Source organism: Aquimarina sp. 433, assembly GCF_054054605.1.
This window is the reverse complement of record NZ_JBSWZK010000001.1, coordinates 576714-634384: the sequence shown is the minus strand read 5'-3', so window position 1 is coordinate 634384 and position 57671 is coordinate 576714. Positions and strand designations below refer to the sequence as shown.

Below are 57671 nucleotides of genomic sequence, written 5' to 3'. Positions count from 1 at the left end.
TCCATATCTCCATAATCCAAATTTTCTCCCGCCATTCCCCAAATAAATGTGTAGTTGGAAGTACCAGAACCGGAATGGATAGACCAAGGAGGAGAAATAACAGCTTGTTCATTTTGCATCCAGATATGTCGAGTTTCATTGGTTTGACCCATAAAGTGACAAATAGATTGACCTTCAGGAACTTCAAAATAAAAATACACTTCCATTCTTCGATCATGAGAATGAGCGGGCATTGTATTCCAAACGCTACCTTTTTTTAACTCAGTCATCCCCATTTGTAATTGACAGGTCTCTACAATTCCTCCAACAATAAGTTGTAGTACAGTTCTATGATTGGATGTTTCCAGAGAACCTAATTCAATTTTATTGGCTTTTTCTTTAGTCACCTTTACAGTAGGGTAGGTGTGATGAGCAGGAGCAGAGTTGATATAAAATTTAGCAGGATTAGAAGCACTCTGACTTTTAAATAGTATCTCTTTATTTCCTTTTCCTACGTATAAGGCTTCTTTATATTCTAAATCATAAGAAGTGCCATCCACTACAACTGTTCCTTTTCCTCCAACATTGATAACACCTAATTCTCTTCTCTCTAAAAAATAAGACGCTTTTAAAGGATCGATAGGCTCAAGTTTTAATGTGTCTTTCGGTACAGCAGAACCAGCAATATATCTATCATAGTGAGAATAGGTGAGATTGATTTTTCCAATTTGCATGATGTTTTCTATCAAAAATTCATCTCTTAACTCGGTAGTATCCATTGCTTTTACAGCCTTAGGGTGAGATGCATATCTTGATTCGTAAGCAGTAGCCATAATTCTATTATTTTATTGATGTCATAAAGATTTTCTAATTCCTAATTCTAAACCTCTCAGTTCTGCAAGGCCTCTTAGTCTGCCTATTCCCGAATATCCAGGGTTTGTTTTCTTATGTTGATCGTCTAACATTTTGTGACCATGATCTGGTCTCATCGGAATGTTTATATCTGATCGGCCATTTTTTGATCTCTTATTTTGCTCTTTAATGAGCGCTTTCATTACCTCAAACATATCTACATCACCCTCCAAATGATTTGCCTCGTAGAAATTACCTTCTTCATCTCTTTTGGTACTTCTTAAATGAATGAAATGAATTCGATCTCCTAAATGTTCAATCATACTTGGTAGATCGTTGTCTTTGCGCACTCCAAAGGAACCTGTACAAAATGTTAATCCATTGTTTGGAGAATCTACAGCCTTATATAAATCCAGAATGTCTTGCTCAGTACTCACTACTCTTGGCAAACCTAAAATGGGATACGGAGGATCGTCCGGATGAATACACATTAGTACTTCAGACTCTTCTGCAACGGGTATAATTTCTTTGAGGAAGTTGAATAAATGTGTCTTTAATTCTTTTGGTCCAATACCGTTGTAGGTGCTTAAAATATGATTAAAATCTTCTAGTGAGTATCCTTCTTCCGCTCCAGGTAATCCAGCAATGATATTTTTTATTAAAAGCTTTTTCTGATCTTCCGACATTTGCTTTTCAAAAGCTTTTGCATTTTCTATCTGCTTATCAGTGTAATCATTTTCAGCTGCTGGTCGATTTAATAATAATAAATCAAACACAGCAAATTCTGTTGCGTCAAACCGAAGAGCTGTGGATCCATCTGCAACGGGATACGCCAAGTTTGTTCTCGTCCAATCCAAAACTGGCATAAAATTATAGCAGATGATATGGATACCACAGGAACTTAAATTTCTGATGGTTGTTTTATAATTTTCTATATATTGTTGGTAGTTTCCTGAGTTAGTTTTAATGTTTTCATGGATAGGTACACTTTCTACCACTGACCAATGTAATCCAGATGCCTCGATGGTGTTTTTTCTTAATAGTATTTCTTCTTTGGTCCATACTTCTCCATTAGGAATATGATGTAATGCAGAAACAATTCCTGTTGCTCCTGCTTGTTTTATATCTGATAAAGTAACTGGATCATTAGGTCCATACCATCTCCAGGTCTGTTCTAAACTCATAATTTACATTTTATACTCCGCTAAATGCGCTAAAACCTCCATCAATTGGAATTACTACACCAGTAACAAATTTGGAACCTGAACCACATAACCATTCGGTTGTGCCTATTAGATCTTCAGGTTCGCCATATCTTCCCATCGGGGTCTGTTCTATGATTGTTTTTCCTCTTTTTGTTGGATTTCCTTCTGCATCAGTCAACAAGGCTCGGTTTTGATCCGTAAGGAAAAAACCTGGAGCTAAGGCATTTACTCTAATGCCTACTTTAGCAAAATGTACTGCCAACCATTGAGTGAAATTGGAAATGGCAGCTTTGGCTCCACTATACGCTGGTATTTTGGTTAGAGGTGTAAAGGCATTCATAGAAGATATATTAAGAATACAACAGTCCTTCTTACCAACCATGTCTTTTGCAAAAATCTGTGTTGGTAGTAGTGTGCCGATAAAGTTGAGATTAAAAACAAACTGAATTCCTTCTGAATCCAGGTCAAAGAAAGTTTTAAAATCACTTTCGTTATTCTCAAGATCTTCTAAAGTTAAATGTGTATTAGAAGTAGTTCCTTTTGGATGATTTCCACCTGCACCATTAATTAGTATATCACAACTTCCTAGGTTCCGTTGTATTTCCTTTTGAGCTTTTAATAATGACTCTTTGCTAAGAACATCAGCCGAAATCCCTATAGCAGTTCCTCCTTGTTGTTTGATTTCTTTTACTACTTTTTCGGCAGCTTCTTTTCTTAAATCTAAAATGGCAAGTTTTGCGCCTTTTTTAGCTAAAGCTATGGCTAATGTTCGGCCTAAAACCCCACCGCCTCCAGTTAATACGATTACTTTATTATTCATTGTGTAAAGAGAAAAAAGTCAACTCCTTCAAAGTTGAACTTTTTATGACAATTACTCTTTGAATTTGAAAAAAGGATCATTCATAAAGTAGGATAAAAAAGTACAATAATTTGATTTTCAATTATTTAATTGTTTCTGGAAGCAAATATCGTTGATGTTAAAAAGCTATTCCTTCTGCCTTTAACCGTTTTATTTATTGATAAAAATGACAAATTTTAAGAGTCTTTTTGCGATTAATTGAACAATTAACCCCCTTAAAGCGAACTCTTGCAATATTTAGATTTGATAGTTTTGAGATTAAATAGGTTTTAAATCTTTTTAGTCATGATTGTTAAATTACCCCTACACGGATTTCTTTTAAGTTTGATATTGTGTTGCTTTAATAATTTATTGAACGCTCAAGACGTAATAACATTATTAGAAGCGGATGGTCCTGGTGACACTTATGAATTGATCGAAAATACTTTTGGAGGTACACCGTATGAAGTACCTGATTGCGATCATACTCCAAGAATAGATCATGTCTCCGAAGTATTTGATGACGATTTAGATAAAAATGTATTTAAGTTCGATATCCATATGGATACAGATACAGATAGATGTCGGATAAATATCGACCGACAAAGAAATGAGATTAAAACATATGATCCTTCTCCAGATATATTAAAAGCAGTAAAAGGAGAGTTTGTTGTCTATAATTGGAAATTCAAATTAGATGACGATTTTCTTCCAACAAATAGATTTACTCATATTTTTCAAATAAAGGCAAAAGGTGGAAACGATGACTCTAATCCAGTTCTAACCATTTCTCCTTTTAAATCTAGTTCTTCTTCTGCAGTCCGTAAGTTGAGAGTTCGTTATAGTCAAGGAGATAATCCTCCTTCTGGACCAGAATATGTTACGGTTAGAGAGATAGATTTAGAACCTTTTTTAGGAAACTGGGTTGATGTAAGTTGTGAAGTATATGTAAATGAAGATAGTACTACAATTTCTTCCGAAGAAGAACCGGGGTCTATAAAGTTGATTATCAAAGATATTGTATCTGGAATGGAACTATTAAATTATGAAGATAGTGATATCGATATGCTTAGAGAAGGGAGTTCTGTCTTTTTAAGGCCTAAATGGGGTATATATAGAAGCTTAGAATCCTCGATGCCTCTAAGAGATGAAACCGTTTATTTCGCAGATTTTTCCATAACAGAAAAAGATCAGTCGTTGTTAAGTAATGAAGAGTTTGATCGAAATGACTTCAGTTTTTATCCAAATCCAGTTTCAGAAAAAATATTTCTTCAAAATATTAGACCAAATGTAGATGTCGAAATATATAATCTCCAAGGTAAATTGGTTATTTCTGAACAAAAAGATCGAATTGATGTTAGCCATTTGAAGACTGGAGTATATTTTCTCAAAACATCTGATTCCAAAAATTCTTCCGTTTATAGAATTATAAAGCAGTAGTGCAATGCGTATTATATCTTTAAGTAATCAATATATTATCATATGCTTATTATTTACTTCTATGATAAGTAATACTTGGAGTCAGGATACCTATAGTATTCAAGATTTGGCAAATAATAAAGGTCCCTTTATCCCCGATTATAGTTACGCTGGATATCATTTTGGAGAAAAGGAAATTGAAATCCCAAAGAATATTACTGTATTAGATGCTATTGATTTTGGAGTCATCTCAAATGATAAAAAAGATGATTCTAGAGCATTAAAGAAAGTGTTTAAAAAAGCACATAGTGTGGAAGGTCCTGTACTTATTCAGTTACCAAAAGGAAGAATTATTATAAGTGAAATATTTTATTTTGAAAGAAGTAATATCATACTTAACGGTTATGGAACTGGAGATCTGGGAACAGAAATTTATTGTCCAAGACCGTTAATGTATTTAGAAGATCCGGAAGATTTAAAAGAACTAAGAGAATATTTAGTTTCACTTGGTAAAATTCAAAAAGAAAAGGAAAATAATATTTCTATACCCTTTTCGCAGTATGCGTGGTCGGGTGGTATGTTTTGGACTAGAGTTCCTGGTGTAAGAGTGAAATCATATTTGCAAAAGTATAATCTTCAACCTTCTATTCTTGGAACTATTAGGAGTGCTAAAAGAGCAGATTTGATTTTTAAAACAAACAAAAATCATGAATTAAAAGTTGGAGATATTGTCGAAATACAGTGGTTTAATAAGCAAGGAGAAAATGGTAAGTTGTTAAACGAACTATACGGAAATGAAGATTTAAAAATAGGTTCTCATCATTGGAACTATCCTGAGCTTCCATTAGTAAGACAACAAGTGAAAATAGAAGAAATTAAAAAGAATATTATTACTATTAAGTCTCCATTATTGTTGAACATTTTACCGGAATATGAAGTGAGAATTATAGAATGGAAGCATTTAGAAGAAGTTGGTATTCAGAACTTTAAAATCACATTTCCATTTTCTAATTATATCGCGCATCATGTAGAGCAAGGTTATAATGGTATTTATTTAACTCGGGTATTTAATAGTTGGGTGAAAAATGTTGTTATTGATAATGCTGATAGTGGAGTTTTAACAGAGGCAGTTGCCAATATTACTATCCAGGATATCGTAACAAAAGGAAAAAAGAAAGCACATTATACAGTTCAAATGGGGGGTGTTCATAATGTTTTGGTAAAGAACTTATCTGTATATAATGACAGTGTACACCCATTAAGTTTTAATACTTTTTCTACAAAAAGTGTATACAGCAATTGTAAGATTTTTAAGAATCCGATTTTGGATCAACATTCTGGAGTGAACCATCAGAATCTCTTTGATAATATAAAAGTAGATATCCATGCTATTGGTGATGATACGTATCCGCTTTTTGCTGGAGGAGGAGCTGGATATTGGAAGCCATCACATGGATCTTATAGTACATTTTGGAATATAGAAGTAAATTTTTTGAATAATACTAAACAAAAAAAATCGATTGAACTTAATGGGATGAATGATGGGCCTAATGCGAGATTGATTGGGGTTTGGGGGAATGTAAAAATGACAATAAACTATAAACCAGTTGCTTATGTGGGTTTTGGAAATAAGAAAATGGAGTTGATTCCTTCGCTATATGAGTATCAACTGGATAAAAGAATGAATATGTAGTATGATTTTCGAGTTATGGAGAGTTTGTTTTGTTGTTAACTTATTAACATTTTTTTAATATTTTAGGATTGTAGACGTTATTAGTTGAAAAAAATTAGGGGAATAGATGAAATACATATACTGCGCTTTATTATCATTTTTTACTATAACTGGGGCTATTGCGCAAGATGATTTTTACAACAAGTTTTTACACCTTTTTACTTCGGATGGTTTATCGCAGAGTTCGGTAATCGCAATTCATCAGGATCGTTTAGAGCAAATGTGGATTGGCACACGTGATGGTCTTAATAAATATGATGGTAATACATTTACGGTTTACAGAAATATTCCTGGAGATTCTACATCTATAAGCAATAATGATATACTATCCATTCAGGAAGATCAGGAAGGCTATATCTGGATAGGAACCTATAACGGACTTAATAGATATGATCCAAAACTAAATGTCTTTAAATCTTACTTTCATTCTAGTAAACAAGGAAGTTTATCAGACAATACCATTTGGACAATAAATCAGTTGGATAATGGTGAGTTGTGGTTTGGTTCGTCCAACGGTTTAATGCTATATAACCGCGAATCTGATTCTTTTACCACAATAAAGAACGATGCTGCCGATGCTTCAAGTCTATCTAATAATTATATTTTGAGTATTTATCAGGATAGTAAAAAGAATATTTGGATAGGAACAGCAAATGGACTTAATAAGCTTGATAAAAGAGATAAAGGTACATTTGTTTTCAAAAGGTTTTATAGCAGTAATAAAGTAAATACTCTCAGTGATTCTTACATTCAGGCCATTGTAGAAGATGAGCAAAATAGATTATGGATTGGAACTAAATATGGAGGACTTAATTATTATAATTCAAAAACTAATTCTTTTCGTCATATTAAGCGAACTAAAAGAAATACATTAATCAATAAAGATGTAAGAAGCTTATCTATTGATCATCGTGGAGTTTTATGGATTGCAACCTATGATGGACTCTGTATAAAAGATACCAACGATGTTATTATTGAAATCAAACATCAACAAAATAATACAAAAAGTCTCAGCCGAAATTCCATTAAAACTATTTTTATAGATAAAAAAGGATCTACTTGGCTTGGGACATACTATGGAGGGATCAATGTATGGGATGAATCTAATTCGAATTTTATATCGCTTCAAAAGAATAATCGTGATATAGAATATGGTGTTGTAAGTAGTATTATAGAGGATAAAAATGGGAATATATATTTTGGTACGGAAGGTAAAGGGATTAGTATTTTAAATCCTAAAAGAGATATATCTTTTGATATAAAAACAATTGCCGAAAAAAAACTTCCTAGTCTAAATATAAAATCTTTATTCTTAAATCAAAACATACTTTGGATTGGAACGTATAATGCTGGAATTGCATTATATGACATTACTACCAATGAATTTGTGACAGATGTTTTAAGTAAGGAGTTACAATTAATTCTAAAAGATGTAGGAGTTTATTCTATTAAAAAGTCAGATGAATCCATGTATTTCGGAACTTTTGGGAAAGGACTAATTCAATATAATTTAAAGACCAAAGGTTTTAGATTTTTAACTCATAACAATATTGATAAGAAGTCTCTTTCTAATAATATCATTAGAGTTATGCTTGTAGATAATAATTCGAATTTGTGGGTGGGAACACAAAATGGACTCAATTATATCGATCACACTAAACTTAAAGAAGATAAAGTTGTTATAAAACGTTTTTTCTTTAACGAAGAACAACTTTCAGGAGATGATATTTTATGTATTTATGAAGATTCTGAAGGAATTATTTATATAGGAACCAAAGCTAATGGAGTCTATAGATATGAAAATGAAGTGTTCAAAAAAGTTGAGCTTAATGTCGTAGGAACTAAGATTAGTACAGTATTTAGTATTGTGGAATATGATAAGAATTCTATATGGATAAGTTCTAACAAAGGTATTATCGCATACAACCCTCAGAAAAACAGTTCGGTTTTATATAATCAAACAGATGGTCTTACCAGCAATGAATTTAATAATAACTCTTGTCTTAAAGCTAAGAATGGAGATTTGTACTTTGGAGGACCTTCTGGGGTATCGTTTTTAAATCCTAAACGGATCAAGAAAAATACATTTATTCCTCAAGTCATTCTAACTGATTTTAGTATTCAAGGAAAAAAAATTGATACCTATGGAGAGGAAACTGTGTTAAAGAAAGATATTTCTTATGTAGATAAAGTTACATTATCTCATAATCAAGCTTCTTTTGGTATCGGATTTGCCATTCCAAACTTTATCAACCCTTCTAATAACCAATATGCTTATAGGCTAGTAGGATTAGATAATCAATGGCAGTACACTAAGAATACAGAAATTAACTATACAATTCAGAAACCTGGAAAGTATATTTTTGAAGTTAAAGGGGCTAATAATGATAATATTTGGAATGAAAATCCTACGCAACTTCAAATATCAGTAAGGCCAGCACCATGGAAAAGCCCAATGGCATTAGCAGGGTATGCCCTAATGATTGCGTTAGCATTATTTGGATTAAACCATATCAATAAGGCACGTACAAAATTAAAACACGAACTTGATTTAGAGCATTTAGAAAATTTGAGAAAAGAGGAAATGAACCGCTCCAAATTAGAGTTTTTTACCAATATCTCACACGAATTTAGAACACCTTTAGCTTTGATTATAGCACCATTACAGCAATTGATAGAAAACTATCAAGGAAGTAATAAGATGTATAAAAAGCTGTTGGTAATAGAACGAAATGCCGATCAACTATTAAAATTAATAAATCAACTGTTAGATTTCAGAAAGTTTGAAAATAAGCATTCCAAATTGCAGGTAGCAGAGGGTAATTTGGTAAAATACCTTAAGGAGATTTATCTATCCTTTAATGAATTTGCCAAAGCAGGATCATATATCTATACTTTTGAAAGCTCTTCGGAAGATATTAAAGTATATTTTGATCGTTATAAGTTAGAACGAGTTTTTTATAATTTGATTTCTAATGCTTTTAAATATACACCCGAAGGAGGAGAAATTAATGTTCGTATTTATGAAGAAAATGCACAGGTTATTGTTGAGATTAAAGATACCGGAAAAGGCATTGAAAAGGAATTCGTAGATAAAGTTTTTGATCGTTTTTATGAAGTTGCAGGTGACAAAGATTATCAAAAGCAGTTTAATCAAGCTAGTGGTATTGGATTATCAATTGCTAAAAAAGCTATTGACTTACATAAAGGTGCTATAGAAGTTATAGATACGAATTTAGAAAAGGGCACTATTTTTAGAGTTAGTTTATTAACTGGAAAAGCACATTTAGAAGAAGCTGATATTATCAAGAATTTTAAGGTGAGTGATGATATTACTCAATACGAAAATCAGATTTCCAGGGCGAAAGAAACTAATGAATTAGATATGGAAATGGTTTTTAAAGATGATGAAAAACCATTGGTCTTAATTGCAGAAGATAATGATGAATTAAGAAATTTTATTGGTGATATGCTTAAAGATTATTACCAAGTCATTAAAGCTGAGAATGGGCAAGTGGCATTTAAAAAAGCATTGCAAAAAATGCCTGATCTAATAATTAGTGATGTAATTATGCCTAAAATGGAAGGTACAGAGTTATGTGCTAAAATAAAAAATGATATTCGAACAAGTCATATTCCATTTATTTTACTTACCTCAAGATCTTCTTTAATATATAAATTCGATGGATTAGAATCTGGTGCAGATGCTTACATAAACAAACCTTTTAATGTAAAGGAGTTTTTACTAATCATTCGTAATCTACTTTCTTCTATAGAAAAGCAAAAAGAAAAATTTTCTTCTAATGAATATACATCCTCTGATGTTACCGTCACTTCGATAGATGAAGAGTTATTGAAAAAAGCAGTAAAAATTGTGGAAGATAATATTAGCAATACTTCTTTTGATATTCCTTATTTCAGTTCAGAATTAGGGGTTAGCAGAACTATGTTATTTTCTAAAGTTAAGGGTTGGACCAATTTAACACCTAATGAGTTTATACATTCTATTCGTATGAAACGAGCTTCTCAATTACTAGAACTTGGGCAGATAAATGTTTCGGAAGTTTGTTATAAAGTTGGTTTTAGAAACCCAAAATATTTTACAAAATGTTTTAAAAAACACTTCAATCAAACCCCATCAGAATACGCTTCCAAATTTTATTCTTAAAAAAGCGTCGGTTTTAGCATAACTCCCTTTATTACAGGTTCATTTTCAGTGTTTAGTACAGAAATATACCCTTTTTAGGACTTTTAGATATAGGGTTTTGACTAGGTTTGAGTATGAATAGAAAACAAAACAGATACATCATTTTGCAGCTCTTCTTTTCGTTGTGCATCATCTTTTTTTGTCTTCTCATTATATACCTCTACTAAACACACACACTAACATAAATCAATACTCATGAATGCAAAGCAGACGTATTTAAAAATACTGAAAAAATCTATCCCAATTTTTATTTTAATGTTTGGAACTGGTTTGTTTGCACAAATCGAAATAACAGGAATGGTTACATCTGATGATGGAGTTCCAATTCCTGGAGCTAATATTAGCGTAAAAAACGAAGCAATTGGAACTACTACAGATTTTGATGGGCTTTATAAGATAGAAGTTCCTGATGAAAGTTCAGTATTACTATTTTCCTATGTAGGATATACGGATCAAAAAATAACTGTAGGTTCTCAACGAAAAATTGATGTTGTCTTATCTGCTTCCGTAGAATCGTTAGATCAAATTGTAGTCGTAGGATATGGATCTAGAAGGAAAAAAGATCTAACAGGAGCAGTTGTATCGGTAGAAGCAGAGGATATCACAGCGTATCCATCGGCAACTGCGCAACAGACTTTGCAAGGAAGAGCAGCGGGAGTAGCGGTACAATCTGCCAACGGAGGAGAACCAGGAGCAGATATAAGAATACGAGTTCGTGGAGCTACTTCTATAAATGCTAGTAGCGACGCTATATTTGTAGTCGATGGTTTCGTTGGAGCTGCATTACCCGCTCCAGAAGATATTGCTTCCATTCAAGTTTTGAAAGATGCTTCTGCAACTGCCATCTATGGTTCTAGAGGAGCAAATGGAGTAGTGATTGTAACAACTAAAAAAGGAAAGAAAGGAAGAATGAGAATAGATTTTAACACCTCTTATTCTACTCAAACAGTCACGAATACTTTAGATCTTTTAAATGCGGAACAGTTTGGAGATTACATTCAGGAAATAAATCCCGGATATGTGAGAGGTTCCGCGGATACAGATTGGCAAGATGTTATATTCAAAACTGGTCAGATTGCAAATCATCAGATAGCATTATCTGGAGGTGCCGAAAATGTAGATTACTACCTGTCTGGAACTTTTTTTGATCAAAATGGAGCTGTATTAGGGTCTGGATTAGAACGTTTTTCATTTACTAACAATATCAATATTAATTTTTCTGATCGTTTAAAAGTAGGGATGAATGCTTTAGGAAGAAGATCCACTAGAGAAGGAGCGAGAACACAAGAATCTACTGGTGGAACTGGAAGTGCTGGTGCTATTTCTGCAGCATTTAGATTTAGCCCTGATCAAGGAATTAGAGATGCTAATGGAGATTTTACGCTTCCGAGTGTAGGAGATGATATCGATAACCCTTTTGCAACAACCACACAAATCTTTAATGAAAGTGTAAATGATCTTTTTCAAACCAATGTATATGCGGATTTAAAGCTTTTTGAAGGACTGTCTTTTAAATCTACTTTAGGATATAACGTAAGAAATAATAGAGAAGGAACTTTTTTTCCTACTACCACGGTTAGAGGAGCTGGAGTAGGTGGAGAAGGAAGTATTCAAACAATTAAGCAAACCAATATTCTTTCTGAAAATTATTTTACGTATAAAAATGACTTAAGCTTTGCTAAGCTTTCGGCTACTGTTGGATATTCTTATCAGAAAGAAAGATCAGAAAGAGTTACTACATCGGGAGCTGGGTTTTTGGATGATGGTTTTAGTTTTTGGAATTTAGATGGTGCAGCTAATTTACTGTTTATAGAGTCGAGATTATTGGAATCGGAATTGGCATCTTATTATGGGAGAATCAATTTTGATATCCTAGATAAATATTTAATTACATTTAATGCAAGACAAGACGGTTCTTCAACGTTTAGTGCTAATAATAAATGGGGATTCTTTCCTTCTGGTGCTATAGCATGGAATATGGGCGATGAGGGCTTTTTGCAAAACTCTACGCTAATTTCTCAATGGAAATGGCGAGTGAGTTATGGTCTTACTGGTAATAGAGCTATCCAACCCTTTGGAACCTTGGCAACTTATGAAGATATTATATCAATCCAAGGAGGAGAATTGGTGAATGCAGTTGCTTTGCAACGATTAGCAAATGATAATCTAAAGTGGGAAACGACAAAGCAATTTAATGTAGGAGTAAACATAGGGTTATTTAATAATAGAATTAGTTTAACAGCGGACTATTATGATATGATCACTGAAGATTTACTATTAGATAGACCTTTACCTGAGACTTCAGGACTAAGTAATCCAGTGCAACTTCAGAATGTGGGAAGTTTAGAAAATAAAGGATTTGAAATTGAATTGTCTACCAGAAACTTAGTTGGAGCTTTTACCTGGAATACCAATATCAATTTTTCTAGAAATAGAAATAAAGTTTTGGAACTACCTGATGGAGAGGATATCCGTGATATAGGGAATTCGAGTCCAGGACACTTACTACTTCCTGATGTGCCAATATTAAGAGAAGGTCAGCCAGTAGGGGTTTATTTTGGATATGTATATGACGGAGTATACCAAAATGGAGATACATTTTTACCAGGAGCGATTTTTGAACAACAAGCAGGAGGTGAAAGATACCGAGATCTTAATGGAGATGGAGAATTAAATAGTGATGATCAAACCATAATCGGTAACCCTCATCCAGATTTTACCTTTGGGATTAATAACACCTTTGCATATAAAGGTTTTGATCTAAATGTATTTTTTCAGGGAGCAGTAGGAGGAGACATGTTTAACTTTACCCTTTTAGAATTAAATACACTAACCGGTTCTAGTAATGCTACTACCGAAGCATTAAATCGATGGAGTTTGACCAATCCAAATACAAATGTTCCGAGTGCTGCTCAGCGAACTAGAATTATATCCTCCAGATGGGTATACGATGGTTCTTACGCTCGTTTAAAAAATATCACATTAGGATATACCTTTAATGAAAGGCTTTTAGAAAAACTAAAAATGACCAAGCTAAGAGTGTATGTAAGTGGTCAAAACTTGGTAACATTTACAGATTATCCAGGATTAGATCCTGAAGTTTTATATCGATCAGATAGTAATAGCAGAAGCAATATAAACCTTGGTTTAGACTACGGAAGTTACCCAAATGTTAGATCCTATACGTTAGGACTTAATGTTTCTTTTTAAAAAGATAAACAACAATATAACAAACTTAAAATCTGACAAATGAAAAGGATAATTTTTATATTAATCATGGCAGCAACTTGGAGTGGTTGCACGGATTTGGAAGAAGAACCCATTGGAATTTTGGCTCCAGAAACTTTTTTTACCACTACAGATAATTTACAAGCAGCTGTGGATGGTGCCTACGGACATATAGCCTCAGAACAATTTTGGGGAAGAAAATTTACACTAAGTCTCCTTCTAAGAGGTGATATGGTAACCATTGGAGATCCAACTACTTCATCCAGAAGAATCGAAGTAGACGAGTTTCGTATGAATGGTGATAACGGAATGGTTACCAGTTTTTGGCCTAGAAGTTATGCAATTATTGGCTCTACAAATTATGCGATCGAAGGAGCCGCATCAGTAGAAGGAACCGAAGAAGAGGTTAATGCTATAGTAGCTCAAGCTCGTTTTGTAAGAGCATTTACGTATTATCACTTGGTACGTATTTTTGGAGAAGTACCCTATATTGATTTTGCCGTACGAGAAGCCGAAGCCTTATCAAGCATAGAAAAAACTTCTGTTGAAGAAATTTATGAAGGAATTATTGAAGATTTAGAATTTGCAAAAACTTGGTTGCCCGATCAACAACCATTTCGTTCAATGCCGTCTAAAGGTACTGCAGCTTCTTATTTGGCATCGGTATATTTAACTATTGGAAACTGGCAAGGTGCCTATGATGAAGCTACTTTTGTGATCAACAATAGTGGTAGATTTGGATATGCTTTGGAAGCAGATTTTCAGGATTTATTTGATGCAACCAAAGCAGACGGACTTGTAGAGCATATATTTTCAATTGATTTTAAAGGTTTAGATGTTATTAGTGGTGCTCCAGGAATTGATTTTCTACCACCAGTAACAGGTATGAGAGGACCAGATATCGAAGGTTGGAGCGTGGCAGTACCGACTGTTGCGGTATTTGATTCCTTTGATGATAATGATTATAGAAAAGCAGTAAGTTTTGATACCGAAGCGGTTTTCGATGGAGTAACTGTTCCTTGGCAAGATTTTGGAACGGCGAATAGAGGAGTTTCTAGACCTCATATTGCAAAATATTACCGTTTTCCAGGTACAGCAGGAAATAATAATAGAGACTCAGACCATAATTATGGAGCTATGCGATATGCAGAAGTGCTTTTAATTGCCGCAGAAGCTTCTAATGAACTTTCTGGTCCTACAGGAGAAGCTGTTGATTATATCAATCAAATTAGAGCAAGAGCTAGGAATGCTGCTGGAACGATGAATAATTTCCCAGAAGATCTTACATCTGGACTTTCAAAAGACCAATTAAGAGATGCTATTTTAGAGGAAAGGAGAATAGAATTGGCATTCGAATTTAAAAGATGGTATGATATTAAAAGACTAAATTTAGGAATGGAAGTTTTTGGACCTACATCTATGGAACCTCAAACAAATTTTGATAGTACTAGAGACTATTTGTTCCCTCTACCAGATGACGAACTAGGAAGAAACCCAAATTTATTGCCTCAAAATCCGGGATATTAATAATACTTATGAGAAAAGAAAAAGAACACATCTTTGTTCCAATAATTATCGTTTTATTATTGATTTTTAATGGTTGTAAAGACACTTCTACAGATAAAACTGAAGAAGAGATAGATGGAGGGAATACCATTGCCAAATATTCTGATAGATTTTCATATTTGTTAGAATATCCAATAGATTCTATTGCCTTTCCTAGAAGTGCTGATGCAAATGGAGTCATAAAAAAGGTACCATCAAAAGATTGGACAAGTGGTTTTTTTCCAGGAAGTCTTTGGAATATTTATAGGTTAACAGACGATACACGATATAGAGATAGAGCAAAAGAGTGGACGGCATTTATTGAAAAAGAAAAGTATAATGATAAAACCCATGATATGGGATTTAAGGTGTTTTGCAGTTTTGGAAATGGATATAAAATACTAAATGATCCTACTTATAAGGACATCATTATTGCAAGTGCCAAAACATTATCTACACGCTATAACGATAAGATAGGGGCCATTCGATCTTGGGATTTTAATAAAGAAGAATGGCAATTTCCAGTAATCATAGATAATATGATGAATTTGGAACTACTTTTCGAAGCTTCTGAGTATTCCCAAGATCAGAGATATCATGATATTGCAGAGCAACATGCCAAGACTACTCTAAAGAATCATTTTAGAACCGATAATAGTAGTTATCATGTTGTAGATTATGATACAATTACCGGTAATATAAGATCTAAAGTAACACACCAAGGTTTTGGAAAAGAATCTTCATGGGCTAGAGGTCAAGCTTGGGGGCTTTATGGATATACCATGGCATATCGGTATACTGAGAGTACAGAGTTTTTAGAGCAAGCGAAAAAAATCGCAACATTTTTAATACATCATAATAGACTTCCAGAAGATGGAATTCCATATTGGGATTTTGATGCACCTAAAATTCCTAAGGAACCAAGAGATGCATCGGCGGCAGCAATAATTGCTTCTGCAATGATAGAATTATATGAATACACAACAGACAAAAAGTATTTAGAATTTTCCGATAAGATCATGAGTAGTCTTTCTTCTGAAAACTATGTCATACAGGATAAAACTGAAGTGCCATTTATTTTAAATCATAGTACAGGAAATTGGCCTAAGAATGATGAGATTAATGGTCCAATTAGTTACGCTGATTATTATTTTTTAGAAGCAATATTAAGAAGAAAAGCACTCAAATAATGAAGAAAAATTGTAGATATATAACTGATTTTTCTTCTTGTAAATGCATGGGTTTTTTACTGGTTCTATTTATCTATTCTTACAGTTCGGCTCAGATATATCGATCAAAAGAAAACCTGAATTCTGATTGGCAATATTTAGAAAAAAATATAGAAACTATTGACCAACTAGCTGGGCAAAAGGATTGGATATCCATTAATTTACCACATACCTGGAATAACCATGATACGATGGATTTGGAACCAGGATATAGACGAAGTACTAGCTGGTATAAGAAGAAAATTCAAATCAAAAATTTTAATGAAGATATAGCTTATGAGTTATATTTTGAAGGAGCCAATATAACCACTCAGTTATATGTAAATAATAACTTGGTAGGAAATCATATTGGAGGTTATATAGGGTTTTCTTTTGATATTACGGATTATCTCAAAAACGGTGAGAATGAGATTTTGGTGAAGGTAGATAATAGTTATGATCCTGAAATTATACCTTCTCAAAAAAGCGATTTCTTTATCTATGGAGGAATTACTAGAGATGTATGGTTGATTAAAAAGCATAAAACCCATATTTCGAATTTAAAAATTACAACTCCAAAGGTTTCTAAAGAAAGTGCTTCATCACAAGTAGCTATAACTATTGAAGGAATACAAAAAGAAGAAAAATATAAAGTAGAAGCTCAGCTGTTTGATCCGAACGGAAAAAAGATGCAAACTGTTTCTAAAACTATAAAGAATAAGCAATTTAATTTGGAGTTTGAAAAGACTGCGAATCCTATCTTATGGGATATCGATGCTCCAAATTTATACCAAATAGAGTTGGTATTATTAGAATCAGGAAAACAAATCGATAAGCTATCAGATCGGTTTGGTTTTCGCTGGTTCGAGTTTAAGCATAAAGGACCTTTTTACCTCAATGGTAGGAGAGTGCTATTAAGAGGAACACACAGACACGAGGAACACGCTGGTTATGGAGCCGCAATGCCTAATGAATTACATCAGAAGGACATTAAAGCTATTAAAGAGATGGGAGCTAACTTTATTAGGTTAGCTCACTATCCACAGGATCCGGAAGTCTATAAAATGTGTGATGAGTTAGGGCTTTTAGTATGGGACGAACTACCATGGTGTAGAGGTGGAATTGGTAATGAAAATTGGAAAAGCAATACCAAAACAATGTTAGAAGAAATCATCAATCAAAACTATAATCATCCAAGTATTATAATATGGTCCTTAGGTAATGAAATTTACTGGTTGCCAGATTTTGAAGATGGAGACAATCAAGAAAAGATGAATACTTTTCTTAAAGAATTAAATACGCTATCACACACTTTAGATCCTTACCGAAAAACAGCCATTAGAAAGTATTATGCTGGTTCGGATATTGTGGATGTTTTTTCACCATCTATATGGTCTGGCTGGTATTCAGGTAGTTATGTTACTTATGAAAAAGCTTTAAAGAAATATATAAAAGAGTATCGGCATTTTCTTCATGCGGAATACGGTGGCTCGAGTCATTATGGTAGGCATACAGAAACTCCGATAGATGGTTTAGGAGAAATGGATAATGATGGTTGGACCGAAGCTATTACCCAAACCGCGGTCACCAACATTGCTAAGATTGGTGATTGGAGTGAGAATTACATAGTAGACCTATTTGATTGGCATTTAAAAACTTCTGAAACTACTCCATCTTTTGTTGGAAACGTACAATGGGCATTCAAGGATTTTGGAACACCATTACGACCAGAAAATGATATTCCCTATGTAAATCAAAAAGGAATTATGGATCGAGAAGGAAATCCAAAAGACGCTTATTATGTTTTTAAAAGCTATTGGGCTAAAGATCCATTTGTTTATATAGAATCTCATTCCTGGACAGAAAGACAAGGACCAAAAGACAAATCAAGAATCGTAAATGTTTATAGTAACTGTGATACCGTAGAGTTGTTTTTTAATGGGAAATCTTGTGGGAAGAAACAAAAGGATATATCAGTGTTTCCCGCTTCTGGACTTACTTGGGAGGTTCTTTTTAAAGAAGGAGAAAACAAACTGAAAGCTGTGGGTTATAAAAATGGAGAGAAGGTGACAGATAGTGTGGATATTAATTATAGAAATAAGAAAAATGGAGTAGCTAATGCTCTAAATCTTTCCTATGAGAAAATGAATAATGGAAATTATTTGGTAATCGCAACAGCATTAGATAAAGAAGGGTTAAGATGTTTGGACTACGAAGAAAGAGTATATTTTCAATGTCTATCGGGTGGAGAAACTAAAAAGTTTATGGGGACACCGATGGGAAGTGAATCTATAAAAATGTCAAATGGAAAAGCTGTAATAGAAGTAATACCTCATAATGGAAAAGAAAAGATTAAAATGATGGTGTTAAACCAGAGTTTTAAAGGGACTTATTTAACCATACCATTATGATTAAATAAAGTTCTCACATTTTGTTAGTTTTTGAATTGTTTTTAGGGGAGTTATCTTTCGGGATTTCTTCCCTAATACTTTTTAAAAAGGAAAGTATGCTTTTGCATTATAAAAACATATATCAGCAACAATTTTACCTAACCATTTTTCATCTTTGGGAAGCATACCATTCTCTACATCATCTCCCAATAGATTGCAGAGAATACGACGAAAATAATCATGTCTTGGAAAAGACAAGAAACTTCTAGAATCTGTAAGCATACCAATAAAACAACTAAGCATCCCTAAGTTGGATACCGTATTTAGATGCTTTTCTATTCCATCCTTTTGGTCTAAAAACCACCAGGCGGCACCATACTGAACTTTTCCTTTTATGGATCCATCGTTAAAATTACCAGCCATTGTCGCAAAAACCTCATTTTGCGAAGGATTTAGATTATATAGTATTGTTTTAGCCAGTTGATCAGATTTGTCTAAAGAGTTTAAGAACTTGCTTAGGTTTTTGGCTTGCAAAAAATCACCAATAGAGTCAAAACCTGTATCAGGACCAAGCTTATCAAGAAGTCTGGAGTTGTTATTTCGTATTGCTCCTAAATGGAATTGTTGTACCCATCCTCTTTTATGATAAGAAGTACATAAAAAATAAAGGACTTGATATGTAAAATGGTGTATCTCGCCATTTTCAAGAGGTTTTTTAGATTGTATCTTTTTAAAAATACTGTCGATAGAATAGTTTTCTTCTAGCTCAAAAGACAGTGTTTCTAAACCGTGATCAGCTAACCTACAACCTAATTGATGGAAATAATCGATTCTGCTTTCCAAGGCTGTTAAAAAATCATCAAATGAATTTATCTGTATGTTTGATGCATCACTAAGCTGATCTAGATATTGTAAATAAGTATTTGAATCCTGAATAGTATAGGCTTTATCTGGTCTAAAAGTGGGGAATAACTTCATAGATTTTTTCTGAGTAGTATAACTGTTATGATACTTTAAGTCATCTATTGGATCATCAGTAGTACATACAGTGATTACATTATTCATTTCCAATAACCCTTGTGTCGAATGATTCGGTTCTTGCAGCTGTTCATTGGTTAATTCATAAATTTTATCTGCTGTAGTTGGAGATAGTGTTTCAGAGATAGAAAAGTATTTCATTAGCTCCATTTGCGACCAATGAAATAAGGGATTTCGAATGGTATAAGGTACTGTTTCGGACCATTTTAAGAACTTGTCCTTATCAATGGCTTTTCCTGTAATAAAGTCTTCAGAAATTCCAAGCGTTCTCATGGCACGCCATTTATAATGATCGCCATGAAGCCATGCTTCGGTGATGGTATTAAAGTTTCTATTCTGACAAATATCTTTTGGGGATAAATGATTATGATAATCTATTATCGGTAGGTTTTTTGCGTAGGTATGATATAGAATTTTAGAAAAATCATTTTGTAATAAGAAATCATCATGTATAAAAGGAGACTTAGCTTTCATGCTATCTATTCTTTAATTGTGAACGCAAGATAAATAGTAGCTGGAGTCGAATGATCTACTTTAGGGTAGTGGATTGTTCAATATTCAGAAGTATATTGTCATTTTGTTCTGGATTACAGCGCACATTCATTTCTCAGCGTACCCGACTAATTATAATTATATCAAAGATTAGCCAGACAAAAGTAATGTTGTATGATTAGTATCTTTCATATATTACATCAATGCTCTCGGTTATTACTTAGTATTTACAATCAAGTAGATTTTTAGATATCTTTTTACATAACAAAATAAGACTAGTTTATATTCCTGAAAAGTTACTATAGTTAAGATCTAATTTTTTATAACACTATGCTTTAATGAGTTTTAGATAATGATTTTATGAAAAAGTTTATTCAAATGATGTGGAAGGAAATTTCATCAATCAATGAAAATAATAGGAAAAAGAAAAAAAGAGATAAAAAGTACCATAAAATTGATAGTGTAGTAAAACCCAAAAGCTCAGAAGATCTAATAAATAAGAAAAGACTGGATCATTATATAGAATTGCAGAAAAGCTTACCTTTTTATGATCAAAAGATTGTACAAAAAGGAAGCATCGTTCGCCAGCAAAATCTGATAAGAAAAGCAAAAAAGAAAATACATAAGTCTAAATTATCTAGATAAAGTTTATAGGAAAAAAATAGTACAGTATTTTCTTTTTTGTCATCAGTTTTTTTGGATAAGAATTAGAAAGATATTTTTTAATGGGGAGTTACTTTCTATTAGTAATATTTAGCCGATTCGAAAACTACTACTTTTATTTTTAGAGAATGAACCAACTTTTTGATATCCACTGTTTTTTTCTGAAAAAGATCTTGAAGGAATCGTGGTCATATTATTAGCCAGTGCAGAATTTAGGTAATTTTGTTGAGAACGACCTTTATTTGGTTTAGCTTCGCTTTTAGATAAAGTCTTTCGTAGCCTTTTTTTCAGAATAATATACGTTAACCTTTGGATAGTAAACTTGTATTTTAATCTTTCTAAACGAACGGATCCTTTTGGAATAATGAAGAATTCACCAAAATTATTTAGACCTTGTAATTTTTTATCATATTCTTTCATATGATGTTTATATATATCTATTAATTGTTTGTAATGATCAAGTTGTTTATTGTAGGATTTTATAATTTGTTCGTGCTTACTCTTTTTAGATTTTTTCAATTTTCTTCGACACTCAATTTGAAGACTACTACATTTCATTGAATACTCTTCACAAATTCTTGTATAGAGATTGTACTTTTTTAGATATTGTCTTTCGTATTTTCTTTTATATCTATTTACTATAGCATTTTTGTATTCACCACTTTCAATTTTATTTTTTAATGCATTTATTACTAGCTCTACATCGGATATTGAAACATGTGATTTCGATAACTCTTTTAGTTGATTTTCTAGTGCTGTTCCCATGATAGGTTATTTTTTAAGAAATTTTCTATGTTATTAAAAAGTAAAAGTAACGCTATCACGAAGCTATGACTAAGGTAAGGGAATGATCGATTAAGTTAATGTAATAAGCGGTGAATTCTCGACTAACATCTTTTTAAAACCAGTTTCTATTTTATTCCTAAAAACTGAAAGAGTGATTCTTTTTTTCTTTTTGCTACAGGAATCATATCTCTATTATTCATTTCTACATAAACCCCATCTTTTTTTTGAACATTAACTATGTTATCCATGTTAACTAAAAATGAGTTATGTATTCTGAAAAAGTTATTGTTCACTAGTTTTTTTGATATTCTCCAATATTCGTACTAGAAACGACTGTTTTGTTTTTAGAAGCATGAAAAGTTGTATAACGGCCTTCCGATTCTAAATATAGAATGTCACTTATTTTTAATAGTTTGATATCATTGGAGGAAGGAATAGCCAATAAATTAAGAGGTTTTGGTATAGAAATATTATTAGGCGGAATGTTAGGGAAATCCTTTTGTGTTAGTAGGTTTTGTTTTGCTTTCTCTATAGCATCAACAATAGTTTTAGAATCAATAGGTCGGGTTATAAAGTTAATAGAGGAATCTGCTATTACCTTTAGCGTTCGTTCTTGTTCCGTAGTAATTAAAAGTAATTCTTTTTCATGGATAGCATATGGAAGTCCTTCTAAAATTTCAAATGCATAATCAATACCTGTTTGAAACCCTAAAATGATGATTTCATAAAATGTATTGTTGATCACTCTTTTGGTTTCTTTTGGATTATTACTTATACATCTAATAGAAATATCGGGGCACTGTTTTTCTATAACACACTTTAATTCTTGTGCTTCCTGAGTGTTTTGTTCTATGATGATAGCTGTAATAGTTTTCATATTGTTACTATGTTTATAGGTTTAATGAAAATCTAATTCTTTAACTCCTTTAACATCCCTTCTGCGATCCACTGCTATCCTTATTTTTTCGGTTAATGTATTGCCCTCTTCTATTCCTTTTAAAATATATAATGGATCATTACTATCTGAAGTGGTTAAAATGATATTAGATAGTCCAAATATTCTAAGAATGAGCGGTTGTTCCAGTCTAATATCTTTTACTCTATAGAGTTCTAATTGGTTTGTTGATATAGAAAGAATTCCTCGTTTTTCGATAATTCGCTGATCCGTTATCGTTACTTTATTATATTTTGTATCTAGAAACTTCCATAAGGCAAGGATTAATCCTAACCCAAATACCACAATTAAAATAACACAGCATATGTAAAACATAAAGTTCATCCACTGTGATGGTGTACCTTTCCAGATGTTATTTTCTACTTCCATAGTTAAATCTTTTACTTAGGAATACTAATCGGTTTAGATTTTAAAAGATAGTTTTCTATTAATAAACCATGAGGATTTTCATTAGTTCTAGCCACATTATGAAGCACGAAATTTGCTCTAAACTCATTCACAGATTCTACTTTTTGATCAGTTCTGGATACTCTAAGTTTACCATAGAATCTTGCTTTATAAGGAGTTACCTTATCATTTACTTTAATAGAGTCTATATCTATTTTTTGAGTTAGGTTTTCTGTTACCAATTTGGCAAGATGACCATTGGCTTGTAATGTTTTAAATAATTGCTTACCTGATCTTCCAGACAAGTATAAGGCTCTATCAATTCGTCTTTTGTAATTAAATTGGTCTATTTCCCAGAAAGACTCATGAAACATTTTTATATGATTTATGATTTCTGGTTTTCTGAATTCATCCACTTCATTTAATGAGATTCCTTGCATCATAGCGGCCTGACCATCTTTTGTTAACACAAAAGCGGTGTTTTTTATATTGTTTGTTGTAACAAAGGCCCAGACAAGACTTCCGATAGAAATTATCATACTGATAATTAAACAGTATAATAGTGCTCTTTTTGCTAAAGCGAAACTTGCTGGAATATTCTTTAATGATTTTAAGTCCATTTAGTATTAATTTGTGCTATTAGTTATTTACAAACGTTAAGGGTTATCCAGATATGAATCGATATCACTTGCGATACTTTAATGGGAAAAAAAGCAATTCAAGAATATATGATAGAATTAGATTTGCTGGGTATTTGCTGCAAATCATTTTCTAAGCAATACTGAATAACCCTTTATATAGTTTACATGGGTTAGTATATATTAGGTGTTAAGCGTATTAGTCTTGTATTTCTATGTCTGCCGCATCTGGTAAAAAGATATTGGCTATTAGAGCTACTAGCCCAAAGATGGCTAATCCCATGATGAATCGAACAAAGTTTTTCTGAGCTTGTTCGTTTCCTTGCATATATTGAATAAATATTAGAAATCCTCCTCCGATAGAAAAAATCCCAACAGCAGCATTTAAAATAGCTCTTATAGAAGTACTCCACTCTGCTATTTGCCCTTCAACGGTATCTTGTGCAAAAACCGGAGCTATATGCAGTACTATTAAAAGAATGGTACAAATCAATTTAGGGGTTTTGATTTTGGATTTTAATGATGTAACATTCAATTTATTTAGATGTTGTTGTAAGAGATTTAATTTGATTGTTTTCATTGTTTTAAAATTTGATTTAGTAATTGTATATTTAGTTAAAGAGTTTATTTTGTTTTTAAAAGAGATCTTAAGGGCTGTTCAATTCGTACACATTTGATACTGGAATTGTATTTTAATAAGGTGCTTAACTGACCTTTTTGAGGATATTTTTTTTGAATTTTTACAAATACAACTGCGATTCCGATAAATACAATCGATAGTAGAAATGAAACAAATACAGTGAATAAAAAGAGTATAGAGCATACTGCAATCACTACAATTGTTGCTAGATCAAAGCCTGCTATTACAGGTTTTTTCTCTAATACTTTGGGTGTTTTATATTCCATAATAATTGGATTATTGTTTCCTGTTGGTAATAGGGTTTATACTGTTTTTAAGATAGTAAAGGCTTGTTGCAGAACTGAATACGGATCCTAATCCTTCTCCTGCTTCACTACCGGAACTAACCAAAAAGTTGGCGTATTTAGGTACCTGAAGAATAAAAACAATCATAATAATTTGAAGAACCAGTTCAAATAAAGATTGTCCAAAAGCTTGTGTAGGTGCTTTGTGAATTAATAAAAGAATCGTCTGGAATATGCGTAACAAGGGTATCCATAAAAGCACTCCAAGAAATCCTAAAAACCATTTCTTTAAGGCTTCAAAATTACCTGGGATTAAAGCTAGAGGTAAAACTAGTACTCCCAGAATAAAATAAAGAGCCTTCATAATGATCTGACGCATCATAATGTATCCTACAACAACTAAAGCAACTATTTGTATAAAAAAATGTATTATCTCAAACAGAGGGAAGAGTTGTATTAAATCAAAAATGTTATTTATTTCTGTTTCATCTACTGTATCAGAAAAATTAGTTAGAAAATTATTACAGATATCATCAAAATTATTGATAGTTTCGGTATTGGTTGCAATTAACCCAGCTTCTTCGATAATTTTAGTAATAAACTCAGATGGTTCGAATAGCAATAATTCGACTAAAGGTTTATAGAATGTTAATGCTACTAAGATTAATATGGGTTTAACCAAAATATAAGGATCCATATTACTTGAAGGATTTGTAAAATAAGTGAATACCTTGATGCTTACAAAAATAAGCATCAGTACACCTGCGAATAAAAGACAAGGTGTAAGCATATAATCGATATAGCCATCCAGGGCCGATACTGTGCCGTTTCCTTCGTACAGAAAGGCATCAATTTGACCAATGATTTCATAAATTGTTCTAATTTCCCACATGATGTATCTTTTTTAATTATCTGGCAAAAATCCTTGTCACAGTCATTCTTGCTTTTATTTCTTTATTTATCTTAAGTATGTTGTTTTTAATAGGGGATATCCTTATCAATAGTTTTAGATATGAAGTGTATACATGTCCTGTTCCTCCACTAATGAATACACCGCTGGCTATAATGCCATTCTCATTTTTTATTTTCATTAGGTAATTCTCTTCTTTTTTTAGTTCATTTTCATATCTAGATAAACCTGAGCCGAATAGAAAAGAAGTTACTTTTAGAATTCTAATATTTGCACGTATATCTCTTATCTTTTGTTCTAGAAATTGAATTTCTTTTTGTGCCGCATAAATGATCAATGAATTAGCTCCAATATTTGAAGCAGAAAATGTTCTTTTTGAATTATAGCTTTCCTCTGTTTCTTCTAACCCTTTTAAAAGAGCAGTTTGCAGGTTTCTTTGGGATAGTTCATAACCAAGCATTGCGTTAATGGTAGCTTTTTGACCAGCAACAAAAGCATCAGCAATACTCTCTGAATGTGTTTGTGCCAGCATCCAGTAGTTAGATAGTAGTAAAACGATAACAAGTTTAATAGGTTTCATTTTCTAGTGTTAGATTGATTACATTTTCTAATGCTGTAAGTATTAGTAATACACGTTCACCTTCTGGGATAGGATTTATAGGATTAAGGTAGTCGCTAAGTTTTTGACTTTCGGATTCTAGTTTACGCTTAAATCTTAGTTGAATGACACCATTCTTAAAAGTATCATTGCCGAAGGCAGGATTCAAAGGATATTTTTTCTTTATATACCCGTAGCTATTATATCCAGTTACACTGCTAAAAGTAGATCCGCTGATAAAGTTTTTAAGAGATACTAATTGAATCCCAAAAGCTGGATTATAACTAGTCAACTCTGTTAATTGATCGTTTATAGGATCAGTAAATATTCTTGTACTACCAGCTCTTGCTAACTCTTGAGTATTTAATGTTCCGTTAATTAAATTAATGCGGTTATAAGAGGACTGTGATAATAAGTCTGGAGACCACCCTGGAACCGTCCAACTTATTGTTATTTGTGCATTTGCCAAATTGAACATGAGTAAAAAGGTGATACAAGTTAGTATGAGTTTCATGAGTATTCTTGATCTATTAGTTTGCATTTTTTAGTTGAAAAAATTATGAAGGAGTTTACTGCGATCAATATTGTCTTCTACAATATCCATGGATCTATGTATTTCTGTTAAAGACTTCATCGTATTTTGAAATAGATTTAGCTTTTCTCCATAAATAACATTAATACTACTTTGAGTTAGCAATGCTTTTTGCGTGTTAATAAGCATTTTCTCAATGAATTTTAGCATTTTTTGATTTTCCTTTCTCTTGGAATAGTTAAAAAAAGATAGTGACTCATTTCTGCGTTTTAAATCATAATACCTATTAAAAGAAACAAAAATTTCATCTCTTATTTTATTAGAGATCACAGCAGAAGTAACGAGATAGGTTAATCGTTTTCCGTAGTCTGCATTAAATCCTGATATCCTTCTAAGTGTATTTCTCTCTGCGGTTGTAGAACCGGAATATAGTCCTGTAGATACACCAGAGCCAGTTAATGATCCTGGATCCGTAAGAAAAGGAAAGCTTTGTGCATTTAATACAACTGAGCATAGAATGAATAAAATTGTTAACCATTTTTTAGTTTTCATTGTTAGTTGTTTTTAGAAAGAAGTATGTTCATCATAAATAGGATTTCGTCTAAAACCATTTTTATTCGTTAAGCTTATTTACTTACCTTACATGGTAATTTGAATAAGTTTTAAGTATTTGTACAATTCTAGAAACTCTTCATAGTTAAGAACTGAGAGTCCTGCTGCAGATAGGAAAAGCGATTGTCTAGCATCTCTTCCGTTTTTAGAAAATTCTCTGAGAAGTTTACTACGCAGACGATAAATTTCTTGTCTTTTGGAGGATTTGATTTTTGAAGTACTTATATATTGTAATGCAAGTAAAAGAGCAAGATCCATATTTGCTTCCTTCATATATTCTCTTTTTTCTTTAGTCATATACGGGAGAGGACTATTCGCTATCTCCGAAGTTCCTAGATTTAGTAATGATGTTCCTAAAGAACTAGCAATAAATTCATTCCGTTTGTCGAAAAGTGGGTTTCGTCGGTATTGTAAATTAAGTTGAGTTTGATGACTTACTAAAGCTCTTGATAATTGGCTGTTAACAGTAGTTAATGTGGTATTTCTAATCCCTAGAATAGTAATCAAGCGTGATAATTTTGCTCTGGTTTGTGCATCGTTATTATTAATATGGGTATGAAGATGAATAAATTGACCATACCCAACCTGAATACTAAAAAGTACGAGGATACATAATTGATAGATTATTTTCATGATTAGATTTTTAAGGATTATCGAACAAAAGCCGTGTATAAAAATTATCTTTTTCTACTTGTATTTTTAGAGTTTCTAGTTCTTTTAAAATAGTGTTGGTTATATGAATGTATTTTTCTGTGATCTGCTCTTGCACACCACGATTAACCTGATTTAACGTGGGTGTGGTGGCTAGTAATAAGACTTTTTGATGTGCATTTCTTAAATAGTTATACTTGTTCTGACATTTACTTTTTTTAAAAGGATTTATATAACTGTTGCACATGGTGTTGTATTCAAAGTAATTGATGTAGACCAGACTTGTGATTCCAGAATTAAATCGTACTCTCGAAGGTTTTTCTAGACCTGCTGTGGCTGCCGCTGCCGTAAAACCTAGATTAGTTCTTAAAGATTGTCGCTGTAAGTTTTGAGCATTATTAGCTTCAAAGTTTCTGGAAATAAGACCGGGAATATCGAAATATGGTATCTGTGCAGAACTAAGATTGTAAGTGCATATAACCATTAGAGATATGAGTAGCTTTTTCATTATTAAATTACTTTAGGTTTTAATAGTTCTTCTCTGGAAATGTTCAGCGTTGCAGATCTTCCTCCGTTCTCTTCAAAAATGTCAACAGATAGTTTTTCCTTTTCGTTGAGCATGAATTTGTCAAATAATAAGGTTACTTTTTTTTGACCTTCGCCAATGATTTCAAAATCGTCTGTACAGATATTAATTGGCTGTATGACACGTTCCTGGTATAAATAGTCTTTGGTAAATCGTTTACGTAACTTGGTTCGAAACAAAAAATGGTCGATATCAAAGTCTATAGGAGATTCATTTTTTAGTTCAAGACGTAATCCGATTTTTTCTTTGATATAAAAAATTCCAGTAACACGAATTCTGATATCACCAGACTTTCCGTTCTTAATGCGTAGTTTGTTATTGCTATGGCGATCCAGTTGTTTGCATATAGATTCTAAAATAGCAGATTCTTCTTTATCCTTGTTAGCTTCTTTTTTTACTACATCTACATAGGCTTTAGTTCTTTTTACTTTATAAGTTAGATTATTAGAAAACCTATTAAACCCTAGTACTATAGAATAGTAGCCGCCATCTTCAGTAATTACCGTTAGGTTGGATATTTGACTTCTTACATCTACTAATTCTTCTCCTATATGTTTTAGCCTAATCATTTGTTGTGTGGTATCTGCCACGAAATAAGGAGATCCAACATCTAGGTATTTAATTTTTTGGTCAAACAAAAGATGGGTAGTCTTTATATCCGATACTTCTAGCGTATCTTGTTCATATAATGGGACTAAATTTTTTTGACAGTATATAGTGTTGCAAGTCAGTAAGGTCAAGCCGACTATGAAAGTGATTTGTTTTTTCATTGATGTTTGTTTTTAAAGTGTCTCTACAAATTCAGTTAATGCTAGTTCCATGTTTTTTTGCTTGTGATAGGTGTCAAAAATGATCTTGTTTTCATCTGCATTAGAAGAATAACAGGCATATCGTTCTGGTGATACACTCACTTTATATACATTAGAAACACTTCCAACTTTTATAAAAACTTCTCGTTTATCTGTGGAAAACAGTTTCTCTAAATCTGATTCACTAAATGAAAGATATTGGGCAAACTTATCTTTAGTAGCCATTTTCTTTTTATGTGATAAAAGAATCATCGTATCTGTATTGTTGATCATAGCTGGTCCTGCAGGTGTATCCAGAATATCCTCTACATCCTGAGTTGCAATAGCTACTTCTCCATAAAATTTACGTACAGTTTTGTATAAATATTTGATAAACTGAGCCATTTCTCCTTTAGAAATAGGTTTCCAACATTCATCAATGAAAATGGATTTTTTTGCTTCAGGAATTTTTCTGATTTTACTCATAACTACATCAATACATAGCATAGTTACTAATGGGAATAATACAGGATGGTCCTTGATATTGTCCATTTCAAAAACAATAAATCGTTCTTGTACCAGATCTATAGGAGTTTCGGAGTTGAGTATTTTATGATATTTTCCATCATAGAAATCGCGTAAGGAGAGTTGAAAACTTATTTTATCAAAATACTTTTCCTCATTATCCATTACTTCATTTTTATCCACAAACTCATAGAATGAAGCCATGCAAGGATAAGCATCGTCTTCATGCTTAAATATCTCATAATATGCGTCCAGATATAAACCGATTACTTGCTTTTCTTCTCTTCTAAAAGGGTCTTCACCTTTCCACAAAAAGATGATAAGTGAGGTTAAGAATATCTTTTTGTCATTATTAACTTCATCAATATGATTAAAATGAAATGGGTTGAATTCCAAAGGTACATCTGGATCGTAAGCGTAATATTGTCCTTTTACCAAATTGCACAGTTTTTTATAAGAATTACCAATATCAATCATTACAATATGATGTCCTTGCTCATAATACTGACTAGCAATATGATTGATCAAAAATGATTTACCCGTACCAGATGGACCAAAGATTAAACGATTTCTATTTACAATTAATCCTCTTTTTACAGGTTCTATCCATAGATCTAACCGAACTGGAGCTCCATTTTTACGATCAGTGAGTAGTATTCCGTCCTTATTACCCTGATAATAACTTTCAAAATTGAGGAAGACTGGTGTTTGTTCGGAGATACCAATAAACTTGTATATCTCGGGAATTGTAGCACAGGCTCCAGGAACATTAGCCATAAAAAGATCTTTTAAAGAATGCTTTATTTGATAAGGTGTAATGGATAATTCTTTAAATGCATTCTCTAGTTGATTTTTATGGTTTTCTAACTTATCCTCTTCGGTATCCCATAAAATGATATTAAAGTGCTGGTACACAAAACGCAATTCCTTTTCAATTACATTATTCACCAATTGATCAATCTGATCATAGGTAACCTCATTTTCTTTGGATAAAATGGCTAAACTTTTAAACTGATTTAGTTTTGTTTTAAGTTTTGAAAATACCTTTTCGGAATTATCAATAAAGATTACCTGATTATAAATATGATTACATTCTAGACCAAGACAAACAGGTTGTATAAATGGAATCTGAAAATCGGTTCTCTGTGTAGAGAAATCTATATTTTTTTTGGTGGTTTCTATAGATAGGGGTAATTGATTGTAGGAAGTAATAGTGTACATTTCAGCTATTTTTTCGCCCACTTGTAAGCGTTTATCAAAAAACAAATCTTTTAATGATTGCTGTCCTTCGGCAGATAATGAAATATACTTGCCAAGTATGTTTATAATCGTTTCAGAATCCAGAGAATTCACTTCAAAAAACTCTTCTTTTGCCAAAAATGAAATACTGGTATTTACAACTTTCAGAAAGTCGTTAACCTCATCCATATATTTTTGATACAACTTTGTATTGCTTGTTAAGCTTATTTTATTCTTAGAATCTTTGGTAATAAATAAATAGCATTCATGACTAAGAGTAGGTTTCTCATAAAAGAATTTGTTATCACTTCTGGAAAGCATTTGATCTCCTTGGGTTACTGCTTCTTTTATTTTATCAACGAAAAAATAATCTTGTTTTTGAATAATGGTATTCTCTGGAAGAGAACGGATGATTTTGTCAAATAACTGATTGATTCGGTTAATACTCTCTTTATCTAATGAATAAATTTGTGGTAGTTGTAGTTTATAACCTACTGTGATATCTCCATTTTTTGAAATGATCAAGTCATTTTCTACCGCGTAGATAGGGAAAACCTTATGTAAAGATTCATTATTCATCTTATTTAGTGTTTATATTAAACCATAAATGATATTTCTTTGGCATAAAAACTCTTCGTTTGTCAAAGGCTTCTTTACCAGCTTCTTTAGTAGCAGAGAGTATAGCAATATCTTTGGCTTCATCTAGATTTACTCCAGAATCATTATTGCCGAAAGTAGCTGCTTGAGTTCCCTTTTGATATGCATAGTTGTATACATCTTTTGCAACTTGTCCAGGCATTTTAGGCCATGTACGATTCCCGAGATGAATTCCTTCAACCCCATCGAAGTCAAAAAGACTGAAATCCAGAATATAAAGCTGATCTCTGTCCTTATAGCTATTGATATCAATTAATAAGCGATTTGTACCAAAGGATATTCTACCATATACGATTGCACCTTTTGGAATTAAAACTGCTGGATTCGTAAGACGGACTTCTTTTTTTGTTCTGATTGCTATTGTACTTCCTTGAACAAGAATTCCTTGATCCACAGTCTCAGCAGGGATAAGTCCTAAAACTTCATCCTTGTCGGAACCTGATCCAGCACCGTGGAAATAATTTTGTTGTTTGAATTTAGATTGAATTTGCCCAGCGATTTTTTCACTAACATTTGTACTTATTTCTGTTATTTTTTCGGGTGTTAGTTGATTAACAGCAAGCCCTCCAATACCAGTTTGATTTTGTTGCGAAGCCTGAGTAATTTCGCTATAGGTTTCCATTAATTTTTGAATATCTTCTATATCTGTATAATTTCCATTAGGAGAAACCTGCTCCATGGACTGTGCCATTAACTGTTCTTGTAGCTCCATGAGTTGTTGTATTTCATCATTAACAGGTTCTGGACGAAAAGAAGGGGTAGATTGATTTCCGTAATTAGGTTGTTTCCTTCTTGTATTCTTTAAAATTTCGGGTAATTTGTCCCTAGTTTCTGTTTCATCTCCTATGATAAGAGATTCATTCATTATATTTTCTTCTTGTTCTTTCTCGACATTCCCCAATCCTTTAACCACATCGCTTCTTTCTATGTTGTCAAAAGACTCTCTTTCGTACTCTTCTATTTTTGATTTAGGTTTTATTTTTTGCTCATCTACTTTAGGAGTACTAATCGATAATTGATTTTTTCTTTTTTGAGCTTGACTAGAAGGGAAGATGATTATTTTCAATAACACTGTTAAGAGTACTATGCAACCTACTCCAACAATAGCAACAATAGTTTTCTTTTTTTTGTCCATGGTTTATAAAATGTTTTGTATGAAAGGTGATAGGTTTTATACTTTGTCTTTGGTTTGATTTTTTAGGATATATTTCCATACAGATACTGGATCAATTTTTTGATTGTTGATATGTATCTCGTAGTGTAAATGAGGTCCAGTCGTTATTCCGGTATCTCCTACAAATCCAATAACTTGCCCTTGGGATACGATATCGCCCTTTTTGGCCAGATTTATCCATAAATGAGCGTACACGGTTTTTACAGATGATAAATGATGTATGGTAATACAGTTACCATATCCTTTTTTAAAGCAAGAGTTTTCTACAATCCCAGCAGCAGTAGCCAATACCGCAGTTCCTTTTGGTGCAACCAAATCAATTCCAGAATGCATTTTGGTTTCTAAGTGAATTGGATGTTTCCTGTAACCAAAAGGAGAAGATACTTTTATGAAATCTTTCTTTTTTAAAGGAAAATAGATTGGAATATTTTTGACAGGTATTTTGGTTGTTTTTTTCTGGGTTTCTTGAGCCTTGCATAAAAATCCAAAAGCAAATACCATTAGTACCGTATATATTAGTTTGATATTCATGAGAGATGATTGAAGGTGTGATGTTTAATGGTTTTTAAGAATTCATGGTTTCATTAATAAGATCATTTTGATTATCGTCATTATCCTGCCCTTGTAGTGTTTCACTAAATTTTGACAATTCTTCATCAATTAGATTGTCTATCTCGACTACAATTCGATTAAAATTGCCATCAAGTAATTTTTCAATATCATTGTCTTCTCCAATGGTTTTTGGAATTGGTTTTTTAACTTGGTCTTGGCGAGTATCAACTTTTATTTTTCCTCTAAATATTTTTCGGGTAATTTCTTCACCAAAATTATCTGCTACGACTCCTACAAATTCTCCTTGTGATAATTGTGAAATAGTGGAGACTGGAATTGCGTATTCCAGATTTTCATTAATGGTATATGAAGTACTGCTCGTATCTACATTCACATTCTTTAGTTTTTGTTTCTTTTTACCAAAAATCTCCTGTAGTTTAGAAGCAGTTTCACTTCTTACAGATCCACTGAAAATGTTACCGACAATGTTGAATATCGTTGCGGCTACTTCATTCCCATAATCTCTTTTTAATTGCTCTAGATCCTGCATACCAATGGTTGTAGAAATTTTATTAGACCTCGCGGTAGCGATAAGATTATCTAATCCCATAAAATACATGGTAGGTAACTCATCAATAATAACAGAACAGGGTTGACGTTTCTGAGTATTAATCTCTTTCAGTAATTGTGTAGCAATAAGACCTAAAGCAGGTGAATTGGTAGTTTGAGTGGCAGGTGAATTTGCCAGTACCAAAATCGAAGGTTTCTCGGGGTCATTTATACTTAGAGATACATTAATTTCTGGATATATATTGTTTCCCATTACCCAAAAAAGTTCTTTTGTTGCAAGCTGTGATAGGGGAATTCTGGCAGAAGCGGTTTGACCAGACAATTGTTCATAAGCTTGTTTTTCTAATGCATCCGCAAAAGGAGTCATAAAAAACTTTAGTTCTGGATAAGAACCAAGAATTCTAAATACTTTTTCGTCTGAACAAGATGCCAAAGTTATTGCATGTGGTAATGTGCAGTATTTTCCGTTTTCATAAATCTTTAAGAAATAGATGCAGGAAGCAAAATAAGAGATTGCAGATTGAGCAAAAAAGTCTTTTTTGGTTATCCATTCCTTATTTAAGTTATAAAGTACCGTTTGGGAAGCTTCTATTGCATCCGCAGCTTTACGTATGAGATCTGGACTGATAGGATTTACAAAACAAGATTTCTCAATGTCATCAAGTGAGATTACGTTAAACGTAGGTTCAATGTTAAATTGTTTTTTGTAGTATTCATAGAAGGCATAGGTCTCTTTGGCTAGTGATGGGAATTTAAAATCATAAACCAACATAGAGAACTGCTTTTTAATATGTTGTCTTATATACTCTTCTATTACCGAATAAGACTTACCAGAACCTGGTGTGCCAAGAACCATCGTAGCTCTAAAAGGATTTACTACATTAATATATCCGTTATCGGTTTTAAAATTCACCGAATATTTATTATCCATTACCCCTTTTTCTTGTTTAAAAACGAGGTTTTCATCATTAAACTCGTCTTTACTTCCGAAATAATTAAAATGTCTTCGGATCATAAATAAGGCCCAGATAAATCCAACTAGAGATACAGTCGTTACAATCAGGTGTGGAATTAAAGAAATAGGAAATTCAGCACTTAGAATAAATAGGAGAGCACCTATGATTAGTGTTATGTAATATTGCATATGCTGCGCATCTCCTTCTGGCTTTTTTTTCACATGAAACCCAAAAGAAGCAAAAGAAAAAATAGAAAGAACAATGCTTCGATTAAAAAAAGAGTGTTCGAAAATAGGAGCTTCTTTATATAGCTTATAAATAAGGTTATTCAGATATTTCGATGATATTCCATGTTTGGTAAAATCATCTAGATAATACGTATATACATCAACACCCAGAATACAAATACATAGCAGCATGGTAACTAATATGATCATATCTATAGAAAGTTTACTGTCCTTCATGTGTCATAGTTTTTTTCAAATTGAACTTTTATGAATCAATGTGTTATTGCTTATCATAACTGGGGCAAACCTAGATAAAATCGCATGTGCATCTGGGATTTTAGGTGAGACAAAAGCGGGACACTTTTATTAAAAAATATGCTCTTAATGTTTACTTTACACTTAGTTAATATGCCTTTTTCCCATTTAAGACGGGATATTGGTGTTATGTATCAGTAATATCAGGTCATTACAGGATAACAAGACGTAAATCGGGATATGGAATAATAATTTTCTATAAAATCAAGGAGTTTTATTTTTTGGAATTACCATAAATATCATTTTAAAGTTTGCACGAAACAATATTTATAGTATTAAGGCTTGTGTATTATGTGCTCTGTTTTAGGTTTTGCCTTTCATTTGATTGTTTACTTTCCTATGAGAATTCAAACATTTTAAAACTTGGTATATAGATTATAAAAGTTTTGAAGAATACTTTCAGGCACTATTATTTGTGTCTATTAGAATGCTAATTTAATCATGATCATTCAAGCAATGTAAAGTTATCCAAACTTGATTGGTTTGTGGCGTCTTCCAGGTTTGTAACCTTCTGGTTTCTTTTGTTTTTTATTGGTTGTTTTTTCATCACGATTAACATTAATAAACGACCTAATTTGTTGTTTAGTTAATAATAATGTTTCATTAATATTATTTTGCCTCGTTCCCATTCCTTGTTCTAATTCAAGCGGTGGCGGTGGCGGTAGTACACCATATTCTTTCATCTGCTGAATTGCTAGATGATTTCCGTGGTCGTTTCGTAAAGCCCCTATTTCATGGTCCAATTCTCTTTGCCTATTTTCTCGTTTAGTTCTTTCTTTAATCAATTTTTTTACTAATTTGGCTTGTCTTTTTGCTTTGCTTCTTGGTATGTAATCTCTTACTAGCCAATAGGATAAAGGGATTGCCACCACTAGCATACCGAAGATGCCCCCAAACGCGGCACCAATAGAAGCTGCAGTTATAACAGCCGCCGCAGTTGCTGACTCACCAGCGGTAAGAGCTCCGATTATGGTACCTACGCCCATACCGGTATTAAGACCTAATCTTCCAATGTTGGAGGAGTGTTTTTTATCACGATCTTTTCTTTTTTTATCAGCATTATTAATAGCAGTTCTATCATCCCAGGGTTTTGGATTGTTTCTAAGCCGTTCTTGCAATAGCACTTTTAATTGATCATCACTTAAATTATGCTCTGCTATCAATTGAGCTTTTTTACTTTCCTTATCTTTAATGTTATTTTCAAGTTTAGTAAGAGCTTCATTATCTTGAGGAATTACTCTTTCTTTTTGTTTTATTTCCTGGTCTAATGATCTTATGGATTCACTCAAATGTTCTCGATGTCTATCAACATTGATAGCATCTATTGTTTCCTCGTCTGTGAGTGTCCTTTTTCGTAACGAACGAAAAACTTTTCCTGCTTTTGTAGTTTCCTGTTTATAAAATAACTGTCGTAATTCCTCTTTTGTTATAGTTTGCAACACCAGATCAACCCTATTTAATAAATTCCGATTATTAGCTATTCCAACCACATCATCGCCTTGCATTTCTGCAAGTTTAAAGTCATATTTATGAAGTTGGTTTAGATCTTCTCGAGTTATTCTTCCTTTTGACTTTTTTATCAAAAGCTCATCAATTCCTAAGTTTTTTGGTAGCCACATGTATATGTTTTTTTAAATTTTTAACTGTTGTTATTTCAAATTCGAGGGTTCTTTTTGGGTTTTTGATTGTTTTGCTTCAATTTATTTTCGTTTAATGGTTTGGGTGCTTCATTCCTTTTCCCTTTTGGTAATTGCGTAAGCTGAGACAACATATCACGGGTGTAGGTTTCTCCATTTTGTTGAAATTTATTTAACGATTTGTATACATTTTCTATAGTGTTATCTGATGCAGCCGTAAGAAATTTTGATGCTTCTTTTGATAGCGGTTGCGCCAAAAGGTTTTCCTTGATTAGTTTTTGTATCTCTTCTTTGCTGAAACCTTGTTGGTGCTCTTCTATAAATTCTTTAGTGGCTTTATATGCATTTTCTAGTTTTTGGGACATCGATAGCTGATCGCTAGATGCTACAACTATTTCATTTATAAAATTTGCTTGATATGTATTTAGATGATTACTTTCTACATGATCAGTAACTATCTTTTGGCGTGCCAATGGTGTAAGATCCTGATGTAATTGAGTGACTACTTTATCCTGAACAGATACTATAGTGTTAAGTAACATAGCTGTGTATTGTTCTTGATTACGTTGCAGGGCACGTTCAATTTCTTTTTGGTATCTGTTAGCAATAGATTCCAAGATCATATCACGAATCAGGTTTAATCTTATTATGGATGTTTCTCTTTCCAGGGGATTGTTATTTTTTTGATTTTCGTGCTAACTACAAACCATAAAAAGGTTAGGGCACTAACTTTTTATATTATGGTTGCCAATTTAACTAGAGATTTACCTTCATTAGAACACGTAATCAATAGATGGTAAGTTTAGTGTAATAGATGGTACTCCAAAATTTATGTACCCTACAAAAGAAGGTTATGATAAGAGCATGAAAAAAGAGAAGCGAGGAATGGTAAAATTAGGATAAGGTCAGGAAAATAAAATCCAAAGCTTTTAGCTATAGTATTTTAATATTTTGAAAATAAAAAAGGCTTCAGTAATGAAGCCTTTTTTTAAGTTATACAAAGTTCTAATATACGTTAGTTTACGTTATGGATATGAACGTCTCGCTGTGGATAAGGTATAGAGATACCAGCAGCATCTAATGCATTTTTAGAATCTTCTAGAGCGCTAAAATATACATCCCAATAATCATCAACATTTGCAAAAGGTCTCACAACTAAATTAACTGCATTGTCTCCTAACTCGCTTACCGCTACTGTTGGTGCAGGATCTTTTAATACTTTAGGATTATCAGTTAGCACTTTCATTACTACATCTTTCGCTTTTTTCATATCATCTCCGTATCCGATTCCAATATTCAGATCAACTCTTAATTTACCTTGAGAGGTGTAATTGATGATATTTCCATTAGATAAAGTTCCATTTGGAACAATAGCTTCTTTATTTTCTGGGGTGGATAATTTTGTAGTGAAAATTTCTATTTCCTTAACTACACCTAATACTCCTTGTGCCTCAATTAAATCCCCAATCTTAAAAGGTTTGAAAATCATAATAAGTACACCGCCTGCAAAATTTGCTAAAGAACCTTGCAAAGCTAATCCAACTGCTAAACCTGCAGCAGCAATAATAGCAGCAAAAGAGGTAGTTTCTACACCAACTGTTCCAAGAACAGCAAGGATTAATACAATTTTTAATATCCAACCAAGTAGATTGGCAAGGAATTTTTGCAAACTTTCGTCATAATTGCGGACGGACATTAGTTTAGTAATTCCCTTTATTAATTTTTTAATAATCCAGGAACCAATGATCCAAATAAGAATTGCACCAACAACTTTTGGTCCAAAATCTACAATAAAATCTAATCCTTTATCTATCCATTCTTGAATATCCATGAGCCAATTTTTAAATTAATTATCTGTTATGTATTAAAATTAAGGATTTAAAGTTTTTGTTGGGTTTATTTTTTTCTAAGAATCCTAAATATTCGATAAAGAACAAATCGCTGCTTTAAAAGGTAAATAATCCTAATTTTTTTATAAGAGTTCCTACAATACTTCTAGATTATTCTTTTTAATCGTACATTACGCAACCTCAAAAAAAAGCGAAATTTATGTCTGAGTTTATGTATTTTTTTAAAGCTGGTTTTTTCCATGTATTGGATTGGGAAGCTTATGATCATATTCTATTTTTTATAGTACTTATAGTAGCATATAATTTCAATGATTGGAAACGAGTATTCACGCTGGTTACCTTGTTTACTCTTGGTCATACCGCCTCATTATTTTTAGCCGCCTATGATATAGTTTCGGTAAACTCAAAACTAGTAGAGTTTCTAATACCAATTACCATTTTAATTACAGCATTATTTAATGTAATTACTGCGAAAAATTCGACTAAGCAAGATAGAATAGGTGTTCTTTATGCAGTTACAGTCTTTTTAGGATTAATACATGGTTTAGGTTTTTCGAGGTATTTTGATTTAATCAGTACCATGGGAGAATATAAAGTACTTTCTATATTAGAATTTGCGCTGGGTATAGAAATATCACAAATAATAGTTGTGCTAATTGTTTTAGTACTTGGTTTTGTTGTTCAAACTGTTTTTAGATTTTCTAAAAGAGATTGGATCTTAGTGATTTCATCCATAGTAATCGGAATGGTAATTCCCATGATTATATCCAATAGAATATGGTAATTATTTATTAATTAGGGTTGTATTTGACACATAGTCATAATATATTCGTAGTTTATTAGATAGTAATACAATCCAATTTTTCTATATGCCCAAATCGAAACAATTAAAGTATGATAAAGCTTACCTAAGAATTGCCAGAGAATGGGGTAAACTGTCACATTGTGAAAGAAAAAAAGTTGGTGCGGTTATTGTAAAAGATAGAATGATCATTTCTGATGGGTTCAACGGAACACCCACAGGTTTTGAGAATCCGTGCGAAGATGAAGAAGGATATACTAAGTGGTATGTGCTTCATGCAGAGGCGAATGCTATTTTAAAAGTTGCGTCGTCAACACAATCTTGTAAAGGAGCAACTTTATATATTACTTTATCTCCTTGTAAAGAGTGTAGTAAGTTAATTCATCAGGCAGGAATTAAAAGAATTGTTTATCAGAATGGATATAAAGATAATTCAGGGCTTTTGTTTTTAGAGAAAGCTGGTGTGGAAATAGAACAGATAACTGACTTGGAAGATTAATGGGTTATTCAAAAAAATATTTGCCATTATTTATTGGTTTAGCAATGGGAGTTGGAGTTTTTTTAGGTAGTAAACTCAACTTTAGTAATCCATCTGCTAAGCTGTTTTCTTACAATGCCAAGAAGGAAAAATTAAATAGGCTTATAGATTATATCGACTATGAGTATGTGGATGAAATTAATACAGATAGCATTGTAGACGTTACTGTTAATCGAATTTTGGAAAATCTTGATCCACATTCTGTATACATCCCACCAGAAGAGCTTGAAGGTATTACAGAGAGTATGCAGGGAGATTTTATCGGAATAGGTGTAAGTTATTATCCGTATAGAGATACTATTTCAGTTATTAATACTATTAAAGGTGGGCCTAGCGAAAAATCTGGAATTCTAGCTGGTGATCGCATTCTTATGGCGGATCAAGATACTTTGTATGGTGAACGATTAAGAAGAGATCGATTAGCAGATAAACTTAAAGGAGAATTAAATAGTCAGGTACAACTAAAAGTATATCGAAGAGGAAAAGGTGTTTTTGATGTTGTGGTAAAGAGAGGAAGAGTTCCCTTGCAAAGTGTTGATGCTAGTTATATGCTTCAAGAAAAGATGGGGTATATCAAAGTGAACCGATTTGCAGAAACGACCTATACTGAGTTTAAAAGAGCATTAGATTCTTTACAGAATATGGGAGCAGAGACTTTGGTAGTTGATCTTAGAGATAATGGTGGTGGATTTATTGCGCCAGCACTAAAAATGGCAGATGAGTTCTTAAAAGATGATGAGCTTATTATGTTTACTAAAAATAAAAAAGGAGCCATCGAAAATAATTATGCAACTAAGAACGGAAGTTTCGAAAAAGGAGATATCTATGTTCTGATAAATGAGAACTCTGCTTCTGCCAGCGAAATTTTTGCTGGAGCTATACAAGATAATGATAGAGGTACGATCGTAGGAAGAAGATCTTATGGAAAAGGGCTTGTGCAAAGAGAAATGGCATTGGGCGATGGTAGTGCTATTAGATTAACTATTTCAAGATATTACACGCCTACAGGAAGATCCATTCAGAAGCCTTATAGTAATGGGAATAAAGAGTATTTTAATGAATATTTAGAAAGGTATAAAAATGGAGAATTACAAAATGCAGATAGCATTCAGGTGGCAGATTCCTTAAAATTTAAAACTCCTGGAGGGAAAACGGTTTATGGAGGTGGTGGAATAATACCAGATATATTTGTGAGTAAGGACACAACCAGAGTTGGTGAAACATTAGATTACATGCTGCGCTCTGGTAGAATGGGAGGATATATATTTGAAGAATTAGATAAGAAAAGAGAATACTATAACCAATTAACAAAAGACCAGTTCAAAGAAGAAATCCAAATAGACGATGAGTTTGCCGAAGGATTTTTGGCCTACACAAGAAGAAATGGGGTTGATTTAAAACTTGATAATTATAGAGAACAATTAAAAAAGTATCTAAAGGCAATTATGGCACAACAGTTATTTGGTACGAATGAGTTCGAAAAAATTATTAACCAGGATGATAAAATGATTCAAAAGGTTTTATCCCTCTCACCGGAGTAATTATTTAGTTGTTCTCGTATTGGGATAAATCTTATGTCCCCCCTAAAAATTACTAAGTAGTTAAGAAAATTGATGTTTCAAAAGGTTATACTTGTTCTTTTCTTAATGTTTTTGTTAATAAGCGCTATAACTTTGGTTATATTAACATTTTAGTAGTATTTTTAATACAAAAAGCGACCCCCAAAATATGTCAGAATTATCAGAATACCTTCTTGCTATTGCGCTCTGTTCTCCCGTTTTCTTTTTTATTATTGCGGTAGGATTTAGATTGCTAGATAATAGTGCGTCTTTATTTCTTGATAATGAGATTTTAGTTGATTCCTCTTATGTTTCAGGAGATTTAATTAGGGAACACATAGAAAGTACAGAAGATACGAAACTAAAAAAGGCATTAAAAACCTCTTTGATTTTTAGAAAATTACATAATTTCTTTATGATTCTTGCTGTGGTTTCGGTACCACCAGTAATTATTGCCTGTTTTCTAATTACCTTTATTGCGTAACCCTTATTTATCTTTTTCCATATTTCTGCTGAATAGTTCTAGAAACTAATAATATAAGTAATAGAACAATGACACATGCAGAAGCAATAATACTTATTAAAGCTGTTTTGCTATCTCCTAGTAACAGGTTGCTGAAATCTAAAACAGTAGCATTGTAGATAATCAAGGAAACACCAATAAGAATTAACGTATAAATAAAATATTTCATCAGAATAAACCTTTTATATTAGTAGCAAATAGTTTTACTGCTATAGCTAGCAAAATTACGCCAAATATCTTTCGAATCACATTAATTCCTTGCTTTCCTAATACTTTTTCAATTTTTCCAGAAGACTTTAACACTAGGTATACAAAAATAATATTAATCACTATTGCAATCACAATATTAACGGGTTGATATACTGCTCTAAGTGATAGTATTGATGTCATAGTTCCTGCACCTGCAATCAATGGAAACGCAAGAGGAACCACTGCAGCAGTTTCGGGTTCATCATCTTTATATAGTTGAATACCAAGTATCATTTCTAAGGCAAGAAAGAAAATAATAAAAGCACCAGCAACTGCAAACGAATTTACATCGATACCAATAAGATTCAGGATTTCTTTTCCTACAAAAAGAAACAAGATCATTAAAATAGCGGCGACTATAGAGGCTTTTTCACTTTGGATGTGACCAACTTTCTTTCGTAAATCTATAATAATAGGGATGCTGCCAATGATATCGATTACCGCAAATAATATCATGCTTGCTGTAAGTATTTCTTTTGGGTCAAAGTTCATTTTAATTAGTTTTTTGGTTGATGCAAAGTTATATATACTCCGTTTTATAAAAGTAGCATAAAAAGATTAATAATCGGTAAATTTTATATTTCATAAAAACTATCTTCGCAATATGTTTCAGTTAGGAAAAACCATAGTTTCAGAAGACATTATAGAAAAAGATTTTGTGTGTAATCTTTCTGCCTGTAAAGGAGCCTGTTGTATCGATGGAGAAGCGGGAGCACCACTAGATGAGGTAGAAACACAGAAGCTTAAAGAAATATATCCTGTAGTAAAGCCATATTTAAGGCAAGAAGGAGTTGAAGCAATTGAAAAACAAGGTACTTTTATCAAAACAGAAAATGGAGAATTAGAAACACCATTAATAGATGGTGCTGATTGTGCCTATGTAATTTTTGATAAAAAAGGTACTGCTCTATGTGCTATTGAAGAAGCTTATAATCAAGGAGAAATAGATTGGAAAAAACCAATTTCTTGTCATTTATATCCAATTCGAGTACAAGATTACACAGAGTTTTCAGCAGTGAATTACCATAAGTGGGATATATGTGATGATGCCTGTTCCTTAGGGAAAGAACTACAAGTTCCTATCTATAAATTTGTAAAACAGGCGTTGATACGCAAGTTTGGAGAGGATTGGTATATGGAGTTGGAAAAAGTAGCCGAAGGGCTAAAAAAATAGAAATTTCGATAATTTTCTGGTAACAATTGTAATACTAAAGACACTTAATTACATAACGTTAAATTTTAGTATTATGAAAAAATTGAATGTATTAGCCATAATCTTTGGTATTGGTTTATTCGTTTCCTGTTCGACATCAGATGTTGAGGAAGAAATTGGCCTGGAAGATGATGTTGAATTGAAATCTGAGAAAAGTATAAAAATACCACCAAGACCTCCATTGCCTGGGCCTTGTGGTTTAGCTTTTAATTGTCCACCAAAATAAATAAAAGATTAATATTTTCATTCCTTAAGAGCTTCATCTTAAGGATTTTTTGTTTGATATGGAAAACTTTTCTTTATTTTTAGGGTTGTTAATGTTTACCTAAAAGGGAAAAGGAATACTAACATTAAAACCAAAACAATAATTTTATGAAAACAATTCAAGTATGTATCGCTATGTTTATGCTTGCTGCAGTTCCGTTTGGCTGTAGTGATGATGATGCTATAGACGATATTAAGATTCCTGATGCTGAAGAAACAGGAATATTTTTAGAACAGGATCTTCATGTTTTATATCTTTTGAGACAAGATGATCTAATTGAGGAACAGATCATATCCGTGATGACTGATCTAGAAAATGATCCAAATAATGAGGATCTGCAGGCTCAATTAGAAGAGTTAGAAAATCAACGAGAGGTTAATACAGAACAAATTGATTTCCTGAACTCTCAGATTGAAGAAGCTCTTAGTGATGTTTCTTTGAGACCAAGAGTTCCGAGATTAGGGCCTTTTCCACCACCACCACTTCCATGTGATTGTCAAGACCCTTTAAACTTTACAGCATTAATGAAAGTATTGTTAGAAGGAAATCCTGAAGGTCTATCGGTAGTAGTCTTTTCAGAAAATCAGGAAGTTTTAGCAGAATTTGGTAATATTCAAAATTTTGAAGATACTAGTTTTATAGAAACTTCTATAGGTGAGAATATCGACTTTCAAGGAGTGGTAACTGTTCAGATTTCGAAGTTTTTCCCTCCAATTCAGGATATTACAACATATTCGATAACAGGGAATATTAACCTTTAGTAACCTTCATAAATAATAAGTAACTTAGCTCTCAATCATTTTGGGAGCTTTTTTTATGAGATTTTTTGTTTCTTTTTTGTCTTTATTTTTTTGTTTTTCAGTGTATTCTCAATCTCCAGAAGAACAATTCGATAAAGTGCAGTCGTTGTTAGTTAAAGGGCAAAGCTTTTTGTATACGCAAAGAGATAGTGCCGATTATTTTTTGTCAAAGAGTTTTGATTTAGCTGAAAAAGAAGATTTTTTAAATGATAAACTTACCATATTGCTATTTCTAATTAGGTGTAATACATATCATTATGATTTAACCTCTTTGAAAGAAAACATAGATGTATTTGAAAATATTCTAACAGAAGATAAAAGGACTGATACGCTTTATTATTCAACATTTTTTAAAAGAAGATTATTGTTGGAAAAGGGTAACTATTTCTATGATATTAAGAATTATCCAGAATCAGAAAAAAACATAAAAGCGATTATAAATGATATAGAAAGTGACTTAGGTGATAATGAAGTAACCCCAGATGATTTATATGAGTTAAACTCAGCATATTCTTTCTTGGCTTCTATATACGAAGATTTAGATAGATTAGATCTATCTATGAAATATCATAATAAGACATTGTCTATTATAGAAAAGTACTCAGATGTTGATTGGAACAGACAGAAACTAAATACAAATACTCGATTAGCAAGGGTTTATGAGAAACAAGGAAATTTTAAAAAAGGGAATGATTTGTTAAAAGAATCTCTAGCACTTTATCTTTTAGATAAGGATAACCCAAGATCTAAAAATAGCTTATTATCCACTTATCAACGTTTATCAAATAATTACTTATTCCAAGATAGCATTGCTAAGGCAATTATTATGCTAAAGGAAAGTGAATCGTATTATGTGGAAAATGATGCTTTTCAAAGATCTGCTGAGAAATTGTATGCAGAAATTTATAGTTCAGATAAACAGTATGAGAAGGCAGAAACTTTTTACAAATCTTATTTAGATAAGACTCTTACTTACAGGCAAAATCGGAAGCATCAGGATGTAGCAGAAGCTTATACCGGTTTAGGTAGTTTGTATATGTTAAAAGAAGATCCTTCTAAAGCTTTGGAATATTATCAAGAATCTTTGATGCAATTAGCTCCTGATTTTACAAATAAAGATATTAAAGTTAATCCAGATCCAAAAAAAGTACTATCCAAATTAGCGTTGGTTAAAGTGCTAAAAGAAAAGTTAAAAGCGCTTCAATTACTATTCAAAAAAAGTAATAATACTAAAGACCTTGAAATAGCTTTTACCACATCTAATGATATTATCAAAACGTTAGATCTGTTAAAACCAGAATTCGAAAGCAAAATCGATAAACAATTCCTAATTACAGAAATGTATCCTGCTTTTCATAGTATGGTAGAGATCGCCTTTGATTTGTATACTGCTACAAATGAATCGAGATATATAGATGCAGCATTTTATTTTTCCGAAAAAAGTAAAAGTGTTATTCTGTTAGAAGCAACTAGAAGTACTCAAGCAAGCTCTTTTGGAGGAGTACCTGAAGAAATCATTGATAAGGAGCAACAATTCAGAGCAAATATTATTCATTTAGAAAAGAAATTCTTTAATCAAAGATCGGATATTGCTGTTTTCGATTCCTTATTTCAACTAAAAAACAGGTATTATAATTTTATCTCAGATATGGAGCAAAAGTATCCAAAATACTATGATTTAAAATATAATGCTGATGTAGTAAGTTTAGAAGATATATCCATGGGTCTGCTCCAAAATAAAGCATTGATCAGTTATGTTGCGACGAGTACAGACTTGTATGTGATCACTTTAGAGGATCAACGCAAATACTTTTATAAGGTGCCTTTAGAGAAGAAGGATCGAGATATGATAACAAATTTTTATTCTTTGTTATCTAATCTAAATGTTAAAGAACTACCAGATATTTATGCCGAAGGCTACGAGGTGTATAAAAGAATTTTAATGAAGCCTTTGGAAAAAATTGAATCAAAAGAATTATTGATTATCCCCGACGATATTTTGAACTACCTTCCGTTTGAAGCGTTAACGACTTCGAATAATGCTGCGGATTATCTTATTAAGGAATATCAAATTTCATATACAAATTCTGCCACCTTACTTAGAGAACAACAAAATACATCAAAAAGTGAGCGGAATAATTTAGTAGCATATGCACCTAGTTTTGAAAAAGCTGGTAATAATATTTCTCAAGATAGGCCTAATTTTGGACCGTTGTTATATAATACAGACGAAGTAACACAGATTACTAGTTTTTTTAATGGAAAAGCTATTATTGGTAATGAAGCGTCTCTGGCTTCTTTTTCAGAGAATTCTGAGACTTATAGCATGCTTCATTTCGCCACTCATGCAGCTACTAATGATGAATATCCTGATTATTCCTATTTAGCATTTGCTAATGATGATAGTGGTGAAAATGGTTTGTTATATGTGAAGGATTTGTACGGATATAATATCAATGCAGATTTAGTAGCGCTAAGTGCTTGTCAAACAGGATTAGGAAAATTGGAGAAAGGAGAAGGAATGTTAAGTTTAGCAAGAGGTTTTAGTTATGCTGGCGCTAAATCATTAGTAAATACTTTATGGAAAATTAATGATCAAACTACAGCAGATCTAATGTATGATTTCTATAAAAACCTTAATAAATCATTGCCAAAAGATCAAGCGTTAAGAGAGGCAAAGCTAACGTATCTGAAAAATGCTGAGGATGATTTATTAATGCATCCGTATTATTGGTCAGGATTTATGATATCTGGTGATACCACTCCTTTGGAAAGTAGTAGTTCTTTTTTATGGTGGTTATTACTGCTTTTTATTCCTGTTATTATAGTGATTATAAAGAAAGTAAAAAGCAGTAATACCTAAGATTATTTCATTTGATTTAATAGCTTTTGCACATCACCTTTTTTGAAGGTCCCATTGGTAGATAAGTCTTCTAATAATTGAATAGCTTTTTCTTTTTGATTTTCTTTCAGATAAGCCAGCGATAAATACCACTTACCTCTTTCTATTAATTCATCTTTTAAAGCAATGTGTTGTTCTAATAAAGGAATGGCCTCTTTAGTTTGATCAATAGCTAATAACGCATTTGCTTGATATAATAGGAAATAAGGTTTTTGGGTGATCTCATATAGCTTTCCAAATTGTTCTGCCGATACTGCGTATTCTTTATTCTCGTATGAAGAAAAAGCAGCAATTTCTTCATTGTCATCTGCTGTTCCTCTTACAATAGGAGTTACTACATTTTTGTAAGGCTCAAAATTAGAAGCATATAGGTCATTAGTGCTAACACCAAAAGGATCTAATAATGAAATAACTCCTAGAGAAATTATTAATAATATAGATGCAGCTACTAATAGTTTTTTGTAATTAAATAGTGGTACTACCTTGGTTTCGTTAGCGGCAATTTTAGCTTCAAAATTAGCCATTTGTTTTCTCAAATCATCTCTATCTTCTGCGCCAGCTACATTTTTCAAATTTGATAGTAGATCTAGATCCTCTTTAAATGAGATATCATTTGCAAGCAGATCATCGAACTGCTCTTTTTCCGCGGGAGTCAGTTCTGAATGTAGAAATTTGTCTATTAACTCTTCTCGTTCCATTTAAGCGGGGGTTTTAATTAATTCTTTAAGGGATTTTATACAACGGGATTTCTGGCTTTTTACTACATTTTTGTTTTCGTAGCCTAAGCTTTCAGTAATCTCGTCAATCGTTAGTCCCCGATAATAGAATAAGGTTAACATTTCTTGACAACGTTTTCCTAAATTTTTAAAATGTTGTCGTAATAATCGCTGTTCTGGACTCAATTCAGGTTCCTCAAAAAAGTCTTGATCTTCAGATGTTTCTTTAAATTCCACGCTACTTTCATAGGAGATGGTTTTTTTCTGTTTCTTGAGTTGATCGTAGATCATATACTTTCCGATACTAAATAAATAAGTCTTAATAGAGCTTTTAATAGCATCAAGTTTCCCATTGATTGCATGTTCTCGTAAGGCAATAAAAGCTTCTTGATATATATCTATAAGTACATCGTGATCCAGATCATACTTTTTTGCAAACTGCAAAAAAGCATTTCTATACTCGTTATAGATTTTTTCTAATGCTTGATTACGCCCTTTTTTTAGCGTTAAGAGTTCTTCCTTCATACTTGGTCACCTGACTATAGGGTAATAGGTTCATCTTATTTTCCAAAGATAAAGTTAACCTTTTTTATAAAAAGGATACAAAGAGATAAAACCAAACAATATAATTATGAAAACTACAAAGCAAATAATCGGAATAGCGGTATTGTTTATTTTAATGATAACACCGCAACATGTAGAAGCTCAGTTTTGGAAGAAAGTAGCAAAAACTGCTGAAAAAGCTGCAGAAAAGACCATATTAAAAAAGACAGAGGAAAAAGTTTCTAAAAAGACTGGTAAAACAATTGATGATACTGTCGACGGAAAACCTAAAAGCAAAAAGAAGAAGAAAAGTAAGAAAACTAAAAAAAGTAATGACGCCGTAATTTCTTCTGATACAGTAAATGAAACGGAGGAATTGGAAAATGGAAAACCTGCTTTTGCTGCGTATTCCAAATTTGACTTTGTCGCTGGAGAGAATATTTTGGCTTACGAAGATTTTAGTCAGGATGAAATTGGAGATTTGCCAGCAAGGTGGAACTCTTCTAACTCTGCAGAGGTAGTTACTTTAAATAATACCGAAGGTAGATTCATTCAAATAGGAACGGGAAAAGGGTCTTATGTTCCTGAATTTATCGAAGAGTTTCCAGATAATTTTACATTGGAATATGATGTTGTATTCGATTTTGATGTGGCGCAATACGCATATCAAAGAGATTTAATGGTTGTTTTTTCTGATTTAAAAAATCCCGGATATAGCTTGCAGGATGGAACACCTGGAGATAACGGTTTCTCATTTGCTATACGAGGTGGCATCAGCGGTGGTGGAGGAATTGATATCTATAAATATAACAAAGACAGAAACCTAGATCTTCGTTCTAAAAAAGGAATTGAGCTTCTTGATAAAGATAATAGAGGAAGAGGAGAAAAAATACACGTATCTATCTGGAAACAAAAACAAAGAATGCGTATTTATATTAATGAGCAAAAAGTATTCGACATACCTAGAGCTTTTGAAAAAAACACTATTGTAAAAAATCTAAAATTCTTCTCAGAAATATCAGAAGAAAATACATTCTATTATTTAGGGAATATAAGATATGCGATTGGAAAACCTGATATGCGAAACAAACTGATAACCGAAGGGAAACTGGTGACATATGGAATTACTTTCGACACTGGAAAAGCTAGTTTGAAATCCGAATCTTACGGTACTATCAAAAAGATAGCAGGTGTGCTTACTGAAAATCCATCGGTTAATGTGTTAATTACTGGCCACACGGATAAAGACGGTGATGATGCTTTTAATCAAAAACTATCTGAAGAAAGAGCAGTTTCAGTTAAGAAGACTTTAGTAAGTGAGTTTGGTATTGACTCTTCTAGGCTAAAAACTGAAGGAAAAGGGGAGAGTGATCCAGTTGATAATGGTGATACTCCAGAAGCAAAAGCAAAGAATAGAAGAGTTGAATTTAAAAAAATGTAAAAAAGAATGTTTACCTCTTTGTCTTTAACGACACTAATGAAAAAACTTGATAATAATTAAAAATGAAAACAATGAACACAAAATTTAAAAGTATAGGTACAATGATTATGATAGCGCTAGCATTAGTGTTTCAATCTTGTGGTAATGATGACGATGGTTTAGTAATTGAAAATGAAAATCAACTTGAAAATCTTCAAGGACGTTTTGAGCAATATGAAGAATCTATTGGTAATATAGAAGCTCCAGAAGCAATGGAAGGATATGCGCAAGACAATGTATATGCGTCTAACGCTGTATGGACCATCGCATCGCTACAAGTACAAGCATTAACATATTCTTCAATTTTTCTAAGCATTCCAACTGATGCCGAGCAACAAAGTGTTGTTGGTAAAAACGGGAGCATGGCAGATACTTGGGTTTGGAGTGCAGGTGGTGTTACGCTTTATTATACAGTAACATCAGATGCTGCTTTTGATTATTTTACATATGATATAGAAGAAGGAGGAGTGCGAAGAACTTTTTATGAAGGTAGAATTAGTAAAGACGGTAATTTCTATGAAGTAAGATTCAACGGTGAAGACGGAAGCTTTATTCTAATGACATATAGAAAAACGGGTAGTGTGATTACCTTCACTATAGAAGATCATAATAATGATAAAATAGAAATGATTTATAATGAAACGGATAGGTCAGGATCAATTAAGGCTTTCGAAGCTGGAGTATTGGCAGAAAGTTTTGTTTGGTCAGGTGACGGAACAGGAGTGTATACGAATCATGTTACAGGAGAAACATTCTCTTGGCCATAAGATGTAAATATAAAATTACCCTTTGGAAAAATCATACTCGTTAATTCAGGTATGATTTTTCTTTTTATTCTATTTTTTTATTAAAAATAAAATTTTTCTTGTCACTTATTAACGTGTGGTTTTGCCGTAAAATAGGGGTTTTTTTTAGTTTTGTTTTTGAAGACAAAAAACTGTGTTAGCAACTGAAAAATAAGTGTTTTTTGAGGTTACTAACAGTGTTGTTTATATCTTTTTTTGTTAGTTTAATTATTTGTAAATCAGTAGCTTATATGGTTTTTGGTAAATTTTGATTTTTATTGCTTAATTCCCTTCGTGTTGAAAACTTTGTTGAAAACGTTTGCCAAATTTTTGTGAAACATTTGGAGCATTTTTTGATCTTTGTTAGTCCGTAGCGGAAACAAAAAAATAGATAACTAGCTTAAAGAAAAAAAGATGAATGCAGTAGAGCCAATTTTACAAGAAAACAAAGACAGATTTGTTATTTTTCCTATCAAACATCATGACATTTGGGATTGGTATAAAAAATCAGAAGCTAGTTTCTGGACGGCAGAAGAAATTGACTTACATCAGGATATTACAGATTGGAGTACAAAGCTGACAAATGACGAAAGATATTTTATCAAACATATATTAGCATTCTTTGCTGCTTCAGATGGAATTGTTAATGAGAATTTAGCTGAAAATTTCGTAAATGAAGTTCAATATAGTGAGGCAAAGTTCTTTTATGGATTTCAAATTATGATGGAGAATATTCACTCTGAGACCTATTCTTTGTTAATTGACACCTATGTAAAAGACGAAAAAGAAAAAGATATCTTATTTAAGGCAATTGAAAATTTTCCTGCGATTAAGAAAAAAGCGGATTGGGCATTAAAATGGATCGAATCTGATTCTTTTGCAGAAAGATTAATTGCATTTGCAGCAGTAGAAGGGATTTTCTTCTCAGGAGCGTTTTGCTCTATATTTTGGTTAAAGAAACGTGGTCTAATGCCAGGTCTTACATTTTCTAACGAGTTGATATCAAGAGATGAAGGTGTGCATTGTGATTTTGCAGTACACTTACATAACAATCACCTGATTAATAAAGTGCCAAAGGAAAGAATTCGTGAAATAATTGTTGATGCACTTAATATTGAAAGAGAATTTATCACAGAATCTCTTCCAGTAAGTTTAATAGGAATGAATGCAAATCTAATGACACAATATCTAGAGTTTGTTACGGATAGATTGTTGTTAGAGTTGAATTGTGAAAAAGAATATGGAACTGCAAATCCATTTGATTTTATGGATATGATCTCATTACAAGGAAAAACTAATTTCTTTGAAAAGAGAGTATCGGAATATCAGAAAGCTGGAGTTCTTAATAAAGATACCGAGGATAATAAAATAAGTTTTGATGCCGATTTTTAATCTCTAAAAGTCACTTCAGAATAATAATATTTTCATTCTGAGCTAATTCATATAGGAGATCTATAAAAGTAACCGATTAGCTCAGTTTGATTAAGCTTTCTAAAAGCTTGCCAAAACAAAAAAAGGCGAAAGTCAATAATTGTATTTTACTTGTATAAATTCTCTGATTTGTATAATGCAGAGGTTTCTTTTTAGTATCTGATTTCGGGGGAGATCACGCAATTAATTATGACTTTCAGTAATTAAGAGGAATATAAACACAAATTAATATCGTAGTTCTTCAAAAGAAGAATTTTATAAAAACCAAAAACGTATGTATGTAGTAAAAAGAGACGGTCACAAGGAGCCAATTATGTTCGACAAAATTACCGCAAGGGTAAGAAAGCTGTGTTATGGGTTAAATTCACTAGTTGATCCAGTAAAAGTTGCCATGAGGGTTATTGAAGGATTATACGATGGAGTAACTACAAGCGAGCTGGATAACCTTGCAGCAGAAATTGCAGCTACTATGACGATCGCACACCCTGATTATGCCAAACTTGCAGCGAGGATATCAGTCTCTAATTTACATAAAAACACTAAAAAGACCTTCTCTGAAGTAGTGAAGGATTTATATGAGTATGTAAATCCTAGAACAGAGAAGAAAGCACCATTGATCTCTGATGAGGTGTATGAGGTAATCATGGCTAATAAAGAAAAGTTAGACTCTACGATTATCTACAACAGAGATTTTGGATACGATTATTTTGGTTTTAAAACATTAGAGCGTTCATATTTACTTAAGTTAAATGGTAAAATAGCAGAGCGTCCACAGCATATGTTAATGAGAGTTTCTATAGGAATTCATCTAAATGACCTAGATGCAGCTATAGAAACGTATGAATTAATGTCGAAAAAATATTTTACACACGCGACACCTACGTTATTTAATTCTGGTACTCCAAAACCTCAAATGTCTTCTTGTTTCTTATTAGCAACCAAAGAAGATAGTATTGATGGTATTTACGATACGCTAAAACAAACAGCAAAGATTTCACAATCTGCGGGAGGAATAGGATTGTCTATACACAATGTTAGAGCCACAGGATCTTATATAGCAGGTACTAATGGTACGTCTAATGGTATTGTGCCGATGTTACGTGTGTTTAATGATACAGCGCGTTATGTAGATCAAGGAGGAGGAAAACGAAAAGGTTCTTTTGCGATTTATGTAGAGCCTTGGCATGCTGATATTTTTGACTTTTTAGATCTGAAGAAGAATCATGGAAAAGAAGAAATGCGTGCTCGTGATTTGTTCTACGCAATGTGGATTCCAGATTTATTTATGAAACGTGTACAGGAAGATGCAGAATGGACATTAATGTGTCCTAACGAATGTCCTGGTTTATTCGATATGCATAGTGAAGAGTTTGAAGAAACCTATGTGCGTTATGAAGCAGAAGGAAAAGGGCGTAGAACTATTAAAGCACGTGAGTTATGGGAGAAAATTCTAGAATCACAGATTGAAACTGGTACTCCTTATATGTTGTATAAAGATGCAGCAAATAGAAAATCAAATCAGCAGAACCTTGGTACGATTCGTTCGTCCAACTTATGTACAGAGATTTTAGAGTATACAAGTCCAGATGAAGTAGCGGTATGTAATCTAGCTTCTATAGCATTACCAATGTTTGTGAAAAATGGTGAGTTTGATCACGAAGAGCTTTTCAGAATCACAAAACGTGTTACTAAAAACTTAAATAAAGTAATCGACAGGAATTACTATCCGGTAAAGGAAGCTGAAAATTCTAATATGCGTCACCGTCCGATTGGATTAGGAGTGCAAGGATTAGCAGATACTTTTATCCAGTTAAGAATGCCGTTTACTAGTGATGAGGCTAAAAAGTTAAATCAGGAGATTTTTGAAACGCTATATTTTGCAGCTGTAACTGCCTCTATGGAAGAAGCTACTGTAGATGGACCTTATCAAACATATGAAGGATCTCCGATCTCTAAAGGAGAATTCCAGCATAATTTATGGGGAATTAAAGATGAAGAATTAAGTGGTCGTTGGGACTGGGCTACACTTCGTAAAGAAGTATTAGAGCATGGAGTTCGTAACTCGTTATTAGTGGCGCCAATGCCTACAGCATCTACTTCTCAGATTTTAGGAAATAATGAAGCTTTTGAGCCATATACAAGTAACATTTATACAAGACGTGTATTGTCTGGAGAGTTTATCGTTGTAAATAAACATCTTTTAGAAGATCTTGTAAAACTTAATTTATGGAGTGATGATCTTAAGGATGCAATTATGAGGGCTAATGGATCTATTCAGAATATAGATATCATACCTCAAGATCTTAAAGAGTTATATAAAACAGTTTGGGAGTTGAGTATGAAGGATATTATCGATATGTCTCGCCACAGAGGATACTTTATAGATCAATCTCAATCGTTAAACTTATTTATGGAAGGTGCAACAATGGCTAAGCTTACGTCTATGCATTTCTACGCTTGGAAAAGTGGATTAAAAACGGGAATGTACTATTTAAGAACGAAGTCTGCTGTAGATGCGATTAAGTTTACATTAAAAACTGAAAAGAAAGAACAGCCACAAGCAGAAAAAGTAGCAGTGGCTGCTGCACAGGTTATGGAAGCGCAATCCACTCCTAAAGCAGAACCACAAGCGGAACAAGTACAAGTTTCTGCAGAAGGAACTTCGTTAACTCCCGAAGAATTGAGAGCGTTAATAGCGCAATCTAAAGAAGCTGAAGGAGATGATTGTTTAATGTGTGGGTCTTAATTAAGACCATTTATATAGGGCAAGAAAGGGAAGTTTTGAAAGCTTCCCTTTTTTATTATCCCAAAAACAACAAAAATTGGAATGGAAAGGGTAACAAATAAGATGTTTTCGATACTTAGACATATGAAGGGTTTTAAAAAATTGCTTGTATTTTAAGAAAGCGCTTTTTTACTATCTTTAGAACCCCTGATCTAAAAATACCTACAGTATGGAAGAGATAACGATCCAACTACCCCACTGCTCTCAGTGTAATGAAGAAATGCTTAGTAATGCCAAATTTTGTACGTATTGCGGTTTTCCCGAAAATGGAGACGATAATGAAAAAGCAAAATTTCACGCCCAAAAGGTGCTTAAAAAAAGCCAAATCAGAGAAGATCGTAAAAAAATTAGTTCTGCAAGAAATACATTGTATTGGATGGCGGGCATCTTCTTTGTTTCAGGATTGATTTTGTTTATGAATCTGGGAGATATTGCCGTTCTTATAGCTGGTGCTATTCTTGCTATTATCTATTTGGTCCTTGCATATTGGTCTCAGAAAAAACCGTTTGCAGCAATCTTGTCTGGTTTACTATTATATCTTATGGTGATAGCGGCAAACGTAATTGTAGAGCCTTCTAGTTTGTTTAAAGGTATACTTCTAAAGGTCATTATTCTTAGTTTTTTGATAAAAGGAATGTATTCTGCATCACAAAGTATAAAAGAACAATAATATGGATATGATTTGTAGAAATTGTGGTGCTTCTTTAGAAAACGCGGTTAATTTTTGTCCTAACTGTGGAACTTCTATTAAGAAGAAAATTTCTGGGAAAATAAAAAGAGAACATCTTAATCTTGTCATTGCATTTTACATTGCTATGTTGGTGTTTTTGATGATGAACTATTTTTTGTTTAATGAAGAAGGTTCATTACTTCAAGAGATTGCTACAGAAATCATTTTTGCTTTGATTATTATAGGTTTTACGTTTTTTGATTTTAAGAATATCATGAAATTGTATCGATTTCCTAAAATTAAACCACTCTATCTTTTGGGATATCTTGCAATACCATTTGCCTCTGCATTCATAGTGTATTATTTAATAGAGTTTATCAATACAGAAGTATTTGAAGAGTATTACAATTACTATTTTACGTATATCAATTATCCAAACCCGATGTTTTGGGCTATTCTTTTTGTGGCTGTTTTTCCACCAATTTTTGAAGAACTTGGATTTAGAGGTTTTTTATATAATCAATTGAAGAAAATCACCAATACAAGAGTGACTATTATTCTAACAGCGTTTATTTTTGCCATCGTACATTTTTCGGTAATCTCATTGTTATGGATCTTTCCATTCGGATTATTACTTGGATATTTACGACACAGATATAATACTTTATGGATAGGAATGATAATTCATTTTATACATAACTTCATAGTGTTATATTTGGACTATTATTATTTTGATAGCACATTGCTAGAATTTTGACAGTATGATGAACTGGGAACAGCTTCTTTCTTTGAAAAGACAGGGAGATACGAATAAAAGATTACGAAAAGAACAAGACGAAACACGATTAGGGTTTGAAGTAGATTATGACAGGATTATATTTTCTTCAGCTTTTAGGAGTTTACAAGATAAAACACAGGTAATTCCTTTATCCAAAACCAGTTTTGTACATACACGTTTGACCCATAGTTTGGAAGTTTCGGTTGTCGGTCGTTCGCTAGGACGTGCTGTAGGTAAAAAGGTTTTAGAAAAACATCCACATTTGGCTGCAATTCATGGATATCAATTTAACGATTTTGGAGCTATTGTAGCTGCGGCCTCCTTATCACATGATATTGGAAATCCCCCGTTTGGACACTCAGGAGAAAAGGCAATAGGAGAGTATTTTGCTACTGGAAAAGGGAAGAAGTATAAAGACTATTTGACACCCAAACAATATCAGGACCTTATTGATTTTGAAGGAAATGCGAATGGGTTTAAAATTCTAACGGAGTCCAGAAAAGGAATAGAAGGTGGTTTGCGATTATCGTATGCTACTTTAGGAGCTTTTATGAAATATCCAAAAGCATCTTTGCCTAAAAAACCGACTCCTCATATAGCGCATAAGAAGTTTGGATATTTTCAGAATGAAAGTGCATTTTTCAAAGAAGTCGCCGAAGAAGTTGGTTTAATTCCGCAACAAATTGGAGATGAAATAACCTATAGCCGTCATCCGTTAACTTTTTTAGTAGAAGCAGCAGATGATATTTGTTATACTATTATTGATT

The 57671-nt window shown here is 32.5% G+C and carries 52 protein-coding genes (2 of these 52 cut by a window edge); 23 read left to right on the top strand and 29 right to left on the bottom strand.

The genetic code is table 11. From position 1 onward, the window contains the following. The 3 genes in view from kduI to ACWNT5_RS02735 are tightly spaced (at most 21 nt apart) and all read right to left on the bottom strand, a layout consistent with a single transcriptional unit that may run on beyond the window. Window positions 1–812: the 5' portion of a 5-dehydro-4-deoxy-D-glucuronate isomerase gene (gene kduI, locus ACWNT5_RS02745; RefSeq protein WP_456516533.1), read on the bottom strand. The gene continues 28 nt to the left of window position 1, outside the view; only the first 812 of its 840 coding nucleotides appear in the window; its start codon is at window positions 810–812; the stop codon falls past the left edge of the window. A 21-nt stretch (window positions 813–833) separates the two neighbouring features. Next, window positions 834–2015 carry a mannonate dehydratase gene (gene uxuA, locus ACWNT5_RS02740; RefSeq protein WP_456516532.1) on the bottom strand — a complete coding sequence of 394 codons (1182 nt, stop codon included), beginning with the start codon at window positions 2013–2015 and terminating at the stop codon, window positions 834–836. Between the two features lie 10 nt (window positions 2016–2025). After that, on the bottom strand, window positions 2026–2856 hold the full coding sequence (locus tag ACWNT5_RS02735; protein ID WP_456516531.1) for an SDR family oxidoreductase: 831 nt from the start codon (window positions 2854–2856) through the stop codon (window positions 2026–2028). A gap of 324 nt (window positions 2857–3180) precedes the next feature. Between ACWNT5_RS02735 and ACWNT5_RS02730 the strand changes: the two genes are divergently transcribed. The 7 genes from ACWNT5_RS02730 to ACWNT5_RS02700 all read left to right on the top strand — a co-directional run bounded on the left by ACWNT5_RS02730 (window position 3181) and on the right by ACWNT5_RS02700 (window position 18624). After that, the gene (locus ACWNT5_RS02730) at window positions 3181–4314 is read left to right on the top strand and encodes a T9SS type A sorting domain-containing protein (RefSeq protein ID WP_456516530.1); all 1134 of its coding nucleotides are present in this window, start codon (window positions 3181–3183) and stop codon (window positions 4312–4314) included. A 4-nt stretch (window positions 4315–4318) separates the two neighbouring features. Beyond that, on the top strand, window positions 4319–5986 hold the full coding sequence (locus ACWNT5_RS02725; RefSeq protein ID WP_456516529.1) for a hypothetical protein: 1668 nt from the start codon (window positions 4319–4321) through the stop codon (window positions 5984–5986). 106 nt (window positions 5987–6092) lie between these two features. Next, complete coding sequence (locus tag ACWNT5_RS02720) at window positions 6093–10193, top strand: two-component regulator propeller domain-containing protein (protein WP_456516528.1); 4101 nt, start codon at window positions 6093–6095, stop codon at window positions 10191–10193. Window positions 10194–10427: 234 nt separating this feature from the next. Beyond that, window positions 10428–13442, top strand: a complete 3015-nt coding sequence (locus tag ACWNT5_RS02715; RefSeq protein ID WP_456516527.1) for a SusC/RagA family TonB-linked outer membrane protein — start codon at window positions 10428–10430, stop codon at window positions 13440–13442. A 39-nt stretch (window positions 13443–13481) separates the two neighbouring features. Next, on the top strand, window positions 13482–14987 hold the full coding sequence (locus ACWNT5_RS02710) for a RagB/SusD family nutrient uptake outer membrane protein (protein ID WP_456516526.1): 1506 nt from the start codon (window positions 13482–13484) through the stop codon (window positions 14985–14987). 8 nt (window positions 14988–14995) lie between these two features. Next, complete coding sequence (locus ACWNT5_RS02705) at window positions 14996–16195, top strand: glycoside hydrolase family 88 protein (protein WP_456516525.1); 1200 nt, start codon at window positions 14996–14998, stop codon at window positions 16193–16195. Then, window positions 16195–18624: a glycoside hydrolase family 2 protein gene (locus ACWNT5_RS02700; protein ID WP_456516524.1), complete on the top strand. Its 2430-nt coding sequence runs from the start codon at window positions 16195–16197 to the stop codon at window positions 18622–18624. The genes ACWNT5_RS02705 and ACWNT5_RS02700 overlap by 1 nt, the downstream gene beginning before the upstream one ends. Window positions 18625–18705: 81 nt before the next feature. On the opposite strand, the gene uxaC is transcribed toward ACWNT5_RS02700, so the two are convergent. Further along, window positions 18706–20115 carry a glucuronate isomerase gene (gene uxaC, locus ACWNT5_RS02695; RefSeq protein ID WP_456516523.1) on the bottom strand — a complete coding sequence of 470 codons (1410 nt, stop codon included), beginning with the start codon at window positions 20113–20115 and terminating at the stop codon, window positions 18706–18708. A gap of 378 nt (window positions 20116–20493) precedes the next feature. Here uxaC and ACWNT5_RS02690 point away from each other — a divergent pair, with 378 nt between their 5' ends. After that, window positions 20494–20778, top strand: coding sequence for a hypothetical protein (locus ACWNT5_RS02690; RefSeq protein ID WP_456516522.1), 285 nt, complete (start codon window positions 20494–20496; stop codon window positions 20776–20778). 108 nt (window positions 20779–20886) lie between these two features. On the opposite strand, the gene ACWNT5_RS02685 is transcribed toward ACWNT5_RS02690, so the two are convergent. The 21 genes from ACWNT5_RS02685 to ACWNT5_RS02585 all read right to left on the bottom strand — a co-directional run bounded on the left by ACWNT5_RS02685 (window position 20887) and on the right by ACWNT5_RS02585 (window position 38846). Continuing rightward, a complete protein-coding gene (locus ACWNT5_RS02685; protein WP_456516521.1) occupies window positions 20887–21561 on the bottom strand; it encodes a hypothetical protein in 675 nt (224 codons plus the stop codon). 146 nt (window positions 21562–21707) lie between these two features. After that, window positions 21708–21830 (bottom strand): hypothetical protein, encoded by a 123-nt coding sequence (locus ACWNT5_RS02680; RefSeq protein WP_456516520.1) that lies wholly within the window; start codon window positions 21828–21830, stop codon window positions 21708–21710. Between the two features lie 44 nt (window positions 21831–21874). Next, window positions 21875–22459 carry a LytR/AlgR family response regulator transcription factor gene (locus tag ACWNT5_RS02675; protein ID WP_456516519.1) on the bottom strand — a complete coding sequence of 195 codons (585 nt, stop codon included), beginning with the start codon at window positions 22457–22459 and terminating at the stop codon, window positions 21875–21877. 21 nt (window positions 22460–22480) lie between these two features. Continuing rightward, the gene (locus ACWNT5_RS02670) at window positions 22481–22906 is read right to left on the bottom strand and encodes a PH domain-containing protein (RefSeq protein WP_456516518.1); all 426 of its coding nucleotides are present in this window, start codon (window positions 22904–22906) and stop codon (window positions 22481–22483) included. A gap of 11 nt (window positions 22907–22917) precedes the next feature. Continuing rightward, a complete protein-coding gene (locus ACWNT5_RS02665) occupies window positions 22918–23544 on the bottom strand; it encodes a VirB8/TrbF family protein (protein ID WP_456516517.1) in 627 nt (208 codons plus the stop codon). Window positions 23545–23761: 217 nt separating this feature from the next. After that, window positions 23762–24142: a hypothetical protein gene (locus tag ACWNT5_RS02660; RefSeq protein ID WP_456516516.1), complete on the bottom strand. Its 381-nt coding sequence runs from the start codon at window positions 24140–24142 to the stop codon at window positions 23762–23764. A gap of 44 nt (window positions 24143–24186) precedes the next feature. After that, a complete protein-coding gene (locus ACWNT5_RS02655) occupies window positions 24187–24468 on the bottom strand; it encodes a hypothetical protein (protein ID WP_456516515.1) in 282 nt (93 codons plus the stop codon). A gap of 10 nt (window positions 24469–24478) precedes the next feature. Beyond that, on the bottom strand, window positions 24479–25378 hold the full coding sequence (locus ACWNT5_RS02650) for a hypothetical protein (RefSeq protein WP_456516514.1): 900 nt from the start codon (window positions 25376–25378) through the stop codon (window positions 24479–24481). A gap of 16 nt (window positions 25379–25394) precedes the next feature. Then, complete coding sequence (locus ACWNT5_RS02645) at window positions 25395–25976, bottom strand: hypothetical protein (protein ID WP_299604001.1); 582 nt, start codon at window positions 25974–25976, stop codon at window positions 25395–25397. After that, on the bottom strand, window positions 25963–26508 hold the full coding sequence (locus ACWNT5_RS02640; RefSeq protein ID WP_456516513.1) for a hypothetical protein: 546 nt from the start codon (window positions 26506–26508) through the stop codon (window positions 25963–25965). The genes ACWNT5_RS02645 and ACWNT5_RS02640 overlap by 14 nt, the downstream gene beginning before the upstream one ends. Before the next feature lie 30 nt (window positions 26509–26538). After that, window positions 26539–27078 carry a hypothetical protein gene (locus ACWNT5_RS02635; protein ID WP_299603963.1) on the bottom strand — a complete coding sequence of 180 codons (540 nt, stop codon included), beginning with the start codon at window positions 27076–27078 and terminating at the stop codon, window positions 26539–26541. Between the two features lie 87 nt (window positions 27079–27165). Further along, window positions 27166–27771, bottom strand: coding sequence for a hypothetical protein (locus ACWNT5_RS02630; protein WP_456516512.1), 606 nt, complete (start codon window positions 27769–27771; stop codon window positions 27166–27168). Window positions 27772–27781: 10 nt separating this feature from the next. Next, the gene (locus tag ACWNT5_RS02625; RefSeq protein ID WP_456516511.1) at window positions 27782–28297 is read right to left on the bottom strand and encodes a hypothetical protein; all 516 of its coding nucleotides are present in this window, start codon (window positions 28295–28297) and stop codon (window positions 27782–27784) included. 2 nt (window positions 28298–28299) lie between these two features. Next, complete coding sequence (locus ACWNT5_RS02620; RefSeq protein WP_456516510.1) at window positions 28300–29145, bottom strand: DUF4138 domain-containing protein; 846 nt, start codon at window positions 29143–29145, stop codon at window positions 28300–28302. A 12-nt stretch (window positions 29146–29157) separates the two neighbouring features. After that, a complete protein-coding gene (locus ACWNT5_RS02615) occupies window positions 29158–31506 on the bottom strand; it encodes a TraG family conjugative transposon ATPase (RefSeq protein WP_456516509.1) in 2349 nt (782 codons plus the stop codon). 1 nt (window position 31507) lies between these two features. After that, window positions 31508–32719 (bottom strand): conjugative transposon protein TraM, encoded by a 1212-nt coding sequence (gene traM, locus ACWNT5_RS02610; RefSeq protein WP_456516508.1) that lies wholly within the window; start codon window positions 32717–32719, stop codon window positions 31508–31510. Window positions 32720–32755: 36 nt separating this feature from the next. Then, window positions 32756–33289, bottom strand: coding sequence for a M23 family metallopeptidase (locus ACWNT5_RS02605; RefSeq protein ID WP_456516507.1), 534 nt, complete (start codon window positions 33287–33289; stop codon window positions 32756–32758). A 34-nt stretch (window positions 33290–33323) separates the two neighbouring features. Further along, window positions 33324–35300: a TraM recognition domain-containing protein gene (locus ACWNT5_RS02600; RefSeq protein ID WP_456516506.1), complete on the bottom strand. Its 1977-nt coding sequence runs from the start codon at window positions 35298–35300 to the stop codon at window positions 33324–33326. 542 nt (window positions 35301–35842) lie between these two features. Then, window positions 35843–36997, bottom strand: a complete 1155-nt coding sequence (locus ACWNT5_RS02595; RefSeq protein WP_456516505.1) for a hypothetical protein — start codon at window positions 36995–36997, stop codon at window positions 35843–35845. 35 nt (window positions 36998–37032) lie between these two features. Continuing rightward, window positions 37033–37638, bottom strand: a complete 606-nt coding sequence (locus ACWNT5_RS02590; protein WP_456516504.1) for a hypothetical protein — start codon at window positions 37636–37638, stop codon at window positions 37033–37035. A gap of 392 nt (window positions 37639–38030) precedes the next feature. Beyond that, complete coding sequence (locus tag ACWNT5_RS02585) at window positions 38031–38846, bottom strand: mechanosensitive ion channel family protein (protein ID WP_299894656.1); 816 nt, start codon at window positions 38844–38846, stop codon at window positions 38031–38033. 218 nt (window positions 38847–39064) lie between these two features. On the opposite strand from ACWNT5_RS02585, the gene ACWNT5_RS02580 reads away from it, so the two are divergent. From ACWNT5_RS02580 to ACWNT5_RS02565, 4 genes are all read left to right on the top strand, one after another. Next, window positions 39065–39649 carry a HupE/UreJ family protein gene (locus tag ACWNT5_RS02580; RefSeq protein ID WP_456516503.1) on the top strand — a complete coding sequence of 195 codons (585 nt, stop codon included), beginning with the start codon at window positions 39065–39067 and terminating at the stop codon, window positions 39647–39649. An 85-nt stretch (window positions 39650–39734) separates the two neighbouring features. Further along, on the top strand, window positions 39735–40166 hold the full coding sequence (locus tag ACWNT5_RS02575; RefSeq protein ID WP_299603922.1) for a deoxycytidylate deaminase: 432 nt from the start codon (window positions 39735–39737) through the stop codon (window positions 40164–40166). Then, window positions 40166–41746 (top strand): S41 family peptidase, encoded by a 1581-nt coding sequence (locus ACWNT5_RS02570; protein ID WP_456516502.1) that lies wholly within the window; start codon window positions 40166–40168, stop codon window positions 41744–41746. Before ACWNT5_RS02575 ends, ACWNT5_RS02570 begins: the two co-directional genes overlap by 1 nt. A gap of 187 nt (window positions 41747–41933) precedes the next feature. Next, on the top strand, window positions 41934–42248 hold the full coding sequence (locus ACWNT5_RS02565; RefSeq protein WP_299603916.1) for a hypothetical protein: 315 nt from the start codon (window positions 41934–41936) through the stop codon (window positions 42246–42248). 7 nt (window positions 42249–42255) lie between these two features. Here ACWNT5_RS02565 and ACWNT5_RS02560 read toward each other — a convergent pair whose 3' ends face one another. Further along, a complete protein-coding gene (locus ACWNT5_RS02560) occupies window positions 42256–42456 on the bottom strand; it encodes a hypothetical protein (protein WP_456516501.1) in 201 nt (66 codons plus the stop codon). Then, the gene (locus tag ACWNT5_RS02555; protein ID WP_299603910.1) at window positions 42456–43028 is read right to left on the bottom strand and encodes a MarC family protein; all 573 of its coding nucleotides are present in this window, start codon (window positions 43026–43028) and stop codon (window positions 42456–42458) included. The genes ACWNT5_RS02560 and ACWNT5_RS02555 overlap by 1 nt, the downstream gene beginning before the upstream one ends. Before the next feature lie 112 nt (window positions 43029–43140). Between ACWNT5_RS02555 and ACWNT5_RS02550 the strand changes: the two genes are divergently transcribed. The 4 genes from ACWNT5_RS02550 to ACWNT5_RS02535 all read left to right on the top strand — a co-directional run bounded on the left by ACWNT5_RS02550 (window position 43141) and on the right by ACWNT5_RS02535 (window position 47677). Continuing rightward, complete coding sequence (locus ACWNT5_RS02550) at window positions 43141–43710, top strand: DUF3109 family protein (RefSeq protein ID WP_456516500.1); 570 nt, start codon at window positions 43141–43143, stop codon at window positions 43708–43710. A 73-nt stretch (window positions 43711–43783) separates the two neighbouring features. Beyond that, window positions 43784–43975 (top strand): hypothetical protein, encoded by a 192-nt coding sequence (locus ACWNT5_RS02545; RefSeq protein WP_299603904.1) that lies wholly within the window; start codon window positions 43784–43786, stop codon window positions 43973–43975. A 146-nt stretch (window positions 43976–44121) separates the two neighbouring features. Then, window positions 44122–44775, top strand: a complete 654-nt coding sequence (locus tag ACWNT5_RS02540; RefSeq protein ID WP_299603901.1) for a hypothetical protein — start codon at window positions 44122–44124, stop codon at window positions 44773–44775. A gap of 100 nt (window positions 44776–44875) precedes the next feature. Next, complete coding sequence (locus ACWNT5_RS02535; RefSeq protein ID WP_456516499.1) at window positions 44876–47677, top strand: CHAT domain-containing protein; 2802 nt, start codon at window positions 44876–44878, stop codon at window positions 47675–47677. Window positions 47678–47679: 2 nt separating this feature from the next. Here ACWNT5_RS02535 and ACWNT5_RS02530 read toward each other — a convergent pair whose 3' ends face one another. After that, a complete protein-coding gene (locus ACWNT5_RS02530) occupies window positions 47680–48414 on the bottom strand; it encodes a hypothetical protein (RefSeq protein WP_456516498.1) in 735 nt (244 codons plus the stop codon). Beyond that, window positions 48415–48957, bottom strand: coding sequence for an RNA polymerase sigma factor (locus ACWNT5_RS02525; protein ID WP_299894675.1), 543 nt, complete (start codon window positions 48955–48957; stop codon window positions 48415–48417). A gap of 106 nt (window positions 48958–49063) precedes the next feature. On the opposite strand from ACWNT5_RS02525, the gene ACWNT5_RS02520 reads away from it, so the two are divergent. The 7 genes from ACWNT5_RS02520 to dgt all read left to right on the top strand — a co-directional run. After that, window positions 49064–50416 carry an OmpA family protein gene (locus ACWNT5_RS02520; RefSeq protein ID WP_456516497.1) on the top strand — a complete coding sequence of 451 codons (1353 nt, stop codon included), beginning with the start codon at window positions 49064–49066 and terminating at the stop codon, window positions 50414–50416. Between the two features lie 71 nt (window positions 50417–50487). Next, on the top strand, window positions 50488–51222 hold the full coding sequence (locus ACWNT5_RS02515) for a hypothetical protein (protein ID WP_299603890.1): 735 nt from the start codon (window positions 50488–50490) through the stop codon (window positions 51220–51222). Between the two features lie 432 nt (window positions 51223–51654). Next, a complete protein-coding gene (locus tag ACWNT5_RS02510; protein WP_299603887.1) occupies window positions 51655–52632 on the top strand; it encodes a ribonucleotide-diphosphate reductase subunit beta in 978 nt (325 codons plus the stop codon). A gap of 313 nt (window positions 52633–52945) precedes the next feature. Further along, window positions 52946–55417, top strand: coding sequence for a ribonucleoside-diphosphate reductase subunit alpha (locus tag ACWNT5_RS02505; RefSeq protein WP_456516496.1), 2472 nt, complete (start codon window positions 52946–52948; stop codon window positions 55415–55417). Window positions 55418–55625: 208 nt separating this feature from the next. Then, the gene (locus ACWNT5_RS02500) at window positions 55626–56126 is read left to right on the top strand and encodes a zinc-ribbon domain-containing protein (protein WP_456516495.1); all 501 of its coding nucleotides are present in this window, start codon (window positions 55626–55628) and stop codon (window positions 56124–56126) included. 1 nt (window position 56127) lies between these two features. Further along, a complete protein-coding gene (locus tag ACWNT5_RS02495) occupies window positions 56128–56883 on the top strand; it encodes a CPBP family glutamic-type intramembrane protease (protein ID WP_456516494.1) in 756 nt (251 codons plus the stop codon). A 7-nt stretch (window positions 56884–56890) separates the two neighbouring features. Then, a protein-coding gene (gene dgt, locus ACWNT5_RS02490; RefSeq protein ID WP_456516700.1) for a dGTP triphosphohydrolase crosses the window boundary here: on the top strand, window positions 56891–57671 show its 5' portion. 563 nt of this gene lie beyond the right edge of the window; only the first 781 of its 1344 coding nucleotides appear in the window; the start codon lies at window positions 56891–56893; its stop codon lies off the right edge, out of view.

What these genes read in the sequence shown, in the direction of transcription:
- ACWNT5_RS02570 (WP_456516502.1), top strand. Translation starts at nt 40,166, where the DNA reads ATGGGTTATTCAAAAAAATATTTGCCATTATTTATTGGTTTAGCAATG.
- ACWNT5_RS02525 (WP_299894675.1), bottom strand. Translation starts at nt 48,957, where the DNA reads ATGAAGGAAGAACTCTTAACGCTAAAAAAAGGGCGTAATCAAGCATTA.
- traM (WP_456516508.1), bottom strand. Translation starts at nt 32,719, where the DNA reads ATGGACAAAAAAAAGAAAACTATTGTTGCTATTGTTGGAGTAGGTTGC.
- ACWNT5_RS02655 (WP_456516515.1), bottom strand. Translation starts at nt 24,468, where the DNA reads ATGGAATATAAAACACCCAAAGTATTAGAGAAAAAACCTGTAATAGCA.
- ACWNT5_RS02580 (WP_456516503.1), top strand. Translation starts at nt 39,065, where the DNA reads ATGTCTGAGTTTATGTATTTTTTTAAAGCTGGTTTTTTCCATGTATTG.
- ACWNT5_RS02715 (WP_456516527.1), top strand. Translation starts at nt 10,428, where the DNA reads ATGAATGCAAAGCAGACGTATTTAAAAATACTGAAAAAATCTATCCCA.
- ACWNT5_RS02590 (WP_456516504.1), bottom strand. Translation starts at nt 37,638, where the DNA reads ATGATCTTGGAATCTATTGCTAACAGATACCAAAAAGAAATTGAACGT.
- ACWNT5_RS02725 (WP_456516529.1), top strand. Translation starts at nt 4,319, where the DNA reads ATGCGTATTATATCTTTAAGTAATCAATATATTATCATATGCTTATTA.
- ACWNT5_RS02500 (WP_456516495.1), top strand. Translation starts at nt 55,626, where the DNA reads ATGGAAGAGATAACGATCCAACTACCCCACTGCTCTCAGTGTAATGAA.
- ACWNT5_RS02730 (WP_456516530.1), top strand. Translation starts at nt 3,181, where the DNA reads ATGATTGTTAAATTACCCCTACACGGATTTCTTTTAAGTTTGATATTG.
- ACWNT5_RS02720 (WP_456516528.1), top strand. Translation starts at nt 6,093, where the DNA reads ATGAAATACATATACTGCGCTTTATTATCATTTTTTACTATAACTGGG.
- uxuA (WP_456516532.1), bottom strand. Translation starts at nt 2,015, where the DNA reads ATGAGTTTAGAACAGACCTGGAGATGGTATGGACCTAATGATCCAGTT.
- ACWNT5_RS02665 (WP_456516517.1), bottom strand. Translation starts at nt 23,544, where the DNA reads ATGGACTTAAAATCATTAAAGAATATTCCAGCAAGTTTCGCTTTAGCA.
- ACWNT5_RS02660 (WP_456516516.1), bottom strand. Translation starts at nt 24,142, where the DNA reads ATGAAAACAATCAAATTAAATCTCTTACAACAACATCTAAATAAATTG.
- ACWNT5_RS02575 (WP_299603922.1), top strand. Translation starts at nt 39,735, where the DNA reads ATGCCCAAATCGAAACAATTAAAGTATGATAAAGCTTACCTAAGAATT.
- ACWNT5_RS02690 (WP_456516522.1), top strand. Translation starts at nt 20,494, where the DNA reads ATGAAAAAGTTTATTCAAATGATGTGGAAGGAAATTTCATCAATCAAT.
- ACWNT5_RS02640 (WP_456516513.1), bottom strand. Translation starts at nt 26,508, where the DNA reads ATGAAACTCATACTAACTTGTATCACCTTTTTACTCATGTTCAATTTG.
- ACWNT5_RS02710 (WP_456516526.1), top strand. Translation starts at nt 13,482, where the DNA reads ATGAAAAGGATAATTTTTATATTAATCATGGCAGCAACTTGGAGTGGT.
- ACWNT5_RS02600 (WP_456516506.1), bottom strand. Translation starts at nt 35,300, where the DNA reads ATGAAGGACAGTAAACTTTCTATAGATATGATCATATTAGTTACCATG.
- ACWNT5_RS02510 (WP_299603887.1), top strand. Translation starts at nt 51,655, where the DNA reads ATGAATGCAGTAGAGCCAATTTTACAAGAAAACAAAGACAGATTTGTT.
- ACWNT5_RS02595 (WP_456516505.1), bottom strand. Translation starts at nt 36,997, where the DNA reads ATGTGGCTACCAAAAAACTTAGGAATTGATGAGCTTTTGATAAAAAAG.
- ACWNT5_RS02495 (WP_456516494.1), top strand. Translation starts at nt 56,128, where the DNA reads ATGGATATGATTTGTAGAAATTGTGGTGCTTCTTTAGAAAACGCGGTT.
- ACWNT5_RS02565 (WP_299603916.1), top strand. Translation starts at nt 41,934, where the DNA reads ATGTCAGAATTATCAGAATACCTTCTTGCTATTGCGCTCTGTTCTCCC.
- ACWNT5_RS02735 (WP_456516531.1), bottom strand. Translation starts at nt 2,856, where the DNA reads ATGAATAATAAAGTAATCGTATTAACTGGAGGCGGTGGGGTTTTAGGC.
- ACWNT5_RS02515 (WP_299603890.1), top strand. Translation starts at nt 50,488, where the DNA reads ATGAACACAAAATTTAAAAGTATAGGTACAATGATTATGATAGCGCTA.
- ACWNT5_RS02530 (WP_456516498.1), bottom strand. Translation starts at nt 48,414, where the DNA reads ATGGAACGAGAAGAGTTAATAGACAAATTTCTACATTCAGAACTGACT.
- ACWNT5_RS02650 (WP_456516514.1), bottom strand. Translation starts at nt 25,378, where the DNA reads ATGTGGGAAATTAGAACAATTTATGAAATCATTGGTCAAATTGATGCC.
- ACWNT5_RS02685 (WP_456516521.1), bottom strand. Translation starts at nt 21,561, where the DNA reads ATGGGAACAGCACTAGAAAATCAACTAAAAGAGTTATCGAAATCACAT.
- ACWNT5_RS02645 (WP_299604001.1), bottom strand. Translation starts at nt 25,976, where the DNA reads ATGAAACCTATTAAACTTGTTATCGTTTTACTACTATCTAACTACTGG.
- ACWNT5_RS02550 (WP_456516500.1), top strand. Translation starts at nt 43,141, where the DNA reads ATGTTTCAGTTAGGAAAAACCATAGTTTCAGAAGACATTATAGAAAAA.
- ACWNT5_RS02680 (WP_456516520.1), bottom strand. Translation starts at nt 21,830, where the DNA reads ATGGATAACATAGTTAATGTTCAAAAAAAAGATGGGGTTTATGTAGAA.
- ACWNT5_RS02625 (WP_456516511.1), bottom strand. Translation starts at nt 28,297, where the DNA reads ATGAAAAAGCTACTCATATCTCTAATGGTTATATGCACTTACAATCTT.
- ACWNT5_RS02635 (WP_299603963.1), bottom strand. Translation starts at nt 27,078, where the DNA reads ATGAAAACTAAAAAATGGTTAACAATTTTATTCATTCTATGCTCAGTT.
- ACWNT5_RS02675 (WP_456516519.1), bottom strand. Translation starts at nt 22,459, where the DNA reads ATGAAAACTATTACAGCTATCATCATAGAACAAAACACTCAGGAAGCA.
- ACWNT5_RS02615 (WP_456516509.1), bottom strand. Translation starts at nt 31,506, where the DNA reads ATGAATAATGAATCTTTACATAAGGTTTTCCCTATCTACGCGGTAGAA.
- ACWNT5_RS02505 (WP_456516496.1), top strand. Translation starts at nt 52,946, where the DNA reads ATGTATGTAGTAAAAAGAGACGGTCACAAGGAGCCAATTATGTTCGAC.
- ACWNT5_RS02705 (WP_456516525.1), top strand. Translation starts at nt 14,996, where the DNA reads ATGAGAAAAGAAAAAGAACACATCTTTGTTCCAATAATTATCGTTTTA.
- ACWNT5_RS02585 (WP_299894656.1), bottom strand. Translation starts at nt 38,846, where the DNA reads ATGGATATTCAAGAATGGATAGATAAAGGATTAGATTTTATTGTAGAT.
- ACWNT5_RS02605 (WP_456516507.1), bottom strand. Translation starts at nt 33,289, where the DNA reads ATGAATATCAAACTAATATATACGGTACTAATGGTATTTGCTTTTGGA.
- ACWNT5_RS02520 (WP_456516497.1), top strand. Translation starts at nt 49,064, where the DNA reads ATGAAAACTACAAAGCAAATAATCGGAATAGCGGTATTGTTTATTTTA.
- ACWNT5_RS02620 (WP_456516510.1), bottom strand. Translation starts at nt 29,145, where the DNA reads ATGAAAAAACAAATCACTTTCATAGTCGGCTTGACCTTACTGACTTGC.
- uxaC (WP_456516523.1), bottom strand. Translation starts at nt 20,115, where the DNA reads ATGAAAGCTAAGTCTCCTTTTATACATGATGATTTCTTATTACAAAAT.
- ACWNT5_RS02700 (WP_456516524.1), top strand. Translation starts at nt 16,195, where the DNA reads ATGAAGAAAAATTGTAGATATATAACTGATTTTTCTTCTTGTAAATGC.
- ACWNT5_RS02630 (WP_456516512.1), bottom strand. Translation starts at nt 27,771, where the DNA reads ATGAAAATAATCTATCAATTATGTATCCTCGTACTTTTTAGTATTCAG.
- ACWNT5_RS02670 (WP_456516518.1), bottom strand. Translation starts at nt 22,906, where the DNA reads ATGGAAGTAGAAAATAACATCTGGAAAGGTACACCATCACAGTGGATG.
- ACWNT5_RS02555 (WP_299603910.1), bottom strand. Translation starts at nt 43,028, where the DNA reads ATGAACTTTGACCCAAAAGAAATACTTACAGCAAGCATGATATTATTT.
- ACWNT5_RS02560 (WP_456516501.1), bottom strand. Translation starts at nt 42,456, where the DNA reads ATGAAATATTTTATTTATACGTTAATTCTTATTGGTGTTTCCTTGATT.
- ACWNT5_RS02540 (WP_299603901.1), top strand. Translation starts at nt 44,122, where the DNA reads ATGAAAACAATTCAAGTATGTATCGCTATGTTTATGCTTGCTGCAGTT.
- ACWNT5_RS02545 (WP_299603904.1), top strand. Translation starts at nt 43,784, where the DNA reads ATGAAAAAATTGAATGTATTAGCCATAATCTTTGGTATTGGTTTATTC.